The 54928-nt window shown below is 67.1% G+C and carries 55 protein-coding genes (2 of these 55 cut by a window edge); 36 read left to right on the top strand and 19 right to left on the bottom strand.

Features of this window, described 5'->3' with window-relative positions; translation table 11 throughout:
• Window positions 1–44 carry the final stretch of a helix-turn-helix transcriptional regulator gene (locus ACIPRS_RS01010; protein WP_446537980.1) on the top strand. Its footprint begins 232 nt before the window's first position, so 44 of the gene's 276 nt are visible here — the last part of the coding sequence; its start codon lies off the left edge, out of view; it ends in the stop codon at window positions 42–44.
• A 15-nt stretch (window positions 45–59) separates the two neighbouring features.
• Here ACIPRS_RS01010 and ACIPRS_RS01005 read toward each other — a convergent pair whose 3' ends face one another.
• Window positions 60–659 (bottom strand): DUF1579 domain-containing protein, encoded by a 600-nt coding sequence (locus ACIPRS_RS01005; RefSeq protein ID WP_446537217.1) that lies wholly within the window; start codon window positions 657–659, stop codon window positions 60–62.
• 81 nt (window positions 660–740) lie between these two features.
• The gene (locus tag ACIPRS_RS01000) at window positions 741–1583 is read right to left on the bottom strand and encodes a class I SAM-dependent methyltransferase (protein ID WP_446537216.1); all 843 of its coding nucleotides are present in this window, start codon (window positions 1581–1583) and stop codon (window positions 741–743) included.
• A 148-nt stretch (window positions 1584–1731) separates the two neighbouring features.
• Between ACIPRS_RS01000 and ACIPRS_RS00995 the strand changes: the two genes are divergently transcribed.
• Window positions 1732–2658: a M14 family metallopeptidase gene (locus ACIPRS_RS00995; RefSeq protein WP_446537215.1), complete on the top strand. Its 927-nt coding sequence runs from the start codon at window positions 1732–1734 to the stop codon at window positions 2656–2658.
• 95 nt (window positions 2659–2753) lie between these two features.
• Window positions 2754–3020, top strand: a complete 267-nt coding sequence (locus ACIPRS_RS00990) for a DksA/TraR family C4-type zinc finger protein (protein ID WP_446537214.1) — start codon at window positions 2754–2756, stop codon at window positions 3018–3020.
• A gap of 28 nt (window positions 3021–3048) precedes the next feature.
• Here the strand turns inward: ACIPRS_RS00990 and ACIPRS_RS00985 are convergent, their stop codons facing one another.
• Window positions 3049–3342, bottom strand: a complete 294-nt coding sequence (locus ACIPRS_RS00985; RefSeq protein WP_337729929.1) for a YkgJ family cysteine cluster protein — start codon at window positions 3340–3342, stop codon at window positions 3049–3051.
• A gap of 399 nt (window positions 3343–3741) precedes the next feature.
• On the opposite strand from ACIPRS_RS00985, the gene ACIPRS_RS00980 reads away from it, so the two are divergent.
• From ACIPRS_RS00980 to ACIPRS_RS00950, 7 genes are all read left to right on the top strand, one after another.
• Window positions 3742–4332 (top strand): DUF6151 family protein, encoded by a 591-nt coding sequence (locus ACIPRS_RS00980; protein WP_446537213.1) that lies wholly within the window; start codon window positions 3742–3744, stop codon window positions 4330–4332.
• A gap of 55 nt (window positions 4333–4387) precedes the next feature.
• Window positions 4388–5278, top strand: coding sequence for a bifunctional helix-turn-helix transcriptional regulator/GNAT family N-acetyltransferase (locus tag ACIPRS_RS00975; protein ID WP_446537212.1), 891 nt, complete (start codon window positions 4388–4390; stop codon window positions 5276–5278).
• Between the two features lie 437 nt (window positions 5279–5715).
• A complete protein-coding gene (locus tag ACIPRS_RS00970; RefSeq protein WP_446537211.1) occupies window positions 5716–6885 on the top strand; it encodes a sensor histidine kinase in 1170 nt (389 codons plus the stop codon).
• A gap of 256 nt (window positions 6886–7141) precedes the next feature.
• Window positions 7142–13177 carry a fibronectin type III domain-containing protein gene (locus ACIPRS_RS00965; protein WP_446537210.1) on the top strand — a complete coding sequence of 2012 codons (6036 nt, stop codon included), beginning with the start codon at window positions 7142–7144 and terminating at the stop codon, window positions 13175–13177.
• 209 nt (window positions 13178–13386) lie between these two features.
• Window positions 13387–15510, top strand: a complete 2124-nt coding sequence (locus ACIPRS_RS00960) for a M13 family metallopeptidase (RefSeq protein ID WP_446537209.1) — start codon at window positions 13387–13389, stop codon at window positions 15508–15510.
• Between the two features lie 120 nt (window positions 15511–15630).
• Entirely contained in the window at window positions 15631–16224 is a 594-nt protein-coding gene (locus tag ACIPRS_RS00955) for a 2'-5' RNA ligase family protein (RefSeq protein ID WP_446537208.1), read from the top strand.
• A gap of 181 nt (window positions 16225–16405) precedes the next feature.
• A complete protein-coding gene (locus ACIPRS_RS00950; protein ID WP_446537207.1) occupies window positions 16406–16843 on the top strand; it encodes a hypothetical protein in 438 nt (145 codons plus the stop codon).
• Between the two features lie 55 nt (window positions 16844–16898).
• On the opposite strand, the gene ACIPRS_RS00945 is transcribed toward ACIPRS_RS00950, so the two are convergent.
• Complete coding sequence (locus ACIPRS_RS00945; RefSeq protein WP_446537206.1) at window positions 16899–17972, bottom strand: tetratricopeptide repeat protein; 1074 nt, start codon at window positions 17970–17972, stop codon at window positions 16899–16901.
• 147 nt (window positions 17973–18119) lie between these two features.
• On the opposite strand from ACIPRS_RS00945, the gene ACIPRS_RS00940 reads away from it, so the two are divergent.
• The 6 genes from ACIPRS_RS00940 (at window position 18120) to ACIPRS_RS00915 (ending at window position 23663) form a co-directional block, all read left to right on the top strand.
• Window positions 18120–19478: a M24 family metallopeptidase gene (locus ACIPRS_RS00940; RefSeq protein WP_446537205.1), complete on the top strand. Its 1359-nt coding sequence runs from the start codon at window positions 18120–18122 to the stop codon at window positions 19476–19478.
• Between the two features lie 32 nt (window positions 19479–19510).
• Entirely contained in the window at window positions 19511–19951 is a 441-nt protein-coding gene (gene trxC, locus ACIPRS_RS00935; protein WP_192201017.1) for a thioredoxin TrxC, read from the top strand.
• A gap of 79 nt (window positions 19952–20030) precedes the next feature.
• Window positions 20031–20579 carry a GNAT family N-acetyltransferase gene (locus ACIPRS_RS00930; RefSeq protein WP_446537204.1) on the top strand — a complete coding sequence of 183 codons (549 nt, stop codon included), beginning with the start codon at window positions 20031–20033 and terminating at the stop codon, window positions 20577–20579.
• Window positions 20537–21379 (top strand): SAM-dependent methyltransferase, encoded by an 843-nt coding sequence (locus tag ACIPRS_RS00925; protein ID WP_446537203.1) that lies wholly within the window; start codon window positions 20537–20539, stop codon window positions 21377–21379. Before ACIPRS_RS00930 ends, ACIPRS_RS00925 begins: the two co-directional genes overlap by 43 nt.
• A 141-nt stretch (window positions 21380–21520) precedes the next feature.
• The gene (locus tag ACIPRS_RS00920; RefSeq protein WP_446537202.1) at window positions 21521–21796 is read left to right on the top strand and encodes a hypothetical protein; all 276 of its coding nucleotides are present in this window, start codon (window positions 21521–21523) and stop codon (window positions 21794–21796) included.
• 49 nt (window positions 21797–21845) lie between these two features.
• Window positions 21846–23663, top strand: a complete 1818-nt coding sequence (locus ACIPRS_RS00915; RefSeq protein WP_446537201.1) for a tetratricopeptide repeat-containing diguanylate cyclase — start codon at window positions 21846–21848, stop codon at window positions 23661–23663.
• Window positions 23664–23687: 24 nt separating this feature from the next.
• Here ACIPRS_RS00915 and ACIPRS_RS00910 read toward each other — a convergent pair whose 3' ends face one another.
• A complete protein-coding gene (locus ACIPRS_RS00910) occupies window positions 23688–24776 on the bottom strand; it encodes a diguanylate cyclase (RefSeq protein WP_446537200.1) in 1089 nt (362 codons plus the stop codon).
• Between the two features lie 250 nt (window positions 24777–25026).
• Here ACIPRS_RS00910 and ACIPRS_RS00905 point away from each other — a divergent pair, with 250 nt between their 5' ends.
• Genes ACIPRS_RS00905 through ACIPRS_RS00895 form a run of 3 tightly spaced genes read left to right on the top strand, consistent with a single transcriptional unit; the run spans window position 25027 to window position 26207 of the window.
• A complete protein-coding gene (locus ACIPRS_RS00905) occupies window positions 25027–25599 on the top strand; it encodes a DUF998 domain-containing protein (RefSeq protein ID WP_446537199.1) in 573 nt (190 codons plus the stop codon).
• Window positions 25600–25646: 47 nt separating this feature from the next.
• Window positions 25647–25991: a RidA family protein gene (locus tag ACIPRS_RS00900; protein WP_192201024.1), complete on the top strand. Its 345-nt coding sequence runs from the start codon at window positions 25647–25649 to the stop codon at window positions 25989–25991.
• Window positions 25992–26006: 15 nt separating this feature from the next.
• Complete coding sequence (locus ACIPRS_RS00895) at window positions 26007–26207, top strand: hypothetical protein (RefSeq protein WP_225590851.1); 201 nt, start codon at window positions 26007–26009, stop codon at window positions 26205–26207.
• A 176-nt stretch (window positions 26208–26383) separates the two neighbouring features.
• Here the strand turns inward: ACIPRS_RS00895 and ACIPRS_RS00890 are convergent, their stop codons facing one another.
• The gene (locus tag ACIPRS_RS00890) at window positions 26384–27646 is read right to left on the bottom strand and encodes a TIGR03862 family flavoprotein (RefSeq protein WP_446537198.1); all 1263 of its coding nucleotides are present in this window, start codon (window positions 27644–27646) and stop codon (window positions 26384–26386) included.
• Window positions 27647–27743: 97 nt separating this feature from the next.
• Here ACIPRS_RS00890 and ACIPRS_RS00885 point away from each other — a divergent pair, with 97 nt between their 5' ends.
• Window positions 27744–29342, top strand: a complete 1599-nt coding sequence (locus ACIPRS_RS00885; RefSeq protein ID WP_446537197.1) for a serine hydrolase — start codon at window positions 27744–27746, stop codon at window positions 29340–29342.
• A gap of 145 nt (window positions 29343–29487) precedes the next feature.
• On the opposite strand, the gene ACIPRS_RS00880 is transcribed toward ACIPRS_RS00885, so the two are convergent.
• Window positions 29488–29922 (bottom strand): FKBP-type peptidyl-prolyl cis-trans isomerase, encoded by a 435-nt coding sequence (locus ACIPRS_RS00880; RefSeq protein WP_337729912.1) that lies wholly within the window; start codon window positions 29920–29922, stop codon window positions 29488–29490.
• Window positions 29923–30006: 84 nt separating this feature from the next.
• Between ACIPRS_RS00880 and ACIPRS_RS00875 the strand changes: the two genes are divergently transcribed.
• The 5 genes from ACIPRS_RS00875 to ACIPRS_RS00855 all read left to right on the top strand — a co-directional run bounded on the left by ACIPRS_RS00875 (window position 30007) and on the right by ACIPRS_RS00855 (window position 34653).
• Window positions 30007–30369, top strand: coding sequence for a DUF6164 family protein (locus ACIPRS_RS00875; protein WP_446537196.1), 363 nt, complete (start codon window positions 30007–30009; stop codon window positions 30367–30369).
• Between the two features lie 34 nt (window positions 30370–30403).
• Window positions 30404–31156 carry a sulfurtransferase gene (locus tag ACIPRS_RS00870; RefSeq protein ID WP_446537195.1) on the top strand — a complete coding sequence of 251 codons (753 nt, stop codon included), beginning with the start codon at window positions 30404–30406 and terminating at the stop codon, window positions 31154–31156.
• Window positions 31157–31164: 8 nt separating this feature from the next.
• On the top strand, window positions 31165–32724 hold the full coding sequence (locus ACIPRS_RS00865) for a protein adenylyltransferase SelO (protein WP_446537979.1): 1560 nt from the start codon (window positions 31165–31167) through the stop codon (window positions 32722–32724).
• A 189-nt stretch (window positions 32725–32913) separates the two neighbouring features.
• Complete coding sequence (locus tag ACIPRS_RS00860; protein WP_337729909.1) at window positions 32914–33585, top strand: glutathione S-transferase; 672 nt, start codon at window positions 32914–32916, stop codon at window positions 33583–33585.
• An 84-nt stretch (window positions 33586–33669) separates the two neighbouring features.
• Window positions 33670–34653, top strand: a complete 984-nt coding sequence (locus ACIPRS_RS00855) for an LLM class flavin-dependent oxidoreductase (RefSeq protein ID WP_446537194.1) — start codon at window positions 33670–33672, stop codon at window positions 34651–34653.
• A gap of 106 nt (window positions 34654–34759) precedes the next feature.
• Here ACIPRS_RS00855 and ACIPRS_RS00850 read toward each other — a convergent pair whose 3' ends face one another.
• The 3 genes from ACIPRS_RS00850 to ACIPRS_RS00840 form a co-directional block, all read right to left on the bottom strand.
• Complete coding sequence (locus tag ACIPRS_RS00850) at window positions 34760–36379, bottom strand: carboxylesterase/lipase family protein (protein ID WP_446537193.1); 1620 nt, start codon at window positions 36377–36379, stop codon at window positions 34760–34762.
• Window positions 36380–36448: 69 nt separating this feature from the next.
• Complete coding sequence (locus ACIPRS_RS00845; protein WP_446537192.1) at window positions 36449–37630, bottom strand: NAD(P)/FAD-dependent oxidoreductase; 1182 nt, start codon at window positions 37628–37630, stop codon at window positions 36449–36451.
• 4 nt (window positions 37631–37634) lie between these two features.
• Window positions 37635–38192: a YaeQ family protein gene (locus ACIPRS_RS00840; protein WP_337729905.1), complete on the bottom strand. Its 558-nt coding sequence runs from the start codon at window positions 38190–38192 to the stop codon at window positions 37635–37637.
• Between the two features lie 307 nt (window positions 38193–38499).
• On the opposite strand from ACIPRS_RS00840, the gene ACIPRS_RS00835 reads away from it, so the two are divergent.
• Window positions 38500–38709: a cold-shock protein gene (locus tag ACIPRS_RS00835; protein ID WP_055942770.1), complete on the top strand. Its 210-nt coding sequence runs from the start codon at window positions 38500–38502 to the stop codon at window positions 38707–38709.
• A 235-nt stretch (window positions 38710–38944) separates the two neighbouring features.
• Here ACIPRS_RS00835 and dbpA read toward each other — a convergent pair whose 3' ends face one another.
• The 4 genes from dbpA to ACIPRS_RS00815 are packed head-to-tail and all read right to left on the bottom strand — an operon-like array spanning window position 38945 to window position 42113.
• On the bottom strand, window positions 38945–40321 hold the full coding sequence (gene dbpA, locus ACIPRS_RS00830) for an ATP-dependent RNA helicase DbpA (protein ID WP_446537191.1): 1377 nt from the start codon (window positions 40319–40321) through the stop codon (window positions 38945–38947).
• 40 nt (window positions 40322–40361) lie between these two features.
• Window positions 40362–40796 (bottom strand): barstar family protein, encoded by a 435-nt coding sequence (locus tag ACIPRS_RS00825; protein ID WP_142125307.1) that lies wholly within the window; start codon window positions 40794–40796, stop codon window positions 40362–40364.
• Window positions 40793–41341 carry a ribonuclease domain-containing protein gene (locus ACIPRS_RS00820; protein ID WP_337729903.1) on the bottom strand — a complete coding sequence of 183 codons (549 nt, stop codon included), beginning with the start codon at window positions 41339–41341 and terminating at the stop codon, window positions 40793–40795. The genes ACIPRS_RS00825 and ACIPRS_RS00820 overlap by 4 nt, the downstream gene beginning before the upstream one ends.
• A 7-nt stretch (window positions 41342–41348) precedes the next feature.
• Window positions 41349–42113 carry a YbaY family lipoprotein gene (locus tag ACIPRS_RS00815; RefSeq protein ID WP_446537190.1) on the bottom strand — a complete coding sequence of 255 codons (765 nt, stop codon included), beginning with the start codon at window positions 42111–42113 and terminating at the stop codon, window positions 41349–41351.
• A gap of 153 nt (window positions 42114–42266) precedes the next feature.
• Between ACIPRS_RS00815 and ACIPRS_RS00810 the strand changes: the two genes are divergently transcribed.
• From ACIPRS_RS00810 to ACIPRS_RS00800, 3 genes are all read left to right on the top strand, one after another.
• On the top strand, window positions 42267–42872 hold the full coding sequence (locus tag ACIPRS_RS00810; RefSeq protein WP_446537189.1) for a YdeI/OmpD-associated family protein: 606 nt from the start codon (window positions 42267–42269) through the stop codon (window positions 42870–42872).
• 149 nt (window positions 42873–43021) lie between these two features.
• Window positions 43022–43903 (top strand): ZIP family metal transporter, encoded by an 882-nt coding sequence (locus ACIPRS_RS00805; protein WP_446537188.1) that lies wholly within the window; start codon window positions 43022–43024, stop codon window positions 43901–43903.
• A 50-nt stretch (window positions 43904–43953) separates the two neighbouring features.
• Entirely contained in the window at window positions 43954–44706 is a 753-nt protein-coding gene (locus tag ACIPRS_RS00800) for a glutathione S-transferase family protein (protein WP_446537187.1), read from the top strand.
• A 29-nt stretch (window positions 44707–44735) separates the two neighbouring features.
• Here ACIPRS_RS00800 and ACIPRS_RS00795 read toward each other — a convergent pair whose 3' ends face one another.
• Window positions 44736–46490, bottom strand: a complete 1755-nt coding sequence (locus tag ACIPRS_RS00795; protein ID WP_446537186.1) for a M14 family metallopeptidase — start codon at window positions 46488–46490, stop codon at window positions 44736–44738.
• 148 nt (window positions 46491–46638) lie between these two features.
• Here ACIPRS_RS00795 and ACIPRS_RS00790 point away from each other — a divergent pair, with 148 nt between their 5' ends.
• The 3 genes from ACIPRS_RS00790 (at window position 46639) to ACIPRS_RS00780 (ending at window position 49685) form a co-directional block, all read left to right on the top strand.
• Window positions 46639–48255, top strand: coding sequence for a POT-type proton-dependent oligopeptide transporter (locus ACIPRS_RS00790; protein ID WP_446537185.1), 1617 nt, complete (start codon window positions 46639–46641; stop codon window positions 48253–48255).
• Between the two features lie 9 nt (window positions 48256–48264).
• Window positions 48265–48882 carry a rhomboid family intramembrane serine protease gene (locus ACIPRS_RS00785; RefSeq protein ID WP_446537184.1) on the top strand — a complete coding sequence of 206 codons (618 nt, stop codon included), beginning with the start codon at window positions 48265–48267 and terminating at the stop codon, window positions 48880–48882.
• Between the two features lie 68 nt (window positions 48883–48950).
• Entirely contained in the window at window positions 48951–49685 is a 735-nt protein-coding gene (locus tag ACIPRS_RS00780; RefSeq protein ID WP_446537183.1) for a hypothetical protein, read from the top strand.
• Window positions 49686–49830: 145 nt separating this feature from the next.
• Here the strand turns inward: ACIPRS_RS00780 and ACIPRS_RS00775 are convergent, their stop codons facing one another.
• Window positions 49831–50034: a hypothetical protein gene (locus tag ACIPRS_RS00775; protein WP_192201043.1), complete on the bottom strand. Its 204-nt coding sequence runs from the start codon at window positions 50032–50034 to the stop codon at window positions 49831–49833.
• Window positions 50035–50232: 198 nt separating this feature from the next.
• Here ACIPRS_RS00775 and ACIPRS_RS00770 point away from each other — a divergent pair, with 198 nt between their 5' ends.
• The 3 genes from ACIPRS_RS00770 to cfa all read left to right on the top strand — a co-directional run bounded on the left by ACIPRS_RS00770 (window position 50233) and on the right by cfa (window position 52566).
• Window positions 50233–50526 carry a GNAT family N-acetyltransferase gene (locus ACIPRS_RS00770; protein ID WP_192201044.1) on the top strand — a complete coding sequence of 98 codons (294 nt, stop codon included), beginning with the start codon at window positions 50233–50235 and terminating at the stop codon, window positions 50524–50526.
• A gap of 119 nt (window positions 50527–50645) precedes the next feature.
• Window positions 50646–51440, top strand: a complete 795-nt coding sequence (locus tag ACIPRS_RS00765; protein WP_446537978.1) for a DUF3298 and DUF4163 domain-containing protein — start codon at window positions 50646–50648, stop codon at window positions 51438–51440.
• 7 nt (window positions 51441–51447) lie between these two features.
• Entirely contained in the window at window positions 51448–52566 is a 1119-nt protein-coding gene (gene cfa, locus ACIPRS_RS00760; protein ID WP_446537182.1) for a cyclopropane fatty acyl phospholipid synthase, read from the top strand.
• A 64-nt stretch (window positions 52567–52630) separates the two neighbouring features.
• On the opposite strand, the gene pilH is transcribed toward cfa, so the two are convergent.
• The 3 genes from pilH to ACIPRS_RS00745 all read right to left on the bottom strand — a co-directional run bounded on the left by pilH (window position 52631) and on the right by ACIPRS_RS00745 (window position 54441).
• Complete coding sequence (pilH, locus tag ACIPRS_RS00755) at window positions 52631–53023, bottom strand: twitching motility response regulator PilH (protein ID WP_093297747.1); 393 nt, start codon at window positions 53021–53023, stop codon at window positions 52631–52633.
• A 104-nt stretch (window positions 53024–53127) separates the two neighbouring features.
• Window positions 53128–54123 carry an oxidoreductase gene (locus ACIPRS_RS00750; protein ID WP_446537181.1) on the bottom strand — a complete coding sequence of 332 codons (996 nt, stop codon included), beginning with the start codon at window positions 54121–54123 and terminating at the stop codon, window positions 53128–53130.
• Window positions 54124–54144: 21 nt separating this feature from the next.
• Window positions 54145–54441, bottom strand: a complete 297-nt coding sequence (locus tag ACIPRS_RS00745; protein WP_446537180.1) for a GIY-YIG nuclease family protein — start codon at window positions 54439–54441, stop codon at window positions 54145–54147.
• A 418-nt stretch (window positions 54442–54859) separates the two neighbouring features.
• Here ACIPRS_RS00745 and ACIPRS_RS00740 point away from each other — a divergent pair, with 418 nt between their 5' ends.
• Window positions 54860–54928 carry the 5' end (the start) of a hypothetical protein gene (locus ACIPRS_RS00740; RefSeq protein ID WP_446537179.1) on the top strand. 489 nt of this gene lie beyond the right edge of the window, so the window shows 69 of its 558 coding nt (coding positions 1–69); its start codon is at window positions 54860–54862; its stop codon lies off the right edge, out of view.

Here is a 54928-nt window from a genome sequence, read left to right as displayed (position 1 = left end):
GACGCAACAATCTGGCGGATGCCGGCCAGGCTGTGCACGCCTGATCACGCGCGCAGCGGCTACGGCCGCCGCTTGTAGGTGATCTCCATCATCTTCGTTTCCTTGCCGTCAGGCCCGGGGCCGTACATCTCGAACACTTCCGTGTTCTTGTCGGTCCAGCGCGTGGTCATGCGGTTGCTCTGGGGTTTCTTCGTCACGGGGTCGTTGTGGGTGCCGGTGTAGGTGCAGGTCAGCTGGGCATCGCAGGTACCTTCGCTGACCATGAGGCCCGTGCTCATGCTGTCGTTCCACGTGCCCCAGTGCTTGCCGGTGACGTTGTCGAACCCATGCAGACCCTGGCCGGAGAACGGCTGTCCCATCATCTGCGACGTCACCTCCTCCAGCATCACGCGGTTGCCGAGGATCATCCTGCGTGTCGCAGTGCCGGCGTCGGTGCTGGGTGGCGCGCCGGGTGCGTGCCAGCTCTTCACGACCAGGTCGTAGGTGCCGGCCATCGAAGCCAACCTGCCGTGTTCCATGCCCGGCGTGCCGGCCTTCTGGTAGGCCTCCATCATGGCGTGCATCTCGGGCGTCATCGCCGACGGCGTGTCCTGGGCGAGCGCGGGGCCTGCGAGCAGCAGGGCGGATACGGCGACGGACAGCAGCGTGGTGCGTTGCATGGTGGCCCCTCCCGGGCATGGCGGTGGCGCTGTTGTGCGCCCCGCCGCGCTCAGCCGGCGTGAAGGTCGGCCGAGGGTCGGTCAGCGGCGCACGGCGACCACGCCGTCCAGCGCCCGCTGCGCCTTGAAGCCGGCCTTCTCCAGCCGCTTCGCCACCTCGCCGGGCACGTCGCGCCCGCTGGTGAGCTTGTTGGGCGTGCCGGTGTAGTGGAACAGCTTGCCGCCGCGACGCAGCACACGCGCAAGCTGGTCGTAGAAGGCCTGCGAATACAGCTCGCCGGCGATGCCGAAACGCGGCGGGTCGTGCAGCACGGCGTCGACGGAGGCATCCGCCACCTGCGTGATGGCCTGCGAGACGTCGGCATGGGTCAGTTGCAGGCGCCCATCGTGCCCGGATGCGTCCGGATCCGGCGACCACGGGTTGAGCGTGCGCAGCCAGAGCACGTCGGCGTTCTTCTCGAACGACAGGATGCGTGCGGCGCCGGCGGCCAGGCAGCACGCCGCGAAGTAGCCCAGGCCGCCGCACGTATCCAGCACCACCTTGCCTCCTGGTTCCACCAGTGCGACTTTGCGCCGGGCATCGTCCAGCGGCGATTCCTTCGAGGTCGGCAGCATCTTGATGCCGTCGATCTCGAACGTGGGCACGCCCCACTCGGTGGGCACCAGCTTGATCAGCGAGCCCGCATAGCGCGAGATCGGCGAGAAATCCTCGCCGTCCCAGTAGTACAGCGTGCGGTCCTTGAGCCGATCGGGATAGGGATACGCCGCGTCGCGCCACTGCCATGTCCCGGCCTCCAGCCGTGCGTCCGCCAGCGTACGTCCCAGGTCCAGCGAGCCATGCCACACGGTGTCGCCGCGGTCGCGCGCCGCCAGCAGGGCAGCAGCGGTATCGCGGGTGAGCAGGGGGCCGGTGTAGTGGGGCATGGAGCGGAGTCCTGAAGCGCGTCGTGATCGCAGGAGCGGGATTTTCGCCCCCGCCGACCCGTCGGCGATAGTCCGCGACCTCTCCGGAAGCCTTGCCGCACCCGCTGGTATAGTGCCGACCCCTCGGATTCCCGGCCCCGCCATCGCCATGAACACGCCCGCCCGCTTCCATCCCATCGGCACACCCGGTACACCCTGGGGCGCGGCGGAGAAAGCCGCATGGCGCGCGCAGCAGCGCGTGCAACGCCGTCATGCGGATGATGTGGTGACGGTGATCGATCGGCTGCGCGGACGCTTCGATGTGCAGCAGTACGGCACGCTGGACTACGGTCCGGGCGAGGTCTATCCGCTGTTGGCGGTACGCAGCCGCGACTGGAGCGAGGCGCTGCCCACGATGCTGGTCACCGGCGGCGTGCACGGCTACGAGACCAGCGGCGTGCATGGCGCGCTGCAGTTCCTCGACGAGCGTGCTGCCGACTACGCCGGCAAGGCGAACCTGCTGGTGGTGCCGTGCGCCAGCCCGTGGGGATACGAACGCATCCACCGCTGGAACGCCGATGCGCTGGATCCGAACCGTTCGTTCCGTGCGGACAGTCCTGCGCAGGAATCCGCCGCGTTGATCGCGCTGGTTGCGCCGGTGAAGGACCGCGTGCTGATGCATATCGACCTGCACGAAACCACCGACAGCGATGAGAGCGAGTTCCGTCCTGCACTTGCCGCGCGCGACGGGAAGCCGTTCGAACCCGGGGAGATTCCGGACGGCTTCTACCTGGTGGACGACAGTGCGAATCCGCAGCCCGATTTCCAGCGCGCCGTGATCGCGGCGGTGGCAGCCGTCACCCATATCGCTCCGGCCGACGACAATGGCGAGATCATCGGTTCGCCGGTGGTGGCCGAGGGTGTCATCCAGTACCCGGTGAAGTCGCTGGGCCTGTGCACCGGCATCACCGACGCTCGCTATACCACCATCACCGAGGTCTATCCCGACAGTCCGAAGGCGACGCCGCAGCAGTGCAACGATGCGCAGGTGGCGGCGGTGGTGGCGGCGATCGGATACGCACTGGCGCAGGATTGAAATCCACCCGTCGCGGCCCCATTCCTGTTCGTGAAAACCGCTGTGGTTGCCGGGCGTAAGCTGTCCCGGCAGCAGTGCGAAGCGAGGACATGATCATGGCAACCGGATGGGCCGGCGATGGCGCCGTGCAGGAACAGATCGATGCGACCGTGAAGGACGGCATCGAACGCGCGCGCCGCGCGCTGCCGAAGGGGCCGAGCCTGACCCACTGCGAAGCGTGCGACAGGCCGATCCCGGTTGCCCGCCAGCAGGCGGTGCCGGGCGTGCGCCTGTGCGTGGTATGCCAGGAGGCGGCTGACCAGGAAGAGCAGGGTGCCGGGCTGTACAACCGGCGGGGCAGCAAGGACAGCCAGCTGCGCTAGCAAGGGCGCGTAACGGGCACGGCGGGCGTCACTCCACCGTCAGCGGGATGCCCTTCTTGCGCATGTCCAGGTAATCGGTACGCACGGCACGGCAGTAGGGTCCGCTCATGACGAAGCGGCGACACACGTCCGGCCGAGTCTGGTAGATGCCGCAGTTCATCCGCGCGCCATCGAGTGCCACGCACCAGCCTTCCTCGTCGCGCGCCATCACATGCAGGCCGGCGGGGGTACGGGTGGTGAGATGCGAGGGAATCTGGTCTTCCGGTTGCAGGACCACGGTCAGGCGGCAGCAGACGGCGTCGCACCGCGAACACGAGGTCATGACGGCATGACCTGCAGCGGCCGGTCCCCGGCAGCGCACGCTGCAGCGGGGAAAGGCATGGCATGTGCAACGACGGGGCGAGGGTGTGGCGGGCAAGGCATGGAAGCTCCCGGGGGCAACCATCCCGTCGTGGGGAATGCGTCGCGTGGGAAAGGGAGCGAAGCGGAGGGCCGGGGGCCGTGCGGAACGCGCGAAGCAAGCGGATGGCTCGCGGCACGCATGCTACAGCATGCATCGCGAGGAGCGGCCTGCGCGCGCGAAGATACGTCACCTGCGCTTCATGTCGCCTCGTGCAACGCCGGTTTGCCTGCGGGTCAGGCAGGCACGCCCGGTTTGACGCTGCACTCATACCGCGTGCGTTATCCCTGTCCGCAGATGTCTTGAAGCGGAGGTGCGTCGATGGCGCTGGAGCTGCGTTGCCGCTGCGGGCAGGTGCAAGGCACGGTGGATGCCCGTCGGGCGTATGCGCGTGCAACGTGCTACTGCGGGGATTGCCGGACCTACGCGCGTCACCTCGGGCAACCCGGCGTGATGGATGCGCGGGGCGGTACCGACATCGTGGCGATGAACCCGCTGGCGGTGCGTTTCACGGTGGGCGAGGAGCACATCGCCGGCCTGTGCCTGCGCGAAGGCGGGCTGTTGCGCTGGTATGCGGCGTGTTGCCGTACGCCGCTGGCCAATACGCCGCGCGACGGGAAAGTCGCCTACGTGGGCGTGGTTGCCACATGCCTGGTGCCGGAGACCGACGTCGATGCCGCATTCGGCCCGCCGGGCCACGTGGTGTTGAACTCCGACAGTGCCGTCGGCGAGGTGCGCCGCACGCCGCTTGCATTCCTCGCGGCCGGAGCGCGCATCGCCATGGGCATCATGGCGGCACGGCTGCGCGGGCAAGCGCCGGGCCTGTTCTTCAGCGCCAACGGCCAGCCCCTGCGTACCGCGTACCCCTTGGGCGAAGATCCGCGCGGCGAGGCGGGGCGGGAGCCGGCCTGAGCCGATCATGCGTACCGCAGTTGCTTCCGCTTGAATATCTGACTAAAGTCAGGCAATGAACGAGAGCCAGATCCAGCGGGTCCGCCGCTTCAACCGCACCGTCACCCGCCGCATCGGGGTGCTCACTGACGACTACCTCGGGCACGGCCGCCCGTTGGCCGAGTCACGCCTGCTGTTCGAAACAGGGCATGCGGGGGCGGATGTGCGCGACCTGCGTGCACGCCTCGGATTGGACTCCGGCTATGCGAGCCGGTTGTTGCGTGCGCTCGAGGCGCAGGGGCTTGTGCGGGTACAGGCATCGCCCGTCGATGCACGCAGGCGGCATGTGGTCCTGACCGCGAAAGGGCGGCGCGAGGTGGATGCGCTCGACCGGGATTCGCGCGCGTTGGCCGATTCCCTGCTGGCGCCCTTGTCGGCGCGGCAGCGCGAACGGTTGGTCGAGGCGATGGATGAAGTGGAGCGCCTCATGCGTGCGTCCGCGGCGGAGATCGCGCTGGAGGATCCGGCCAGCGTCGAGGCGCAGGCGTGCATCCAGGCCTATCTGGATGAACTCGATGCGCGCTTCGAAGGCGGTTTCGACGCCGCCCGCAGCGTGTCGGCCGATCCCGGCGAACTGGTGCCGCCCCGTGGCGCCTTCGTGGTCGCGCGGCTGGAGGGCGCGGCGGTCGGGTGCGGGGGATTGAAGCGGATCGCCGGCGGCATGGGCGAAATCAAGCGCATGTGGGTGGCACCGGATGCGCGCGGGCTGGGCATAGCGCAGCGGGTGCTGGATGCGCTGGAGGCGCACGCGGTGGCAATGGGACTGCACACGTTGCGATTGGACACCAACAGCAGCCTGGTGGAAGCACGGGCGTTGTATGACCGCAACGGCTACATCGAGATCCCCGCCTATAACGACAACCCTTACGCGCATCACTGGTTCGAGAAACGCCTGCGGACGGACTGAGGGCGAGGCCCATCGCTTCGAGCGGGGATGGGCGGGGGCTCCGCGTTCGCTCGACCGCATTCGCGTCCGAGCCGTCCTTCCCGTACTTCGTGTCCTTGGTGCCCTTGGTGCCCTGCGATCAGGAGCGTTTGCCGGGATTGGGCAATTGGCCCTTCCCATGATCCTTGGGAAGAGTGCGGGGTGGGGTTGATGGTGTGGCAGGCGCGGGTATCGCCCTGGAGGTGTCGTGGCGGGCGGGCGGCTTGGGATGGAATGTTATGGCAGGTCTCCTCCGGCCGACGGCCGGACGTGCACCGTGCACGTGGAGGGATGAGTAACGCGTGTAGTTATGGGGAAAGCAGGCCGTCAGGCCGGAAAAGGCCGGATTGCCCGATGGACGGCTGCGAATGCGCGCAAAAGACCCCTCTGTACCGGCAATAGGCGCGTAGGGTCGAGGGATGATGCATCGGTTCCTCAGTGACAACCGCGTCGAACTGATTGCGCGCTGCCGTGGCAAGGTCGCGCTGCGATCCGCTACGGGCGTGCCCGGCCGGGAACTGGATCACGGCGTGACGGTTTTCCTGGACCAGCTGATCAAGACGCTGCAGGTGGAGGAGGGCGCCGAGCCGATGCGCAGCCGCAAGGTATCGGGACCCTCGGGCGGCGGTCGTCCCGCCCTGTCGGAGATCAGCGAGTCGGCGGCACTGCATGGCCGCGAACTGCTGACGCACGGGTTCACCGTCGACCAGGTGGTGCACGACTATGGCGACCTGTGCCAGGCGATTTCCGATCTCGCCTTCGAGCGGGGCGCGGTGATCGAGACGGATGAGTTCCGCACGCTCAACCGTTGCCTGGACAATGCCATCGCGCACGCGGTGACGGAATTCGGCTACCAGAACGAGATCGTGCAGTCCGACAGGCAGGCCCTGGCGTTGAACGAGCGGCTGGGATTCTTCGCGCACGAGTTGCGCAACCAGCTGTGCACGGCGACGCTGGCGCTGTCGATCATCAAGGAAGGCAGCGTGGGCATGTCCGGTGCGACGGCCGGCATCCTGGATCGCGCCCTGGCCGGGCTGGGAAGCCTGATCGATCGTTCGCTGGCCGAGGTGCGGATGGCGGCCGGCACGCCGGTGCAGAAGCGGCTGTACTCGCTGGCGGATTTCATCGCCGAGATCAGGCTGTCGGCCTCGCTGGAGGCCACGGTCCGGGGATGCGTACTGGTCGTGTCCGAGGTGGATCCTGTGCTGGCCATCGATGTCGACCGCGACCTGTTGCTGTCGGCAACCGGCAATCTGCTGCAGAACGCCTTCAAGTTCTCTGCGCCAGGCAGCGAGATCACGTTGAACGCCTACGCGCTCGCCGACCGCATCCTGATCGACGTGGAGGACCGCTGCGGCGGGCTGCCTTCCGGCGATGGCGCCGCCCTGTTCCAGCCTTTCGTGCAGGAGAGCGCGGACCAGAGCGGCCTGGGGCTGGGGTTGTCGATCTCGCAGCGCAGTGTGGAGGCCAACCAGGGGCAGCTGAGCGTGCGCGACGTGCCGGGCATCGGGTGTGTCTTCACCATCTCGCTGCCACGCCACCTGATACCGCCATCGGAGGGGCCGCTGCCGCCACGCGTGACGGGTTAGGGGTGGTTGGTACGGGGCTTGCATCGACGACGGGACCGGTGACGGCGTCGCGGTCACTGGAGTAAGTGGCGTTACGCGGCTACCATGCCGCATCAGCATTGGTCATGGCATCGCCAGGGACACTGCTCATTCGGGTATGCCGGGGAAGTCCATCCGCGAGGAGGGCTGGCATGCACGGCCAAGAGGGGGGCGACCGTCTGTCGGCGTGTCGCTGGTCGATGTACGCATCACGCATTCACGTTTCCGGGGACTCGACATGCCTATCCTTTCCGGCGCCACGCGCCGTGTACGTCTGTTCGCGCGCGTGTTCCTGCTGGGCGTGTTCGCCAGTAGCGCGATGGCGATCCCTGCCGCAATGGCGGAGACGTTGACGTTCACAAACGATGCCGGCCTCGGAGACGGCATTGCCGCCGACGGTGAAGGCGGGTCGAGCGCCATCGCCGGGTTGTCCATCCAGATCTACAACATCAGCAACGTCAACGGCGCCAATGTCGGCGTGATCCACTGGCGACCCAACGCCTTCCTCAACAGTGGAGACCCGGGGTATTCGGCCCTCACCTTCGATGATGGCGTAAACGGAATCACCAAGGGCATGGCGGTCCGCTCCGCAGATGGCAGCGAATTCAAGCTGACGTCGTTCCGGTATTACAGCTGGGGCGAGACATCGCCCATGACGAATACCGTCGTGGGCTACCGGGACGGTGTCCAGGTGGCCTCCATGACCTTCCAGGGATTGGACCCGACCTTCACGCCGCAGACGGTCTCGTTGGGGCCAACGTTCTCGTACGTGGACGACGTCAGGATGTTCACCTCCGCGGGCGGCGACAGCGGGGGTGATGGCAGCTGGCACTCGATGAACAACATCGTCATCGATCCTGCTGTGCCGCCCGACACCACACCTCCCACCGTCAGCTCGATCACTTCCAGTACGGCCAACGGCACGTACAACGTGGGCGACGTCATCAGTCTGGAGGTGGTTTTCAGCGAGAACGTCACTGTCATCGGTACCCCTCAGCTGACGATCGAGACCGGTTCGACCGATCGCGCCGTCAATTACACCAGCGGCAGCGGCAGCAGCAGTACGCATACCTTTACCTACACCGTACAGGCTGGGGACCTCAGCAGTGATCTGGACTACACGTCGACCACGGCGCTTGCGCTGAATGGCGGCACGATCCGCGATGCGGCCAGCAACAACGCCATCTTGACGCTGCCATCGCCGGGTGCGGCCGGCTCGCTTGGCGCGAACAAGAACCTGGTGATCGATGGCGTGGTGCCCTCGGTCACATCGGTCACTTCGTCCACGCCGGACGGCACGTACGCACTCGGGTCCACGATCAGCCTGCAGATCAGCTTCACCGAAGCGGTGACAGTCACCGGTACGCCGCAGCTGACGCTGGAGACGGGCAGTACCGATCGCGCGGTCAACTACGTCAGCGGCAGTGGCACCGGCACGTTGACGTTCAACTATGCCGTGCAATCGGGCGATGTCAGCAGCGACCTGGATTACGTGTCGACGAATTCGCTCGCGCTCAACGGCGGCACGATCCAGGATGCCGCCGCCAACAACGCCACGCTGGCGCTGGCCGTTCCGGGTACGGCGGGATCACTGGGGGCCAACAGGGCGCTGGTGGTGGATGGTGCGCCGCCTGCCGTCACCGCCATCACAGTGAGCGGTTCGCCCGCGGCCACCGCCACCAGCGTGACCTTCACGGTGGCGTTCAACGAAGCGGTCAGCAACGTCTCGACCGACGACTTCTCCCTGGGCACGACCGGTTCGGCCACGGGCACGATCAGCGCCGTCTCCGCCAGCAGCGGTACCTCGATCGACGTCACGGTGAGCGGTATTGCCGGCAACGGCACCCTGGAAGTGAATCTCAACGGGTCCACCAACATCGCGGACGCGGCCGGTAACAGCGGGCCCGCGGCGTTCACCAGCGGATCGACCCATACCGTCGCCATTCCCACCGCACCGGCCGCACCGACCATCGGCACCGCCACGGCGGGTGACGGCCAGGTCAGCGTGACCTTCACTGCACCGGGCAGCAACGGTGGTTCCGCCATCACCACGTACACGGCGACGGCCAGTCCCGGTGGCGCGTTCGGCACCTGTGCGGGTCCGGCAGCCTGCACGGCCACCGTGACCGGGCTCAGCAACGGTACGGCGTATACCTTCACGGTCACCGCCACCAACGCCATTGGAACGAGCGTGGCGTCGGGCGCCTCGAACGCAGCCACGCCCAAGGGCAGCCAGACCATCACCTTCACCAACCCCGGTGCGCAGAACTTCGGCACCGCGCCGACGTTGACCGCCAGCGCGACCTCCGGCCTCACGCCGACGTTCAGTTCGTCCACCACCGGCGTCTGCACGATCACGTCCGGCGGCACGCTGACCTTCGTTACCGCCGGCAGCTGCACCATCGACGCCGACCAGGCGGGCGACGCCGCGTGGAACGCGGCGACCACGGTGACCCGGACGTTCACGGTCAACGCGGTGGTGCCCGGGGCGCCGACCATCGGTACCGCGACGGCGGGCGACACCCAGGCCACGGTGACGTTCACCGCTCCGGCCTCCATCGGCGGTGCCGCGATCATCGCCGGCGGCTATACGGTCACGGCGAATCCCGGCGGCGCAACCGGCACCGGCTCGAGTTCGCCGATCACGGTGACCAGCCTGACCAATGGCGTGGCGTACACGTTCACCGTGACCGCGACCAATTCCGCCGGCACCGGTGCCGCCTCGGCCGCATCGAACAGCATCACGCCTGCGTCGCCGCAGACGATCACCTTCGGCAATCCGGGCACGCAGAACTTCGGGACATCGCCGAATCTGTCGATCCTGGGGGGCGGTGCGTCTTCGACGTCGGGCCTGGCCGTGACGTTCACGTCGTCCACCACCGGCGTCTGCACGATCACGTCCGGGGGCGTGCTGACCTTCATCGCCGCCGGCACCTGCACCATCAATGCCGACCAGGCGGGGGACAGCAGCTACCTGCCGGCGCCGCAGGTCAGCCGGTCGTTCACCGTCATTCCCGTGGTGCCGGGTGCGCCGACGATCGGCACGGCGATCGCAGGCGACACCCAGGCGAGCGTCGCGTTCACCGCCCCGCTGAACATCGGCGGATCGGCAATCACCAGCTACACGGTGACCGTCAGCCCGGCCGATGTGGCGCCGATCAATGGCGCGTCGTCGCCGATCGTCGTCACTGGACTGACCAATGGACAGCCCTATACGTTCACCGTGACCGCGGACAACGTGGCGGGTACCGGTCCTGCGTCGATGGCGTCTAACAGCATCACGCCGGCGGCGACGCAGACCATCACGTTCGCCAATCCCGGCGCGCAGAATTTCGGCACCACGCCGACGTTCACCGCGACGTCGGACTCCGGACTGACGCCGACGTTCACATCGTCCACGACCGGCGTCTGCACGATCACGACGGGCGGCGCACTGACGTTCGTCACGGCGGGAACCTGCACCATCAACGCCGACCAGGCGGGCAATGGCAGTTACCTTCCCGCCCCGCAGGTCACCCGTTCGTTCACCGTCAATCCGGTGGTGCCGGGTGCGCCGACCATCGGTACAGCCACGATGGCGTCTGCGGGCGAAGTGGATATCGCATTCACCGCACCCGCCAGCACAGGGGGAGTGGCGATCACTGGCTATACGGTCACCGCGCAGCCCGGTGGGGCGACGGTGACCGGTGCGTCCAGTCCTGTCCGCTTCACGGGGCTGTCGGCGGGAACCACTTACACGTTCACTGTCACCGCGACGAACGGCGCGGGCACGGGGTCGGCATCGGCGGCATCGAATGCGGTGACGCCTGCGCCGGCGCTCGACGCGGGTCCGGTCAGTACGTCGCTGCCCTACGGCGCACCTGCCACGCCGGTGACGCTTGCGATCACGGGTATCGCGACATCGGTGGCCGTGGGCACTGCACCGGCGCACGGTACCGCCATCGTCAGTGGCACCACGATCACTTACCAGCCGACGCCGGGTTTCGCCGGTCCGGACAGCTTCACCTACACCGCCAGCGACGCGTACCAGACCACGGCGCCCGCGACGGTGACCATCGACGTGACCCCGCCGACGTTGGCGCTGGATACGACGAACCCGGCCAGCGGTGTCGGCGGCAGCGGATACATCCATGCGCTGATCGCCAGTGGCGGTGCGTCGCCTTACACGTTCCAGCTTGTCGGTGGTGCGTTGCCGAGCGGATTGAGTCTGGGCACGGATGGACGCATCACCGGCACGCCGACGGTGGCGGGCAGCTTCACGCTGACGGTGCAGGTGACCGACAGCAGTACGGGCATCGGTCCCTTCACGGCGCAGCAGCAGTACACGCTGCAGGTGGTGGCGCCGCAGATCGCGTTCGCGCTGCCCGCGTTGCCGCAGGCGACGCATGCCGGTGCGTTCAACCAGACCCTGGCGGTAACGGGCGGCACCGCGCCGTATACCTACGCGGTGACGACAGGCAGCCTGCCGCAGGGCGTCGCGTTGAGTGCGGCGGGCGTGCTGTCGGGAACGCCGACCGCGTCGGGTCGCTTTTCCTTCACAGTGGAGGCGCGTGATGCGAACGGCTTCACGGGGGCGCAGGCGTATGAGCTGGTCGTGGCGCAGGCGCTGCAGGCGATCACCGGCTTCAGTGCGAATCCGGCAGCGCCGGTGTTCTCGCCGAACGGTACGTTCGCGCTGGTGGCCAGCGGTGGCGCCTCCGGCAATCCGGTGGTGTTCGCGAGCACCACGGCACAGGTCTGCCAGGTGAGCGGTGCGACCGTCACCATGCTGGCAGCCGGGCGCTGCAGCCTGACCGCCGACCAGGCCGGTGATGCGAACCACGAAGCCGCGCCGCAGGTGCGGCTGGACGTGGACATCGCGGCCGCCGTGCCGACGCTCGTGTGGCCGGAAGAACTGCGCAAGGTGTTCGGCGAGCCTGCCTTCGACCTGGTGAATCCGCAGAGCCCCAGCAGTGGTGCCTTCACCTTCACCAGCAGCGATCCGGAGGTGGCCAGCATCAGCGGCCGCACGGTGACGCTGCATGCGGAAGGCACGACCGTCATCACGGCCACCCAGGCGGCTGCGGGCAGCTATGCCGCCGCCAGCGTGGAGATGCGCCTGCAGGTGGACGTGCGCCCCGATCCGACCCGGGACCCGGGCGTGGTCGGCCTGCTGCAGGCGCAGGTGGATGCGAGCGTGCGCTTTGCGAACGCGCAGCAGTCGAACATCCGCGACCGCCTGCGCCAGGTACGCAGCGGCGCCAACGGTTCCAGCAACAACGTCACGCTGGCCTATGCCGGTGCCGAAGACCGCCAGGGGCTTTCAGTGCCCGTGGGCCAGGCCACAGGCGGCAGACTGCCGGCGTTGCCGCAGGGTTGGGGCGCATGGGCATCCGGCACGGCCTCGTTCGGCAAGAGCGGTCGGGTCGGCGGATACGACTTCCAGACCGATGGCCTCACGCTGGGCGCGGACCGCGCGATCGGCGAACAGGTGCTGGTCGGTGTGGCCGGCAGTCTGGCGCGCAACGACAGCGATCTGGACGGCACCGCCTCGCGCCTGAAAGCCGACCAGCGTTCGCTGGCGCTGTATGGCTTCTGGCGTGCAGGCGAGCATGTGTTCGTGGACGGCATGCTGGCCGCCGGACGCCTGGACTTCGACATCCGCCGCTGGAGCGACGATGCCGGGGCGATGGGCACGGCGGTGCGCGACGGCAAGCAGTGGTTCGGTTCGCTGGCCTTCGGCTACGAGCACCACGGTGAACGCATGGCGCTGACCACGTACGGCCGCTTCGATGCCAGCCGCACCACGCTGGAGGCGTATCGCGAGTACGGGATGGACATCTACGACCTGGCCTACCGGCGCCAGGTGGTGGAGAACAGCACGGTGGCGCTGGGCGTGGAAGGCAGCTACCGCTTCGGTGGTGACGACGGGCGCTACCGTCCGTTCTGGAGCCTGGAATATCGCCAGGCGCTGGAGGACAAGGGCGAGGCGGCGATGAACTATGTCGTGTGGCCGCATCCCACCGACTATCGCCTGGACATGCAGAGCTACAACGACGACGCACTGGCGTTGTCGGCGGGCCTGGACGTGAAGCTGCGGCAGGGGTGGCTGCTGTCGCTGCTGTTCGGCCACGAACAGGCCAGCAACAGCACGCAGGGCAGCAGCATTGGCCTGCGTCTGTCGTATGGGCAGCCCTCCAGCGGCGGGTTCGTGCCGGATGACGGCACGGTGGCCGGCGATGCCACCCGTCGTTGCGGACGGCGATGCGCCAACAGCGGCGACGCACCGCGCTGACGCCGCTTTCCGGCGCGTCATCGTCGCCACCCACGCGAAGCCCGGCCTTGGCCGGGCTTCGTCTTTTTCCCGGCGCGGAGCGGGGGCGGAACCCCCGGCCAGACCCCGCCACTACCTTTTGGCACGGTCGGCGGGCCGGAGGCGGTGGGTATCCTCCCGGGCACGCCCGCGCGCGACGCGGGCACCTGTCCCGTTTCCGGAGAACGCTTTTGAAGAAGACCCTGCTGACCACCGCGACCTTGCTCGCCCTGTCCCTTGCCGGACCCCTGGCCGCGCACGAACACGATGGCTGCCTGGATGACGGCTGCACGCTGCAGGCACTGTTCGCCGAATCCGGAAGTGCGGGCACATCCGCCACCGGTTCGACCATCGCGGCAAGGCGGTTCGGCGAGTGGGGCATCGACACCGACGGCATGGACCGCAAGGCACAGCCGGGCACGGACTTCTTCCGTTACGTCAGCGGCACGTGGGCCGACACCACCGAGATTCCGGCGGAACGTTCCAGCTACGGTGGCTTCGCGATCCTGCGCGACCTGTCCGAGGCGCGCCTGCGGGTGTTGATCGAAGGCTATGCGCTGGGTGATCCGGCCACGCAGGGCGACCCTGCCAAGATCGCCGCGCTGTACCGGGGGTTCATGGATGAGAAGACTGTGGATGCACTGGGTGCCAAGCCACTGCAACCGCTGCTGGCCGACATCCGCGCTGCGAAGGACAAGGCGGCCGTGGCCACGCTGATGGGTCAGCGCGGTGGGATGTTCGACAGCTTCTTCAACCTCGGCGTCAGTGATGACCAGCGCGATCCCGACCGCTACACGCTCTACCTGAGCCAGGGCGGCCTGGGCCTGGGCGACCGCGAGATGTACCTGCGCGACACCTTCAAGCCGCAGCGCGAGCGCTACGAGGCCTATATCGCTCAGATGCTGCAGCTGGCCGGCTGGGACAGGCCGCAGGAGAACGCGAAAGCGATCCTGGCGCTTGAAACCCGCATCGCCGAGGCGCACTGGACACGTGCCGAAAGCCGCAACCGCGACAAGACCTACAACCCGTTGGCGATGGCCGAGTTCGCGACGAAGTCACCCGGCTTCCCGTGGGCGGAATTCTTCAAGGCGGCCGGCGTGGACGGCGCGGGCCGTGCGGTGATCCGCCAGGACAGCGCCATCCCGAAGATCGCCGCGATCTTCGCCGATGCCGATGTCGCCACGCTGCAGGCCTGGCAGGCGTTCCATGTGACCGACAACGCGGCTCCGTTGCTGTCGTCCGACTTCTCGGTGGCGCAGTACGAATTCCGCGACAAGTTCCTGTCCGGCCAGCCGCAGCAGCGCGAGCGCTGGAAGCGCGGCGTCGCGTTCTCCGAAAGTGCGATGGGCGAGGCGATCGGCCGCGACTATGTGAAGCTGTATTTCCCGCCCGATGCGAAGGCGAAGATGGACGCGCTGGTGGCCAACGTGAAGGCGGCGATGGGCGCGCGCCTGGATACGCTGGCGTGGATGAGCCCGGCCACCAAGGCCGAGGCGCACGCCAAGCTGCAAGGGTTCGGCCTGAAGATCGGCCACCCTGACACGTACCGCGACTACAGCGCGCTGGTGGTGAAGAACGGCGACCTGTTCGGCAACGCGCTGCGCGCCGGGCAGTTCGAGTGGGATTACCGTCGCAAGCGCGTGGGCCAGCCGGTGGACAAGGGCGAGTGGGGCATGACCCCGCAGACGGTGAACGCCTACTACAACTCGGTGAAGAACGAGATCGTGTTCCCGGCGGCCATCCTGCAACCGCCGTTCTTCGATCCGGATGCCGATCCGGCGGTGAACTACGGCGGCATCGGTGGCGTGATCGGCCACGAGATCATCCACGGCTTCGACGACCAGGGCCGCAAGTCGGATGGCAAGGGCGTGCTGCGCGACTGGTGGACGGCCGAGGACGCGGCCAAGTTCGAGGTGCAGGCCGTCAGGCTGGGCGCACAGTACGAGGCCTACACGTTCCCGCAACTGCCCGGCATGCACATCAACGGCCGGGTGGCGATGGGCGAGAACATCGGTGACCTGGGCGGCCTGACCATTGCGCTGGAGGCCTATCACCGTTCACTGGACGGCAAGCCGGCGCCGGTGATCGACGGCTTCACCGGCGACCAGCGTTTCTTCATGGGCTGGGGCCAGGTGTGGCGCACGCTGTGGCGCGACGATGCCCTGCGCCAGCAACTGGTCAACGGCACGCATTCGCCGGGCCACATCCGCGCCTTCGCCCCGCTGCGCAACATCGACGCGTGGTACGACGCCTTCGGCGTGAAGCAGGGCGACCCGCTGTACATCGCGCCGCAGGAGCGCGTGCGGATCTGGTGATCCGGTGACGTTGCAGGAAGGCAGGAGCCAGCGCTCCTGCCTTCCCTGGCAGGGCGTTGCAGGCTTGCATCATCCGGTCCTCGCGCCGATGATGAGGCGGTTGTTCCACGCCCGCGCGCCATGTCATCCCGCTCCGCTTCCACTCCGCAAGGCGACCTGTTCGGCGGCCCGCAACCGGGTCGGCTGCATCGCCTGTTCTTTGCGCTGGTGCCCTCTGCGGGCGAATGCGAAGCGCTGCGGCACCGCGCCGAGGACTTGAAGGCGGCGTATCCGCAGGCGCACTGGGTACGACCGGAGCGCTACCACCTGACCCTGCATTTCCTCTGCGAGAGCGATGGGCCGCGCGAGGACATGATCGCCACCGCGCGCAATGCCATGCAGGATTGGCAGCCGGAACCCCTCGGCATCACCCTCGACCACCTGCTGTGCCTGGGCAATCCGAAGAATCCGGCGCTGACGCTGGCGGCATTGCACCCCTCGCCCGCGACGGTCGCGTTCTGGCGCAACCTGCAGCAGCGGCTGCTGCGTGCGGGCTTCAAGCAGCACGTCGGGCGCAGCTTCGTGCCGCACCTGACGCTGGCCTACGTGCCGCCGCGCACCGCCCCGGTGGACGTGCCGCCGGTGGTGCTGCACCCGCAGGGCGTGCACCTCCTGCAGAGCATCGAGGGGGAGGCCGACTACGCGCGCCTGGGTGAGTGGTCGCTCGCGGGCTAGCCTTCCCGCGCGCCGGGGCAGGCCGGTGCTTCGACAGCAGCGTGTGTAATACGGGGTCGCCATGTCGTGCGTTCGTCGGTCGGGCGCGTATTCCCGCCCCTGCATGGCCGTAGTGCCGCACCGTGACGCGTTCAGGTGGGCACCCGGAATCATCCGGCGATCATCGAACGAGGAATCCGACATGAAACGCTTGCCGTTGCTGTGGGCGCTGGTGCTGTGCGCGCTGTCCTTCCCGCTGTTGGCGCAGGAGCGCAGCTATACCGAAGGGCCGGTCATGGAGGTCACGGCGGTGAAGATCATGGATGGCCAGTTCGACAACTACATGAAGCACCTGCAGGACCAGTACAAGCGGGTCATGGAAGCGCAGAAGGAGGCCGGCATCATCCTCGGCTATGCGATCTATTCGACACAGGCGCGCCGGCCGGAAGACCCGGACGTCTACCTGACCGTGGTCTACCCCGACATGGCGGCCTTCGATGGCCTGCGCGACCGCTCCGAAGCGGTCTCCAGCAAGGTGACCGGGCAGAATACCGCGCAAGCCAACACGGCCTACGCCGACCGCAGCAAGATGCGCCAGATCCTGGGCAGCAATCTGATCCGCGAATTGAAGTTGAAGTAAGCCCGATGCGCGGGGCCATGCTTCCGGGCGTGGTCCCTCGCCGCTGCGCCGCAGCCTAGTCGCCCTGCCTGCGCAGCGTGTCCAGCTTGGCCTGGTAAAGCGCACGGGTATCGCCCTGGCTGAGTTCGCCTGCGCGCGCCAGCGCCTTTCCTGCGCGCCGGTGGTCGCCCTGCAGGAAATACACGCGGGCGAGGCCGAAGTGGAAGCGGTGCTCACCGTCGTACAACTGGATGGCCTTGCGGTAGTGCGCGGCAGCGCGCACCAGGTTGCCGTCGCGCTCGAAGCCCGCGGCCAGCAGGAAATGGTGGAACGGGTCGCGGGCCTGCGCGGCATCCAGTCGCTTCTGCAAAGGACGTGCGGCTTCCACGTTGCCCGCACGCTGGTAGAACGTGACCAGGTTGAACAGCGCGCCAGGGTTGTCGGCGTCGAGGTCGAGTGCGTGCCGGTAGGCCCGCTCCGCGCGCGCTCCATCGCCGTCGCGCAGGTACATCACGCCGATGTTGCTCCAACTGGTGGCGTAACCGGGGTCCAGGGTCAGGGCGATCTCCGCATGGCGCAGGGCATCGTCCAGCGCGCCGTGTTCGAGCAGCGCCGCCGCGCGGTTGTTGTAGTAGTGGGCAATGAGGCGGTTGTCACGGATCGGTTCCGGTGGCTTGCGGGTGATCACCTCGTTCCAGGCGACATCCACCGTGAAGCGTCGTTCGCGGATGCGTACGCCGGCATTGACGTGCTGGGTGCGGTAGAGAATGTTGTGGTCCTGCCGCCATGCCAGGGTTTCGTCCACCTGCTGCGCGTAGGCATCGAGCCCGGCCTCGCGCGCCAGCGCCACCGTCAGCAGGGTGAAGCTCATGCAGTTGGCCTGGCGCGTGGCGTAGGCCTCGGCCACGGTGTGGTTGGCGTCGGCGTGGTAGCTCATGCCCAGCCCCCCGGGGCTGAAGAGGAAGTCGACCATCCGCTCGAGCCGGGCATGCGGCAGGCGGGTGTGATCGAGGACCTGTTCGCGGAACTGCCGCTTCAGCGGCTCCGGTAGCGCCAGCACGTCGGCGGGAGCAGGGGGTGGGGCGGCTTGGGCCAGCGCGGACAGGGCCGACGACGCCAGCAGCAGGGTGCCGAGCCACTTCGTCCACATCGCCCACCTCCGGGTCCCGCATCGGGACGCGTCCGCGTGACCGGAGTGTAGTCCCGCATCGCAGTGCGGCATGAACCGCCCGGGCAGCGTTGACGCGATCATCGTGGGGCGGCTAGCGTCATGGCCCTTCCGTCGGAGGCTTCCTGCATGCGCGCTGCGATCTTCCTGCTCCTGCTGCTGGCCGGTCTGGCGTCGGCGCCCTGCGGACATGCCGCATCGATGCCGGAGCAGGGACGGGACGGGATCGGCGTGGGGGCAGTGCTGCCGCTGCGGGACCGCGTGGAGCCGGAGAACCGCATGCTCCGCGAGCGGCTCGACACCCTGCTGCCCCGCTTGATGCGTGACGCCGACCTCGACATGTGGGTGGTGATCGCGCGCGAGTACGCGGAAGACCCGGTGTACTTCACGCTGGTGCCGCAGCCGGCCCATGCGGCGCGCCGGACCACGATGCTGGTGTTCCACCGGCAGCCGGATGGCAGCGTGCAGCGGCTGTCCATCAACCGGTACCCGTTCGGCGCACCCTACGAAACGGCGTGGTCCGGCGGGGACCTCGACGCGCAGTGGCGCGCACTGGGCACGCTGATCACCGCGCGCGATCCGCGCAGGATCGGCATCAACGTTTCTGGCGAGTGGGCGGTCGCCGATGGCCTGACGCACGCGCTGCACGAGCGCCTGCTGTCGGTGCTGCCGGCCGCGCTGCAGGCCAGGCTCGTGCCGGCGGAGACGCTGGTGGTGCGCTGGATGGAGACCCGCACCGCGGCAGAGTTGGCCGCCTACCCGCATATCGTGTCGCTCGCACGCGGCGTCATCGCCGAGGCGTTCTCGGGCCGGGTCATCACGCCCGGTGTCACCACCACGGACGATGTGGCCTGGTACATCCGGGAGCGCTTCGAGTCGTTGGGGCTGGCGCCGTGGTTCATGCCGGACGTGAACCTGCAGCGGGCGGGCACGGCGTGCGCCGACGATGCGCCGTTCTGTGGCGAAGAAGGCGTGATCCAGCCCGGCGATGTACTGCACACCGATGTGGGGCTGTGCTACCTCAAGCTCTGCACCGATACGCAGGAAATGGCCTACGTGGCGCGTGCGGGGGAAGCCGGGGCGCCCGCTGGGCTTCTTGCGGCGCTGGCACAGGGCAACCGCTGGCAGGACGCGCTGACCGGCCAGTTCGTCGCCGGCCGCACGGGCAACGAAATCCTGGCGGCGACGCAGCGCGAGATCGCCCGCCTGGGACTGCGCGCGGCGACCTACTCGCATCCGGTGGGGTTCGTGGGCCACGCGCCGGGACCGACCATCGGCATGTGGGACAACCAGGGATCCACCGCGGGGCAGGGCGACTGGCCGCTGCATGCCGATACGGTCTACGCCATCGAGGGCAACGTGAAGGCGCGCGTCCCGGAGTGGGGCGGGCAGAACGTGCAGGTCAAGCTGGAGCAGATGGCCGTGTTCGATGGCCGGAGGGTGGTCTATCTGGCGGGGCGGCAGGTGGTCTGGCACGTGGTGCGGTGACGCGCCGGACGCGCGGGCGTTAGGATGCCTGCATGAGCGCCGACGCCCACCTGATCGCCTGCCCGCACTGCGCGGCGATGAACCGTGTGCCGCCGGCGCGGCTGGTCGAGACACCCAACTGCGGGCGCTGCCACCATCCCTTGTTCACCGGCCTGCCGCTGGCGCTGGGCGAGGCGGACTTCGACCGCCACGCCCTGCGCAGCACGCTGCCGTTGCTGGTGGATTTCTGGGCGCCGTGGTGCGGGCCCTGCCTGCAGATGGCCCCACACTTCCAGCAGGCGGCGGGCGTGCTGGAGCCCGCGATGCGGCTGGCCAAGGTGGACACGGAAGCCTGCCCGGGACTGGGCAACCGCTTCGGCATCCGCAGCATCCCGACGATGGTGCTGCTGCAGGGCGGCCGCGAACTCGCCCGGCAGAGCGGGGCGATGTCGGCGGAGGCGATCGTGAGGTGGGCGCGGGGGCTGGTGGGGTGAGGAAGCGGGGGGCGCACAGGCAGGGCGGAGTCCGGCAAGGCTGGAATTCGATGAGCATGGATCATCGGACGCTGGTGGCATGAGCCTGCCAACACTTGAAACACGTCGATTTCATCTGCGACCTCTGGCAGAGCAGGACGAGGCGTTGTACGTTTCGATCTATACGAACGGAGCACTGATGCGTTTCGTGGGCGAACCCATGGCGCACGAGGATGCAGTCCGTGCATTCAATGCGTTCCTGCATTCCAATCAGCGCGGTGATCTCCGGCGGGCTTGCTGTTGGGTGATCGACCACGGCGCTGGGGCGCAGGAAACGGTGGGTCTTCTCGCGCTGATCCCCCACCCCGATGCCGCTGAGATCGGGGTGATGGTTGTCGAGGCATGGCAGGGTCGCAAGGTTGCCCAAGAGGTCATCGGGTTCCTTTCCGGCCATGTGTTCCAGTACGGGGGCTGGTTGCGCACTTTCAGCCGGCACGTGCGCGAGAACGAAGCTGGAGCGGGCGTGATGCGCAGGTTGGGGTTCCGGGAGATGGAGCTTGTTCCCGGGGGCGCACGCTTTCGGGGATGGGAGATGGCGCGTGATGAATGGAAGGAGCGTCACTCGGTGACGCCGCCAGCAATGACATGACGGGGCGGAAAGAAGCGATGACAGGAAGGGGTACGCTCGCATGCGTGGGCGTAGGGATGACGTTGGGGGCCCACCTTGCGCCGCGCGCGCGGAACCATATCGAGCAGGCGGATGTGGTCTTCAGTGCCATGTCGGATCCGATCGTGGAGCTTTGGGTCCAAGGCATGAACCGGGACGTCAGGAGCCTGCAACCGCTGTATGCCGAGGGCAAGCCGCGGCGCGAGACCTATCGCGAAATGGTGGAGTTGATGATGGCGGAAGTCCGTCAGGGGCGCCGGGTATGCGGGGCCTTCTACGGCCATCCCGGGGTGTTTGCGCAGGTACCGCACAGCGCCGTGATGAAAGCGCGAGCGGAAGGTTACGAGGCTGTCATGGAAGCCGCCGTTTCTGCCGAGGATTGCCTCTACGCGGATGTTGGCATCGATCCTGGCGCCGTCGGTTGCCAGCATTTCGAGGCAAGCCAGTTCATGTTCTATCAGCGCAGGGTGGACCCTTCGGCCTACCTGGTGCTCTGGCAGATAGGCGTGGCCGGAGACCTCACGACGGGGCGCCTGTCGACCGATGCCGGAACAAAGCAATTGCTGGTGGACCTGCTGCTTGACGACTACCCTCCGGATCACGAGGTCGTCGCCTACGAGGCCGCGACCCTGCCCATTGCGTCGCCCCGTATCGAGCGATTGCCGCTCGATCGACTGCCTACGGCCGTCTTGTCGGCGGCGACCACGCTGGTGATCCCCCCCTCCAGGCCCCTGCGTCGCAACGAGCGCCTGCTTGAGCGGTTGCGCGACATGGGGCGGTGAGAGTGCCAGGTGAGGCCGGGGGTGGTCGTGGCAAGGCTACTGAAAAGTGGGTATTGTCCTGCGTGGGGGTAGCCACGTCCGGCCTGTCGGGCCCGATGCTGGCTGCGGAAGTGTCGTATTTCATCAATTTGGGGAAACAGCGTGTCCAATGCAATCCGGTTTCTGGAATCCATGGGGGCGTCCGATTCGCTGCGTGCGTCTTCGGACTATGAGGCGGCGGTGAGGGCGCTGGATGTCGAATCGGCCCAGCAGACTGCGCTGCTCGACCGTGATGCAGCCTCGCTTGCAGGGCTGCTACTCGCCCGTCCGACGATGTTCTGCATGATCCTGGCCCCGGACGAGGGCAAGGAAGACGAATTGCCCGACCAGGCCGACGAGCAGACGGATGGGGACGAGGACCACGGAGAAAAAGAGTAGGCTCCGGAGGCGCTTTGCTCCGGCTGCATCGGCTGATCAGGAGAAGGACATGAAACTCGGGAAAGGACGAGCCTTGTGGGTGGCAGCTGCGCTGGCATGCGTCTTCGCCGCGCCGGTCCAGGCACAGGTGTCTCCCGGCATCGATGCGCTGATCGAGCAGGCGGAGGCGATCAAGACGTCGCAACCCGCCAAGTTCTACAATGTGCTGGAGCGCCTCGAAAAGCGGGTCGAGGAAGCTACCCCTGAGCAACGCCTAAAGCTGAGGCTACTCAGGGCGCATGGTTTCCTGATGAAGGGCAGGGCGGAGCCCGCGATACGCGAGCTCCGCCAGATCCAGCAAGAAACCGATGACCCGGAGATGCTGTTCTGGACGGGCTCGCTGCTGGTCAATACCTACGCGCTGACGCGTAAATTCGAGCAGGGGCTGACGACCCTCAACGACATCCTTCCGCTTGCCACCAAGGTGGAGAAGAAAGATGTCCGTCATCGTGGCCTTCTGGTCGCGGGTCTGCTGTACAACCAGGTAGGGGAGTACATGCTCGGCGAGCAGTACGCCAACCAGGTCTTGGGAGATGCGCCCGACGGACGCAACCAGTGCGCCGCCGGCAACCTGGTTGCCGAAGCGGCTTTAGGGCTGAAGAAGGCACCCTCCGAGGAAATGATCTTCCGCACGATCAAGGTTTGCGAGGATCAGAAGGAACCTATCCTGGGTGGGTTGACGCGCACGTACCTGGCGCGGAAATGGGTGGAGGACGGCAAAGTCGATCAGGCGATCGAATTGCTGGAGCGTTACCTCCCCACCGTGACGGCTACGGGCTACCCCTTGGTCATCAGTGAATACCACGCCATGCTGGCCAGCATGTACTTGAAGCTGGGTGATATCGGCACCGCGCAGGCGCACGCCAATGAAGCGGTGGAACGAGGGGTGGGCATGACATCGCTGCCGCTCGTGGTGGCATACAAGACACTTTACGAAATCGCCGAATCGCGTGGCGATTCCAAAGCGGCGTTGTCGCGCTACCGGCAGTACGCCGACGCCGACAAAGCGTATCTCAACGATGTAAAGACGCGCCAGCTTGCCTATCAGATCGTCCGCCAACAGATCCTGCAGAAAACCCAACAAATCAGCATGCTGGACCAGGAAAACCAGGTCCTGCAGCTGCAGCGCACAGTCGATCAGCAGGCCGCGCAGAACACGCGGCTGATCGTCATCCTGCTGGTGCTGCTGGTTGCCTCCATCGGCTACTGGGCTTTCAAGATCAAGCGCGTGCAGCTGTCGCTGAAGAAGATGGCCGAAACCGACGCGCTGACCGGCATCTGCAACCGCCACCACTTCACCTTGCGTGCCGAGCGCGCGCTGGCCGAGTGCGCCCGCAATGGCGAACAGGCCGCGCTGATCATGTTCGACCTCGACCACTTCAAGAACATCAATGACCGTTTCGGCCATGGCACCGGCGACTGGGCGCTCAAGGAAGTGGCCGAAGCCAGCAAGGGCTTTTGCCGCCGCATCGACGTACTCGGCCGCCTGGGTGGCGAGGAATTCGCCATCCTCATGTACGGTTGCGACCTGCGCGCCGCCGCCCGCGTGGCCGAAGACTGCCGCGTGCGCCTGGCGCAGATCGAGACCCGCGAGACCGGGCATGTCTTCGCCATCACCGGCAGCTTCGGTGTGACCTCCAGCATGCAGTCCGGCTACAGCCTGGCCAAGCTGCTGTCGCATGCCGACAAGCAGCTGTACCGGGCCAAGCACCTGGGCCGCAACCGCGTCTGCGTGCACGAGAACGAACAGGAAAGCGTGCGCGCCGCCGGCAGCAACGTGCTGGAACTGCCGCAGCGCGAAGGTCGCACGGAACACCTGGGCGCCTGACGCGGCAGCGCCGCATCGCCTGGCTCAGCGTGTGGCGAGGGCTGGCTGCGGTCCTTCGTGGATGGCCAGCTGGTTGCGCCCACTGCTCTTCGCCCGATAGAGCGCCCGGTCGGCCGTTTCCAGCCAGGCCCGCAAGCCGCCTGCCGCAGCGTCCGCCTTCGCCAACCCCAGGCTCACCGTGTGCCGCAGGTCGGGCGCTGACTGGACCCGCAAGGCTTCGACGCCAGCCCGGATGCGCTGGGCGACGATCTCCGCCGCCACCAGATCGGTCCCGCGCAACAGCACGGCGAACTCGTCGCCACCCAACCGGCCCGCGCAGTCCTGCGCGCGGATGCTGTGGCGGATCACGTCGGCGGTCGCGCGCAGCACGTCGTCGCCCACCGCGTGGCCGTGACGGTCGTTGATCGCCTTGAAGTGATCGATGTCGATCATCATCAGCGTGGCCGGTTCGCCTGTCGCGGCGCACTGGTCCAGCAGCAACGTGGCCTGTTCCTGCCAGTGCCGACGGCTGTCCAGGGCGGTCAACGTGTCGCGCCGGCTCAGTTCGTCCAGCAGGCGGTTCTGCCGCTTGACCTTGCGGACCAGGTGGTAGCTGGCCTGGCTGACGGCGATGGAATGGATGAGCAGCATCGGCAGGCACGCCAGCATCACCGGCATGCTGGTGACGGGACGCAATTCGAACCCCGTCACCAACCCGGCCATCAACGCGCCGGTCAGCATCAACGGCAGCGACCAGTACCAGAGCCGATCGATGCCGGTGCTGATCTTGTCGACCGTGGCCAGTGTCACCAGCAGCACGCTGGGCAGCAGGTTGAATGCCATCAGCGGCACCCACATGCCGGCGAGCACCGAATCGAACAGCAGGTTGCGGATCTCGCCCCGATAAGGCTTGGGATGGCGCAGCGACAGCCATAGCGCGAGTTGCGGCCAGAGTACCGCCGTGAAGACCAGCCACGCCCACGTACCCAGGCCGGCGTTGCCCTCGAGCAGGACGGTTCCCACCGGCAGCGCAGCCAGACCCATCCCCAGCATGCGAAGCCGGTAGATCCGGCGAGGCAATCGCTGGCTCTGGCGCGCCGGATCGGCGCCGGGAAGCGGTGCGGTGAACGGCATTGGCGCGTGGAGTCCCCTTGCTCGTGACGGCCATCCCCGGTGCGCCGGGGGCAGGCGGAGTGTAGGCCAAACCGTGACGCTGGGCACGTCACGCAGCCCTGCCAACGACAGCGGCCCCGGCCGGGAAATCTTGAGGTGGTGCCGGATAATCGGGGGCCGGTTTCCGCTGCGCGCCTCGATGCCCGACTCCCCATGCCGTCCCGTTTCCCCGGACCCGCGCCTACGCGCTCGCATCGCGGCGCTTGCCGCGATGGCAGGTGCGTCGCTGTTCTTGGTGGTGGGCGCCGCGCTGCAGTTTCTCCGGACCGATCTCGCTTGGCAGCAGGCCACCTTGAGCCAGTACCTGCTGGGCCCCGGCGGATTGCTGCTGCGCGTTGCCTACTGCGTGCTGGCCATTGCCATCACGGTGCTGGCGATCGGCATCTACCGGCAGTTGTCGGCACATGCGCGCAGTGCGGCGCCGCTCCTGCTGCTCTGCGCGGGCGCCGTCGCGCTGGCGGGCGTGGCGATCGGGGACTCGTGGCTGCCGTCCGTCGCGCCCGACTTCCATCGCTGGTTCCACCACACCTGCGCGATCACCGCATTCCTTTGCGTCACCAGCGGCATGGTGCTGCAGGCGTGGCGATTCCGCCTCGACGCGGCCTGGCAGCCGTACTTCCCCCTCGCGGCCGGATGGTCCCTCGGCTGCCATGCATTGCTTTGGCTGCATGCCCTGTGGGCGCCGGCCGGGCAGGGCTGGGTGCAGAAACTGCTGATCGCGCTGATCGTCACCGCCATGCTGCTCGCCGCAACATGGCTCTGGCGAACGAGCCGGGTGCGATGACGCAAGCCCGGCGCTAAGCTGCGACTTCCAACAGGGAGAAAAGCATCATGATCCAGCGGTTCGACGTGGGTACGCGCTTGTCCGAGATGGCCATCCACAACGGCGTGGTGTACCTCGCCGGCCAGATCGCGGAGGATGCGACGCAGGGTATCGCCGGACAGACGCAGCAGGTGCTCGACGAGATCGATGCCCTGCTGGCGCGCGCGGGCACGGACAAGTCGAAGATCCTGCGCGCCGAGATCTTCCTGAAGGATCTGCAGGACTTCGAGGGCATGAACCGCGTCTGGGACAGCTGGGTGCCGGAAGGCAACGCGCCGCCGCGCGCGACCGTGCAGGCGCATCTCGCACGCGTGGGCTGGCTGATCGAGATCGTGGTCACCGCCGCGGTCTAAACGATGGCGACGCGCATGCCCGGTCCCTGGCATCGTCCGGCGCCGAAGCGTCGCGACGGCGGCCAGAAACTCACGCCCGACCAGGTGCAGGAAGCCAGGGCACGTGCAATTGCGGCAGGCCGGCGCTATCCGAACCTGGTGGACAACATGTACGTGGCCGCGAAGGCGAAGCGCGAAAGGGCGATGGCGGAAGGACCGCGTGACGAGGCAGAGTGAGGCCGGCACACGGCGTGAGAGCGAGGATGCACATCCGGCCGTAAATGTCTGTAATAAAACTGCTTCGAAACGCTAACCGGACCTCAACAATGGCTCGCGTATCGTGCGCGCACGTTCCGCAGCCGCTGCGGCACGCACTTCCCGGGGTGCGCGCCGCAGCCCCTGCGGACGACCACTCAGGCGTTGCGCTGCGCCAGCCAGTCGACCACGCCGTGCGCGGCATGGCGACCGCTGGCGAAGCACGCTGTCAGCAGATAGCCACCGGTGGGTGCTTCCCAGTCCAGCATCTCGCCGGCAGCAAACACGCCCGGTACTCCGCGCAGCATCAGGCGCTCGTCCGTTGCCTCCAGGGGCACACCGCCGGCACTGCTGATGGCTTCGGCGATCGGGCGGGGACGCAACAGCCGGAACGGAAAACGTTTCAGCGCGCGCGCGATCCTGGCGGGATCGGCCAGCGCTGCCTTGTCCAGCGCCTCGTACAGCAGCGCCGCGCGCACGCCGGTCACGCCGGCCTCGCGGCGGAGGTGTTCGCTCAGGCTGCGTGAGCCGCGCGGCTTGGCCAGCCGTTGCGCCAGTTCACGCTCATCGCGTCCTGGCAGCAGGTCCAGCATCAGGGTGGCGCTGCCGTCCCGCGCGATGGCATCCCGCAGCATCGGCGACAGCGCGTAGACCAGGCTTCCTTCGATGCCGGTGGCGGTGATGACGCACTCGCCCTGTCGCTGGCGGGTGCTGCCATCGGCCTCCTGCCAATGCGCGATGACCGGCTTGAGGGGTTCGCCAGCGAATCGTGACGCCAGATGCTCGCTCCACGCGATGTCGAAACCGCAGTTGGAAGGTTGCAACGGGGCGATGGTGATGCCCTTTGTTTGCAGTGCATCGACCCAGGCGCCGTCCGAACCCAGTTCCGGCCAGCTTCCGCCGCCCATCGCCAGCACGCTGGCGTCGGGAGACACGAGGATCTCGCCGTCAGGGGTCGCGAAGCGGAGGGCGCCTTCGCCGGTCCATCCCGACCATCGGTGGTGCACATGGAAACGCACACCCTGTTCGCGCAACCGCCGCACCCAGCCGCGCAGCAGCGGCGCTGCCTTGAGGTCTGACGGAAACACGCGGCCCGACGTGCCGACGAATGTCTCCACGCCCAGTCCGCGCGCCCAGCCGCGCAGGGCATCCGCGTCGAAGCCCCGCAGCCATGCGGCTACGTGGTGCTGCCGCTCGCCGTAGCGCGTGACGAAGACGTCGCGCGGATCGGAATGGGTCAGGTTCATGCCGCCCTTGCCGGCGATCAGGAACTTGCGCCCCACCGAACCCTTGGCGTCGTACAGGTCCACCTGCAGGCCAGCGGCACGCAGGGTTTCTGCGGCCATCAGCCCGGCGGGCCCGCCACCGATGACGGCGACGGTGGGGGTGGACAGCGTGTCATCGGAGCTTGGTGCGGGCATCCGCATAGTATGCCGCGCCGGCACGGCGCTTCCGGCAGGCACATCGCATGCGCTGCGTGCGGTATCGTCGCGCGGGACTCCGGAGATGGGACACACGATGCGTTCGAACCTGATGGCGGCTACGGGCCGCGCACTCTGCCTGCTCGGCCTGTTCGCCACCAGCGCTGTCGCCAAGGACGCCACGCCGCCGCCCGCGCTGCAGGACCTGGACGCCTACGTCGAATCCGTACGCCAGACCTTCGACGTCCCGGGTATCGCGGTGGCGGTGGTGAAGGATGGCGAGGTGGTGCTGGCGAAGGGGTGGGGCGAGCGCGAGATCGGCAAGGCCGGCAAGGTCGACGCGCACACCATGTTCGCCATCGCCTCCAATACCAAGGCGTTCACGGCGGCTTCGCTGTCCATGCTGGCCGACGAGGGCAAGCTGAAGCTGGAGGACCGTGTCATCGACCACCTGCCATGGTTCCGCATGGCGGACCCCTACGTCACCCGCGAGATGCGCATCCGCGACCTGCTGGTCCATCGCAGCGGACTGGGGTTGGGCGCGGGGGACCTGCTGTTCTGGCCCACCACGACCTACAGCAACCGTGAAGTCGCCGAGCGCCTGCGCGACGTGCCGCTGAGCGGAGGCTTCCGCGAGCGCTACGCGTACGACAACATCCTGTACGGCGTGGCGCAGCTGGTCATCGAGCAGGCCAGCGGGCAGTCATATGACCAGTTCCTGCGTGCACGCATCCTGCAGCCGTTGGGCATGCGCGAGACGCGCTACAACAGCGATGCGTTGCGGCCGGGCGACAACGTCGCCACGGGCCATGCCAAGGCCGACTTCGCCACCCTGCAACCGGCACCGCGGATGACATGGCGCAACGTCGCCGGGGCGGGCGGCCTCTATTCCAGCGTGAACGACATGGCGAAGTGGATGAACGCGCAGCTGGCCGGCGGGACCTATCGCGACGCGAAAGGCCGCGAGCAAGCGCTTTTCAAGCCCGAGCGGCAGAAATCGATGTGGTCGCTGGTCACGCCGATCCCGATCACCGAACCGAAGATCGAAGCATTGAAGGCGGCGAAGCCCAATTTCCTCGGTTACGGTGAAGGCTGGATGGTGTCCGACTTCCAGGGCCGCAAGCTGGTTTGGCATACCGGTGGATGGCCCGGCATGGTTTCGCGGGTGACGCTGGTGCCGGAGCAGAAACTGGGCATCGTGGTGCTGACCAACCAGGAGGTCGGTGCGGCATTCAATGCCGTCACGCTGAAGGTGCTGGATGCCTATCTGGCCAACACCGGCACCGACTGGCTCGCGGCCTACCAGGCACAGGTCGCGCAGGCGAAGGGCAATGCCGATGAGCACTGGCAGAAGCTGCAGGCGGCGCGCGATGCGGGCTCCAGGCCTTCGCTGCCGATCGCGGACTATGCCGGCAAACTGCGCGACCCCTGGTATGGCGATGTCGTGGTGGCGCAGGAAGGCGGCGGGTTGGTGCTGCGCTTTAGCCGCACGCCGGAGCTGGTCGGCGATCTGCAGCCCTGGCAGCACGATACGTTCGTCGTGCGCTGGCGCGAGCGCTGGCTCAACGCCGACGCCTTCCTGACGTTCTCGCTGGAACCGGATGGCTCCATCCGGGAGGCGCGTATGGAGGCGATTTCACCGCTGACGGATTTCAGCTTCGATTTCCACGACCTGCGGCTGGCGCCGGTGGAGTAGTCCGTGCTTTCCGTAGGAGCGACGTGAGTCGCGACCGCGAGTACGCCGCGCACGGAATCCTGCGGGTTCGCGCGTGGATGGCACGCCATGACTTTCAAGCCGTGCGGTCGCGACTCGCGTCGCTCCTACAGGGGAAGCGCACTCCTCACTGGTGCGGTTTCACTTCCAGCAATTCCACGTCGAATACCAGCGATGCGCCCGGTGGAATCACGCCACCGGCACCATTGCTGCCGTAGCCGAGGTCGGCGGGGATCCGCAGCGTGCGCTTGCCCCCGGTCTTCATGCCGGCCACGCCCTCGTCCCAGCCGCGGATGACCTGGCCGGCACCGAGCAGGAAGGTGAAGGGCTGGCCGCGGTCCACGGAGCTGTCGAACTTCAAGCCGCGCTGCTGCGGGGCGTTCTCGTCGTACAGCCAGCCGGTGTAGTGCACGGTGACATCACTGCCGCTGGTCGCCACGGCACCGGTACCGGCGCGGGTGTCGATGCGTTCCAGTTCGGCGACGCTGCCGCTCGGCGGCGGGACGGGGGCGTTGCAGGCAGCGAGCAGGAGCAGCGAAACGGCGAGCAGCAGGGAACGCATGGGGTTCATCCATGGGGCGAAAGGCGCGCAGGGTAACGCATCCGGCTGCCCGGTGGCCTGGATCGCAGCGGTTACACTGGCAGCATGGCGAAACTCTTCCTGAATCTGCGCAATGTGCCCGGCGACGAGGCCGACGATGTGCGCGACCTGCTGCGGGCGAACGCGATCGACTTCTATGAGACGCAACCCAGTCCGTGGGGAATTTCCGCTGGCGGACTGTGGATCGACGATGTCGACCAGCTGGCGCGGGCCAAGGTCCTGATGGCGGACTACCAGGCCCGGCGCCGGACGCAGGCACGCGAGGACCGCACGGCGGCCGAGCGCGAAGGGCGTGCGGAGACGTTTGCGGGCCAGCTGCGCGCGCGGCCCCTGTACGTGGTCGGAGTATTAGCGGCGATGGTCGCGATCATCGTGCTGACCCTCGCGCTGCCCTGGATGCTGCTCTGAGGCGCGAGCCGCCTGCGGCCGGTAAAATCAGCGCATGATCACCAACATTGCGGCCTACCATTTCACGCCCATCGACGCTCCCGAGGCATTCGCCTCGACGCTGCGCGCGCGCGCCGAGGCGCTCTCGCTGCGGGGTTCGGTACTGGTGGCGGGCGAGGGCATGAACCTGTTCCTGGCCGGTGGGGCAGACGCGATCGAGTCCTTCCTGGCGCCGCTGCGCGCGGACCAGCGCTTCGCTGGCCTGCGGGTGAAGTACAGCACCAGTCGCCGGGTGCCGTTCGCGCGCCTCAAGGTCAAGGTGAAACCGGAGATCATCAGCTTCCGCCGCCCCGGCACCACGCCGGAAGACGTGCGCGCGCCCGTCGTCGAATCCCGGACGCTCGCCCGCTGGCTGGAGCAGGGTCATGACGATGCCGGCCGTCGCGTGGTGATGCTGGATACCCGCAACCAGCAGGAAATCGCATACGGCACGTTCAGCGGTGCGCTGACGCTGCCGATCGACAAGTTCACCGACCTGCCCGCGGCGCTGGAACCGCATCGCGATGCGCTGAAGGACGCCACCGTGGTCAGCTTCTGCACCGGTGGCATCCGTTGCGAGAAGGCCGCGCTGTGGATGCAGGCCGATGGCATGGACAACGTGCTGCAGCTGGACGACGGCATCCTGGGCTACTTCGAGCAGGTCGGGGGCTTCGGCTATGACGGTGCGTGCTTCGTCTTCGATGAGCGCGTCGCCCTGCGGCCCGACCTGAGCCCGCTGGTGGACGATGAGACGGTGGGCGTGGCGTGAGCGCCGGCCTGCAGGCACTGCACTTCGACAACCGCTTCATCCGGGAACTGCCTGGCGATCCCGAGCAGGGCACGCGCCGCCGCGAAGTCCGCGGCGCTCTCTGGTCGGCCATCGACCCGACGCCGGTCGCCGAGCCGCAGGTGCTGGCGTACGCGACGGAGGTCGCTGCGCTGCTGGGGCTGGACGAGCGCGACGTGGCATCCCCCGCATTCGCCCAGGTCTTCGGCGGCAATGCGGTGCTGCCGGGCATGCAGCCCTATGCGGGCAACTACGGTGGGCACCAGTTCGGCAACTGGGCGGGCCAGTTGGGCGACGGTCGCGCGATCACGCTGGGCGAGGTGGTCAACGCGGCCGGCGAGCGCTGGGAACTGCAGCTGAAAGGCGCAGGGCCCACGCCCTATTCGCGTACCGCCGACGGTCGCGCCGTCCTGCGGTCGTCGATCCGCGAATTCCTGTGCAGCGAAGCGATGCATCACCTGGGCGTGCCCACGACACGCGCCCTCAGCCTGGTAGGCACGGGCGAGCAGGTGGTGCGCGACATGTTCTACGACGGTCATCCGAAGCCTGAGGCCGGTGCGGTGGTCTGCCGGGTGGCGCCCTCGTTCCTCCGCTTCGGTCATTACCAGTTGCCCGCATCGCGTGGCGACACCGGCCTGCTGCGCGCGCTGGTGGACTTCACCATCCGTCGCGATTTCCCGCACCTGTCCGGCGAAGGCGAAGCGCTGCACGCGGCCTGGTTTGCAGAGGTCTGCGAGCGCACCGCGGCGATGGTGGCGCACTGGATGCGGGTGGGCTTCGTCCATGGCGTGATGAACACCGACAACATGTCGGTGCTCGGGTTGACGATCGATTACGGCCCCTATGGCTGGATCGACGCCTACGACCCGGACTGGACGCCCAACACTACCGATGCCCACGGCCGCCGCTATCGCTTCGGTTGGCAACCGCAGGTGGCGGGATGGAACCTGAGCCGCTTCGCGCAGGCGCTGTCGCCGCTGTTCGATGGCGTGGAGCCTTTGCAGGCCGGCCTGCAGCGGTTCGCCGATGCCCATGCACGCGCGCACCGCGACACCACCGCACGCAAGCTGGGGTTGGCGGACTGCCGGGATGACGACATCGAGCGGATGGACACGTTGCAGCAGCTGCTGGCACAGGGCGAGATCGACATGACCCTGTTCTTCCGGGCCTTGATGGATGCGGATCCGGCGGATGCATCGCTGTCCGCATTCGATGATGCGTTCTATGACCCGGCCCGTCGCGACGCCATCGCGCCGGCGTTGCGCCATTGGCTGGTCGAGTACGCGCGCCGCCTCGATGACGAAACGCTGACGCCGGCGGCGCGCCGTGAACGGATGCGCCTGGCCAATCCCCGCTACGTGCCGCGCAACTACCTGGCGCAGCAGGCCATCGATGCGGCGGAGGCGGGCGACCTGTCCGGCGTGCATGCGCTGCTGGACGTCATGCGCCGGCCGTACGACGACCAGCCGGGTCGTGAACGCTATGCCGGGCGTCGCCCCGACTGGGCACGCGACCGCGCGGGTTGTTCGATGCTGTCGTGCAGTTCCTGAGTCGCATCGCTTCCTTGTAGGAGCGACGTCAGTCGCGACCGCACGGTTCGATCTTCCCGACCTCGCTCGTTGTGCACCGAATTTCGGGTGAGCAGAGTTCCGGTGCGTTCTTGCCGCACGGTCGCGACTGACGTCGCTCCTACAACGGCGGACATCGCGGTAGCATGGCCGTCTCCCACGGAGCTCCCCATGATCACCGTCCACCATCTCAACAACTCCCGTTCCCAGCGCGTGCTCTGGCTGCTCGAGGAACTGGGGCTGGACTACACGGTGGTGCGTTACCAGCGCGACCCGCAGACCATGCTCGCGCCGCCGGCGCTGAGGAAGATCCATCCGCTGGGCAAGTCGCCCGTGGTGGTGGATGGAGAACACGTGCTGGCCGAATCCGGCGCGATCCTCGAGTACCTCGTGGAGCGTTACGACACCGCGCGCCGGTTCGCGCCCTCGCCGGGCACCGCCGAGCATCTGCGCTACCGCTACTGGCTGCACTACGCGGAAGGCTCGGCGATGCCGCCAATGCTGCTCAGTCTGGTGTTCTCCCGCCTCAAGAAAGCGCCCATGCCGTTCTTCGCCCGGCCCATCGCGCGCGGCATCGCCGACAAGGCGATGCGGACGTTCGTCGGACCGCAGGTGAAGCTCCATCTGGGCTACATGGAAAGCGAACTGGGCAAGGCGCCGTGGTTCGCCGGTGACCAGTTCAGCGCAGCCGACATCCAGATGAGCTTCCCGGTCGAAGCGGCGGCGGTACGCGCCGGACTGGACGCCTGTCCGAACCTGGCCGGATTCCTGCAGCGCATCCACGCCAGGCCGGCCTACCAGCGTGCGCTGGAGCAGGGCGGGCCGTTCGACCTGCTCGGCTAGGCGGGATGCAGCGTCCCACGCCGCAGGGTGGAATCGGATCGCCTGCGGCCCCATGACGATGACATCGTCATTGCCGGTGTCCCCATGATCCCTTACTCGCTCCTCGACCTCGCGCCTGTGTGCGAGGGCAGCGATACCACCCGGGCTTTCGTCCACATGCGCGACCTCGCGCAGCATGCCGAGCGCTGGGGTTACACGCGCTACTGGCTGGCCGAGCACCACAACATGCCGGGCATCGCCAGCGCTGCAACGGCGGTGCTGATCGGACACGTGGCCGGTGCGACATCCACCATCCGCGTGGGTGCTGGCGGCATCATGCTGCCGAATCACTCGCCGCTGCAGGTGGCCGAGCAGTTCGGCACGCTGGCATCGCTGTATCCGGACCGCATCGATCTTGGCCTGGGCCGTGCACCGGGCACTGACCAGGCGACGGCGCGTGCGCTGCGCCGCTATTTCGACAGCGCGGAACAGTTCCCGCAGGACGTGCAGGAGCTGCTGCGTTACTTCGAGCCGGTACAGGAGGGCCAGGCAGTGCGCGCCGTGCCGGGCGCGGGGCTCGACGTGCCGGTATGGCTGTTGGGCTCCAGCCTGTTCGGTGCACAGCTCTCCGCCGCGCTCGGCCTGCCGTATGCGTTCGCGTCCCACTTCGCACCCGATGCCATGGACCAGGCGCTGCTGGTGTACCACCGCGACTTCCGTCCATCGAAGCGGCAGGCCAAGCCGCACGCGATGCTCGCCTTGAACGTGGTGGCGGCCGAGACCGATGCCGAGGCGAAACACCTGTTCACCACGCAGCAGCAGGCTTTCGTCAACCTGCGTCGCGGGCGCGCCGGCCTGGTGCCGCCACCGATCGACGACATCGAAACGTTCTGGGAGCCGCACGAGAAAGCGGGTGTGGCACAGGCGCTGGCCTGTGCCGTCATCGGCAGCCGCGACACCGTGCGCAAGGGCATCGCGGACTTCATCCAGCGGCATCGCCCCGACGAGCTGATGCTGACCGCCAACATCTTCGACCACGACAAGCGCTTGCGCTCGTTCGAGATCGCCGCCGAGGTCATGCAATCGTAGGGTGGGCCTCGGCCTACCGTCGCACGGGGTCGGACGCGGCGTGCGTCGAGCCGCCGATCATCCTCCGCGCGAGCAGATGCGACACGATGGTGGGCCAAGGCCCACCCTACGAGGTGCCTCGTTGGAGAAACGGCACGCGCTCGTACAGCCGGCGCTCTCCGCCGCGCGGATCGTCCTGCATGCTGGATCTGTCGTCGAACACCATCGTCTGCCGCTGTGGCAGCGTGTAGGGCGACCACGCCGGAAGGTCCGCGTGGTTCGGGTCGCCACGGCGGGCGAGGGCGATCAGCGCCTCGCTCATGCGCGAGGCCATCGTGCGTGCGCGTTGATCATCGCCGGTCTTCGATCCCTCGGCCGCCACGTTGTCGAACACCAGTGGGATGTCGAGCGTGTGGAAGGCTCGGAGGCGTCCGCCTTCGGCCGGCGAACGCCAGTCCAACTGATAGACCCACGCAGGCGATCCCTGCTTCGCACGCTCCTCTGCTTCGATGACGGCGCCGCGCCAGGAACGGCCCGCGGTGGTCGCAGCGAAGAACACCTCGGACGGCGTGTAGTCCGGATACAGCCGGCGGTACTCGGCGATCACCACGTCCGGCGACAGGTCCACGTACTGCTGCTCGCGCAGCTTCTGCGGCAACTGGTCCCAGGTCAGCGCCAAGTTCGCTTCGTCGTTGCCGAGGAACGCGCGCGTCTCGTCGCGCGTGTTGCCGATGATCATCGGAATGCGCGCCGACTGCGCCGGCGCATCGGGGTAGAAGGGGTGACGGGGCAGGTTGTACGTGTCCAGCACGGGCCCGAAGTAGAGCGCGGCGTTCTCCACGCGCGACGGGTCGCGCACGCGCGTGGCATCCAGCAGTCGCGCCATCGGCATCGCCAGCAGCGCATCGGTGTCGCGTGGGCCGAGGTCCAGGTCGGCGAGGAACAGTGCGGTGCGCTGCGCCGCCGCACGCGGACCCGCAGCGGTGACCTGCTGGCCGCTCATCGTCATCGCCTTGTGGAACAGGCCGTCGGCCTCCGGCATCGCCATCAGCGTGGCGATCTTGGCGCCGCCCCCGGACTGGCCGAACACGGTGACGTTGCCCGCATCGCCGCCGAACTCGTGCGCGTGTTCGCGCACCCAGCGCAGGGCGTCGATCAGGTCGAGCTGGCCCACGTTGCCGGCGTCACGCAGGCGCTCGTCGCCGCTCTCTCCCAGGTAGAGGTAGCCGAACGCGTTGAGCCGGTGGTTGACGGTCACCACGACCACATCGCCGCGGCGGCACAGGTTCACCCCGTCGTACAGCGGGTGGGAGCCGGAACCGTTGTTGTAGCCGCCACCATGGATGTAGAACAGGATCGGACGCTTGCCATCATCGCGCAGGGCAGGGGTGTAGACGTTGAGGAACAGGCAGTCCTCGCTGACGGACTGGCCGTCAGCATCGCCGCGCTGGGGTGCGGATGCGCCGAAGCGGGTGGCATCGCGCGCACCGGTCCAGGCGGTTTCGCGCACCGAGCGCTGGAAACGGCGGGTAGCGGTGTCGGCCCCGTAGGGCACGCCGCGGAAGACGTGGATGCCGCGATCCACGGTCCCGGCAATGCGTCCGCTCCGCGTGGCGGCAAGCGGAGACCGCGAGCCCGCCTGTGCGGTGAACAGTCCGGGGCCGAGCAGGCCCGCCATCGCGGAGGTGGCGGTGAGCTGCCGCAGGAAGTCGCGGCGCGAGGAGGGAACGGGACGGAACGGACGCATGGAATGCCTGTGATGACACCGGTTTCCAAAGGCTAGCAAAGGCGTCCTGGACAGGAACGCCGCAGTGCGTCAGACCGCCATGCCCGCCGCATGGCCCGAAGCCCAGGCCAACTGGAAGTTGTAGCCGCCCAACCACCCGGTGACGTCGAGTACCTCACCGACGAAGAACAGGCCAGCCACGTGCTTCGACATCATCGTGCTGCTCGAGACCCCGTCGGTGTCCACGCCACCCAGCGTCACCTCGGCGGTGCGGTAGCCCTCGGTGCCGCTGGCGACCAGTGGCCAGTTGGCCAGCAGGCCGGCGGCGTCCTTCAGCTGGGGCGGGTTGAACTGCCTCATCGGCCGGTTCGGCAGCCAGACCTCGCACAGGCGTTGCGCGAAGCGGCGCGGCAGTACGTCCGACAGCACGGTCTTCAGTTCCGCATCCGGCCGCTGCGCCCGTTGCGACTGCAGCCAGTCGAGCGCGTCGTGGTCGGGCAGCAGGTCCAGTCGCAGGTCATCGCCCGGCTGCCAGTACGAGGAGATCTGCAGGATCGACGGACCGCTGACACCGCGGTGGGTCAGCAGCATGAAGTTGCGGAAACGCGCCTTGCCGCATCGGGCTTCCACCGGGAGAGCGACGCCGCTCAGGTCGGCCAGCCGCTCCTGGTGTTTGCCGCTGAGCGTCAGCGGCACCAGTCCCGCACGCGTGGGCAGCAGGGCATGTCCGAACTGCTTCGCCAGTTCGTAGCCGAAGCCGGTGGCGCCCATGCTGGGGATCGACAGGCCGCCGGTGGCCACCACCAGCGATGGTGCGGCGAAACGGCCCAGTGGCGTATCGACGCGGAACACGCCGCTGTCGTGGTGGACCTGCTGCACGCTGCAGCCCGTCTCGATGCGCACGCCTGCGGCGACGCATTCGTCCACCAGCATCTTCACGATGAGCTTGGACGACACGTCGCAGAACAGCTGCCCCAGCTCCTTCTCGTGGAAGGCAATGTGATGGCGCTGGACCATTTCGATGAAATCGCCCGGCGTGTAGCGCGCCAGCGCCGACTTGCAGAAATGCGGATTGGCCGACAGGAAGTTGGCAGGCGCGGTGCCGGTATTGGTGAAGTTGCAGCGCCCGCCACCGGACATCAGGATCTTCTTGCCGACCTTGTTGGCATGTTCGATGACCAGCACGCGCAGGCCGCGCTGGCCCGCCGTGAGTGCGGTCATGAGACCGGCCGCGCCGCCGCCGATCACCAGTACGTCGTGAGTGGGCGCCATGCGCTCAGGCAGCCCGCGCGAGCCCCGTCTGGCGGACCACGGGGATGACGCTGACCACGCGATCGTCGGTCATCCACTGCATTTCGCCGTCCTGGATCATCACGTTGAACCGCATGCTGCGTACCATCAGCGCGGTGAGGGCATCTACCGCCTCCGGCGCGATGTCGAGCACGGTCAGGTTGCGATGACGTGCCAGCAGCGCCGCGTTCCTGTCCCACCAGAGGTCGGCCGCGCGGCCGCCGTAGTTGACCACGACGACCTCGCGGGCACGTCCGCAGGCCTTGCGGATCCGGGATTCGTCCGGTTGGCCCAGGTCGATCCACTGCTCGATCAGGCCGGTGTAATCCTTGCGCCAGAGGTCGGGTTCTTCTTCGTTGCTCAGGCCCTTACCGAACTCCAGCCGGTCCTCGGCCAGCAGCGCGAAGGCGAGCAGGCGCACCATCAGCCGCTCGTCGGTCTCCGACGGGTGCTGGGCCAGGGTCAGGCCGTGGGCACCGTAGTAATGACGGTCCATGTCGCTGATCTGGAGTTCGGCTTTGACGACGGTGGACTTGAGGGCCATGGTGGGGGTTCGGGCAAGGGGGCGTCATGATACGCCGCATGGAGGGCCCCCCCCCGAATGCCGGCAACCGGTCAGCCGGACCGCTCGGACCTCCCTGTTCAGCTTGCGAGCGGGAAGGATTCGCTTTTCTCCGGAAACCCCGGTAGAGTGCCGACACTGTGCTTGCCAGGGTCACCGTGAATCGTGAGCCTGATGCGGTAGATACATCTGCTACATCTTCCCGCTTTACCAACGCCTGCAAACCCAGTCCCGTCCCGGTTTCCCCGGGGTTGTGGTCCTTTCATCCATGTTTCAGGAGTTAGTAAAGATGTCTGATCGTCAGACCGGTACCGTCAAGTGGTTCAACGACGCCAAGGGCTTCGGCTTCATCACCCCGCAGAGCGGCCCCGACCTGTTCGTGCACTTCCGCTCGATCCAGGGCAATGGCTTCAAGTCGCTGAAGGAAGGCCAGGCGGTCTCCTTCGTCGCCGTGCAGGGCCAGAAGGGCATGCAGGCCGACCAGGTGCAGCCGCTGTAATCCAGCGCTGAACCCTACGGTTCAAGAAAACGCCGGTGCGCAAGCGCCGGCGTTTTTGTTTGTGGGCTGGCCAGAGGATGACGTGGTGCGCGAGACGGAGTGCGGAGCGCACTCGCAACCGCTGCCGTCATTCCAGCGCAAGCGGGAATCCATTGACCGTCAGCACGACAGTTCTCGCCAACTCGGCTGGGAAGACAACAGCTAAATGGGTCCCAGCGTTCGCTGGGACGACGGTTCAGAGTTTCCGTACGCGGAAGCTGCGGCCCTTGATCTTGCCGGCATTCAAGCGCGCCAGTGCCGCGCCGGCCTTGTCGCGCGCGACGGCCACGTAGGTACGCGTGGCGAAGACATTGATCTTGCCGATCGCGGAAGCGGACAGGCCGGCGTCGCCGGTCAGTGCACCGAGCACGTCGCCGGGGCGCAGCTTGTCGGTCTTGCCGGCGTCGATGCGCAGCGTGGTCATCGCGGCGGGCGGCGCGGTATTGGCCTTCGGGGGTATGGGGACATTGCGGTCCCACAACAGCAGCGGGCCCAAGCGTTCCTCGATCACGGCGGCGCGCGGCAGTTCGCGCGGCGTGCACAGGCTGATCGCCAGGCCATCGCGACCCGCGCGGCCGGTGCGGCCGATGCGGTGCACGTAGGTATCCGCGTCGCTGGGCATGTCGTAGTTGACCACCAGCACCAGATCCTCGATGTCCAGTCCGCGCGCGGCCACGTCGCTGGCGACCAGCACGTTGCAGCTGCGGTTGGCGAAGCGCACCAGCACTTCGTCGCGGTCCCGCTGTTCCATGTCGCCGTGCAGGGCGAGCGCGGAGAAGCCGAAGTGCTGCAACGAACCAGCGACTTCGTCCACGTCCTTGCGCATGTTGCAGAACACCACGCACGACTCCACGCCGCGCTGCGCCAGCAGGCCCGCCAGCGCGGTCTGCTTGCGCTCCGGGTCCACGCGCACGAAGCGTTGCTCGATGACCGCCTGTTCCTGTGGCGCATCCACCGTGACTTCGAGCGGATCGCGCAGGGTGTTGCGGGCAATCCCGCGGATGGCGTCGGTGAAGGTGGCCGAGAACAGCAGGCTCTGGCGATCCTTCGGCGTCTTGCCGGTGATCTCGCGGATCGGCTCCTCGAAGCCCATGTCGAGCATGCGGTCGGCCTCGTCCAGCACCAGCGTGCGGATGCCACCCAGGTGCAGCGCCTTCTTGCGCAACAGTTCCTGGATGCGCCCAGGCGTGCCGACGACCACGTGCGGGTCGTGCGCTTCGAGCGAGCGCAGCTGCGGCTCCAGCGGCATGCCGCCACACAGCGTCAGGACCTTGAGGTTGGGGATGCCCACGGCCAGTTTGCGCAACTGCTGCGCCACCTGGTCGGCGAGTTCGCGGGTCGGGCACAGCACCAGGGCCTGTGTGCGCCCCGTGGCGACATCGAGCCGGTGCAACAGGCCCAGGCCGAAGGCAGCAGTCTTGCCGCTGCCGGTGGGTGCCTGCGCGATGACATCGCGGCCATCGAGGATGGCGGGCAGGCTGCGGGCCTGGATGGGGGTCGGCCGGGCGTAACCCAGCGCCTGGACACCCTGCTGCAGGCCGGGTGCCAGCGGAAGAGAAGTGAAATCGAGCATGCGGCATTTTCGCAGATTGGCGCGGTTGCCGCCGGAAAACCTATTGCAGGTCGGGGAAATCTTCCTCGGGCAGCGCGATGAACGACCAGAACGGGACCTCGTTGGACGTCCAGAACTGCGAGACTTCGTCCAGAATGTCGAGCAGGGTGTCGAAATCGGCCTCGGTGCGTTCGCGCAGTTCGTGGGCCTGTTCGAAGAGCAGGACGTAGCCGGGCGCCTCCAGCCACGACAGGTCGCGCAGGCTGTCGGACAGCGCATCCCAGTTGCGCCCGGAGGACTGCGGGAAGTCCAGCACCGTGGCGATGCGCAGCAGCAGGGCGCCCTTGCTGTCGCAGCCTGACAGGTCTATCCGGCGCGACAGCAGCCCGGCATCGCGGCCGACCGCTGCCAGCGGATCGAGATCATCCTCGGTCACGAAGAAGACGCCCGCGCGCGTGGGATCGGCCAGGCCGGGATCGAAACCGGATTCGCTCATTGCAGGGTTCCGTTGCCGATCTCGAACCGGCGGAAGCTCTCGTAGTGGTCGTCGGTGTAGTAGTACTCGCGCGGTGGTTGGCCGCCGGTGACGATGCGGCGTGTACCGCGATGGTCGAGCCCGGGCGTGTCGACCGTGTACTCGCGGTAATAGCCGCGCGACTGACGTGGCAGCCGGCCCTCGCGATTCTGGAAGACTGAGCCGTCCTGCCGATGCGGGAACGGGCCTCCGCTGCGTATCAGCGCCAGTGTCTGTCGTGCCTCCGCCGGCAGGAAGGCCGGAAGGTCCGCACCCGGCGTCGGCAGGGCAGCGGCAGGCGGATCTCCCACGGGTCCGTCGGGGCGCGTCTGTTCCACCGGCGGAAGCGCGAGTTCGGCGTTCGTGCGCTGAGGATGGGTGGCTTCCTGCGTTTCGGCAGCCGGCGCGGGGGCATCGTCGCGCTGTGACCACCACCATGCGCCTGCACCCAGGACCAGCAGGGCGAGGAATGCGATCAGGGGGAGACGCTGCCGGCTCTGCCGGCGGGCGCGGGAACGTCGACTCATGCGTGGATCATTCCGTCAGGAAGCGGCCGCAGCCGCGGTAGACCTTGCCACCCACCGTCAGGGTCGCGGAGGCGGGATACTCGTTGTCGCTCATGCCGTCGCTGCAGACTTCCTTCTTCGTCGTCAGCGACACGGCCAGGCCATCGGCGGTGCTGCCCACATAACCCTCTCCCGTCTTGCGGGCCCGGGCGACGTCGACCTTGCGCTCGCCGTAATCCAGGTCGGCACTCAGGCGGGGCGTCGCGCCACTACCGACCTCCACGGACCAGCCGGGTTCGGTGCCGATCCCGCGGAAAATGCTGCCGCGTGCCTTGGCCTGCTCCCAGGGTGTCCCTGCCGCTGGGGGAGAGGGCTTTCCGCCGGCCCGCACCATCCTGAGCTCGACCGGCGCAGACGCACCCGGCGTCACAGGGACGCGCGTATCGGTGACGAACCAGAGCTTGCCCTGCGCGTCGCGCAGGCCCGCGTGCAGGCCGTACATGCTGTTCGGGCGCACCTTGGCCGGGTCATAGGGAAGGGTGAAAGCGAACGGCGGGCCCTTCAGGTCGCTGAAGTCGGCGCTGGCGACCACGGCAGCCGGTGTATCGGCAAGCTGGTTGTCCACGAGTTGCACGCTGAGTGTCGCGCCTGGCGGTGGCGCGATGCGTTCGAGATAGATGGCCCGCCCATGGATCGCCGCGACAGGCTGTGCCGGGGCTCCGCTGCCGGTGGGCGGCGACTGGCAGGCAGCGAGTGTCAGCAGGTAGGCGGTGGTCAACAGCGGACGGAACATCGCGCGCGCTCCTTGGGGTGATCGTGGCTGGCCGCCAGCTTAGCGGTGGCCGGTGTAATGGTTCGTCAACGCGGAAAGGGTCGTGGTGCGGTCCCGGTTCGCGCCCACGCGGCCGTCGCGCTACAGTCGCGCCGGGACACGGAGGCCGCCGGGATGCCGTTGCACGATCCGAGAGTGGATGCCTACATCGCGATGGCTGCCGAGTTCGCGCGCCCGGTCCTCGAACGCTTGCGGAGCGTGGTGCACGAAGCATGTCCGCAGGTGGAAGAGACCATCAAGTGGAGCATGCCGTCGTTCCAGTACGGCGGACGCATCCTGTGCAACATGGCCGCATTCAAGCGGCACGCATCGTTCGGCTTCTGGCAGCACACGCAGGTCACGGACGGCAAGGCGCGCGACGGCATGGGGAGCCTGGGCAAACTGGTGTCGCTGGAAGATCTGCCGCCCAGGGGGGAACTGATTGCACTGGTGCGCAAGGCGATGGCGCTGATCGATACTCCTGCGGCTTCATCGGCGCCCGTCTCAACCAGGGCCGCTGCGCGTCCCGTGCTGCGCACGCCGGCGGATCTCCGCGATGCGCTTGCCGGCAACCCGGAAGCGAAGGCGACATTCGATGGCTTCAGCCCCAGTGCCCGGCACGAGTACATCGAATGGATCATCGGGGCCAAACGGACGGATACGCGTGAGCGAAGACTGACGCAGGCGGTCGCGTGGATGGCGGAAGGCAAGATGCGCCACTGGAAGTACCGGGCACGCTGAGTCCGCATCGGGCGACATAGGCCGCGCCCATCGGGGCGATTCAGTATTGCGATGACGATGTGGTTTGCGGACGGTTAGTATCGGTCGCAAGCCACCGAACCCCCGTCATCGCACTGCGCGCGCGCCTGCGCGCGCCGGAGACCCTTGGCATGAATCGCATCCTGCGACCCTTTGCCTACACCCGTGCCGCGGTGGCCTGGCCCTACATCGCGGCCGTCATCGCGCTTGTGGGTGCGGCGTTGTGGGTGCTGTGGCTCGCGCCGCCCGGGCAGGAAAGCGGCATGCGACTCGCGCTGCGCGGCGGTGCGTTGTGCGCCGCTGCCACGGCGATCGGTGCGTTGCCGGTGCTGGTGATGCGGACGATTCCGCAGCGACTGGCAGACGGGTTGCTCGGCTTCGGGGCCGGTGTGATGTTGGCGGCCACGGCGTTCTCGCTGGTGCTGCCGGGCTTGGCGGCGGCGGAAGCACAGGGTTTCTCGCCTTGGGGTGCGGCGGGCCTCGTGAGTGCCGGGACCCTGCTGGGCGCATGCGCGCTGCTCGCACTCGACCGTGGCCTGGTCGACGATCCACTGGACGCACAGCGTCGCCTCGTACCCTCGCGGGTGATGCTCTTCGTGCTGGCCATCGTGCTGCACAACATCCCGGAAGGCATGGCGGTGGGCGTGGCGGCCGGCGGTGTGCTCAGCGGTGCGGCCGGGCTGGCGATCGGGATCGCCCTGCAGGACATACCGGAAGGCTTGGTGGTTGCCCTTGTGCTGGCGACGGCGGGCATGGCGCGGAGCAAGGCGGTCTTCCTGGGCGCGCTGTCGGGCGTGGCCGAACCGCTGGCCGCGATTCCCAGCGCGTGGGCAGTCGGCATTTCGTCGGTGCTGCTGCCGTGGGGACTGGCGTTCGCGGCGGGAGCCATGCTGATCGCCGTGGGCCACAGCGTGATCCCCGAGTCGAACCGGCACGGCCACGGCGGCATCGCATCGTTCGGGCTCGCACTGGGCTTCTGCCTGATGATGGCGCTGGACACGGCATTGGGTTGACCGCAAGGCGCGACGTGCCCACGCTGCCGTTGTCCTCGCTGGAGAATGGCATGTCCGAACCGTTGACGATCATCGGCAATTACATCTCGCCTTACGTGCGCAAGGTGCTGGTCTGTCTGGAGCTGAAAGGCATTCCGTACCGGATCGATCCGATCGCCCCCTTCGTGGGGGACGCGGAGTTCAGCCGCATCAGTCCCCTGCGCCGCATCCCCGTACTGCGCGACGGTGACCTGGTGCTCAACGACTCCACGGTGATCTGCGAATACCTGCAGGACAGGTTCCCCCAGCCATCGCTGTATCCGGCCGATCCCGTGCAGCGGGCACAGGCACGCTGGCTGGAGGAATACGCGGATTCCTACCTGGGTGATGTGATCGTCTGGCGCATGTTCTTCCAGAAAGGCGTGCGCCGGTTCCTGTTCAACGAAGGCACCGACGAAGACGTGGTGCGCAGGGCCCGGGACGAAGAGCTGCCGGTTGCGCTGGACTATCTGGAAGCACGGATGCCCGACGCCGGTTGGCTGTTCGGTGACATTTCCATCGCCGACATCAGTATCGCCGCTTTATTCCGCAATGCGGTGTTCGTGAAGTACCACGTCGACGCGCAGCGATGGCCGCGTACCGCCGCCTTCCTTGCGCGTGCCTGGGCGTTGCCGCCGTTCCAGGCACTGGCTGCATACGAAGAGCGGACCCTGCGCACGCCGCTCCCGGAGCAGCGTGCGGTACTTGCGGAGATGGGGGCGCCGCTTACCGACACGACCTGCGGCAATGCGGCGCCGCGCTATGGCGTGATGCGGCTGGGGTGACGGCCCGCTCCCGCAATCCCATCGGGGCATCACGGGTTCGTGTCGATGCGCAAGACCGGATAGAGCCGATAGCGTTCGTCCCATGACGGGTGTCGGCGGTAGAAGAATTCGAGCCGTGCAGCGGGATCGTCGGAGAAGGCTTTGTCTTCACGCAGCCGGCGTTCGAACTCGGCCTTCACGGCGGGGTCGCGCAACATCTCGCGTGCCACGCTCTCGGCCACGTAGTCTTCCATGTACTCCTTGCGCTCGAACGCATTGTTGAAGCGGCCCCAGGCGAGCAACGAATCGGGCGCCAGTGGTTCAAGCAGCGCCATGACCAGGCGCGACTTCGCCTGCGCGATGGGCACGAACAGCGTGCCGGCCGGCACGCTGCGCGCTTCCTGCCTCCAGTCGCCTTCCACCGTCAGGCGCTGGCGGGCTTCCACCGGGCTGCTGCCGAAGCTGGATTTCGTGGCGCGAAACGCGGCCACGTCACCCTGCCAGGGCTTGCCCAGGAGCCGATATTCCACGCCATGCGTCTTCAGTACATCGGCAACCCAGGACGCTTCCGCGGTGGGTACCAGGTAGCCCGCTCCGGGCGCATCGACGACGAGGGCGGGTCGGATGTCATCCTTCAGCGGCACCTTCCAGAGCTGCGGTGTTGTCTCGTCGTAGCGTGTCATCAGTGCGCCGGAGACGTCCGAGCGGGTGCGCGTGTAGGCGTATCCGCGAAAATCCACGGTACGCGCGGCGGGCGCGGCCGCATAGGTCAGTGGCTCGGGGTGGCCGGCGAGTTGCGCGGCGGCGGCATCGGCCTCCCGTGCACTGGCGAGCCAGTCGCGGCCGTGCGCCGCCACCTGTTCGAGTACCGACATCACCGTATTGCGGGTGATCTTCACCCGTACCGGGTACTCCTTCCAGGAATGCGTTTCGACCAGCATCGCGATCCGGTTGCGGAGCAGGAAGTAGCCATGCGAGAAGCGGGGCGGTGCCACGCTGTCCTCGAAGCCCGAAGTCGGATCGTCACTGACGACGAAGGACGGGTAGTAGGGAAGGGGCAGTGAACCCTGCGCGGCGAGATCGCCGATCACCGACGTCCGGAGGGCCAGGCCTGCCTGCCGCAGCCCCGCATCGCCGGCATGCACGGGCTCCACCTGGATCGAGATGTCGTGCTCGAACTGCGCGCCGTTGGTCGCGTGCAGGTCCACCGTGACCAGTGGATCCCAACGCTGTACGAGCTGCAGCATCGCCCGCATCTCCGGGGTGTCGGCTTTCAGGTAGTCGCGGTTGAGGTTGAAGTTCTGCGCGGTGGTGCGCCAGCCCATCTCTTTCGGGCCGCGCTGGTTGGGCCGGTTCCATGCGCCGAAGCGCTCGTGGCCGTCCACGTTGAACACCGGCACGAACAGCCACACCTGCTTGTCCAGCGCACCGCTCGCTGCCTTGCCTTCGAGCACCTCGCGCAGCGCCAGGAAGCCGGCGTCCTTGCCGTCGATCTCGCCGGCATGGATGCCGCCTTGCACCAGCACGACGGGAAGTCCGCGCTTGCGTGCCAGGTCCGGCGTCAGCGCGCCACTGGTCGAGGCCACCAGCATCTTCATGGGGCGTCCCTCCGGCGAGGTGCCGAAGGTATGGCAGCGCACCGCCTTGGGGTACTGGTGCGCAAACGCGTCGCACAACGCGATGACCTCGTCGTAACGCCCGGTTTCAACGAACCCCGAGCGCTCTGACACGGTAGCGAGGGAAGGCGTGGCATGCGTCACTGGTGCGAGGACCAGCAACAACACGGCGTAGAGGGGACGCAGCATGGAAAAATCCTGAACAGGGCAGGGGCGAATGATGCCGCGCAATCGCGGTCAGTCCCAGTCCCTTTGTCCGCGTGCCCGGCACGCGGGTGGTTCGACCCTGCGCGGGCGGATACGGTAACCTTCCGGGACTTTTTCACCGGAAGATCGGATGAGCACGACCGCAGAAGCCAGCCAGGGCCGCATGCCCCGCCAGATTCCCTACATCATCGGCAACGAGGCGTGCGAACGGTTCAGCTTCTACGGGATGCGCAACATCCTGGTGCCGTTCCTGATCAGTTCGGTGCTGCTGGCCTACCTGCCGGACGAAGCGTCGCGCAATGGCGCGGCCAAGGACATCTTCCATAGTTTCGTCATCGGTGTGTATTTCTTCCCGCTGCTGGGCGGCTGGCTGTCGGACCGCTACTTCGGCAAGTACAACACCGTCCTGTGGTTCTCGCTGATCTACTGCGCAGGCCACGCCTGCCTGGCGCTGTTCGAGAGCAACGCCACCGGTTTCTATACCGGCTTGTTCCTGATCGCGCTGGGTTCGGGCGGCATCAAGCCGCTGGTCGTGACGTTCTGTGGCGACCAGTTCGACCAGACGAACAAGAGCAAGGCGAAGATCGTCTTCGACGCTTTCTACTGGATCATCAACTTCGGTTCGTTCTTCGCCTCCCTGCTGATGCCGCTTGTGCTGGCCAGTTGGGGGCCAGCGTGGGCGTTCGGCATTCCGGGCATCCTGATGTTCATCGCCACGCTGATCTTCTGGGCGGGGCGCAAGAAGTACGTCAACGTGCCGCCGTCGCGCGGGACAGACCCGGATTCGTTCCTCAACATCGTGCGTAGCGCGTTGTTGGGCAAAGGGGTGGGCATCGGCACGTTGGTCGCCGCGATCGGGATGATAGGCGCCGTGGTGATGCTTGCGTTGTGGGCGCTGAAGTTCGCCGAGGTCGCAGCATGGCCGGAGGCGTGGGGATTCGTCATTACGGCGTGTCTGGCGCTGGGTGCCATCATTGCCGGCGTCGGCTTCGGCGCATCGCTGCAACTGGAGCGCGCCCGCGGCCTGCATCCGGATGCCGCCATCGAAGGCGTTCGTTCCGTGCTCCGTATCCTGATCGTCTTCGCGCTGGTGACGCCGTTCTGGTCGCTGTTCGACCAGAAGGCCTCGACCTGGGTCATCCAGGGCAAGGATATGGTGATCCCGCATGACGCATGGTGGTGGCCGAGCCGGCTGGTGAAGGACGCTACGCAGATGCAGGCGCTGAATCCGTTGATGGTCATGCTGCTGATCCCCTTCAACAACCTGGTGCTGTACCCCGCACTGCGGAAGATGGGTTTCAATGTCACGGCCTTGCGCCGGATGGGCTGGGGCATCGCGATCTCCGCGTTGTCCTGGATCGTGGCGGGGCTGCTGCAGTTGCAGATGGACGATGGCGAAAAGGTCTCGCTCGCATGGCAGACATTGCCTTACCTGCTGCTGACGTTCGGTGAAGTGCTGGTATCTGCGACCGCGCTTGAGTTCGCCTACAGCCAGGCACCGATGGCCATGAAGGGGGTGATCATGGCGTTCTGGTACCTGACGAGCACCTTCGGCGGGTTGTGGGTCTTGCTGACCAACGCCAGCGTGCGCGACCCGGCGGTGATCGGCTGGATCCGGACACAGGGCTGGACCGAGAACGCGTTCCTGATGTTCTTCTTTGCCGGTTTCGCTTTCGTGGCGGCATTGGCATTCGCGCTGTACGCGCGTACGTATCCCATGCAGGACAACTACCGCGCCGCGGCGTAAGGACGAGGGATGAGCGCACCCATTACCCTGCTGCTGATCGCAGTGACCTGCATAGTCAGCTTCATCGCATTCCGCACACCGTCATTGCTGATGCGGCTTATCCTGTGGCCGCCCGCGATCCATCGCCACCGACAGTACGACCGGCTGGTCACCTACGGGTTCATCCACGCGGATTTCTGGCACCTGCTGTTCAACATGTTCACGCTGTTCTTCTTCGGGCGACTGATGGAACAGGTGATCACCCAGATCAGCGGCAGTCGGCTGACCTTCGTGGCGTTCTATTTCTCCGCGCTGGTGGTGTCGATCCTGCCGACCTACCTGAAGCACCAGAACGACCCCAACTACCGCAGCCTGGGTGCGTCCGGTGCAGTATCGGCGGTGCTGTTCTCCTACATCCTGATCGACCCGTGGGCGCGGATAGGCGTGTTCTTCATCCCCATGCCCGCCATCGTGTTTGCCGTGCTCTACATCGCCTACAGCATCTGGATGGACCGTCGTGGCGGCGACAACATCAACCACGGCGCGCATCTGGCGGGGGCCGCTTACGGCGTGCTGTTCCTCGCGGCGATGGAGCCTCGCGTGCTGGGCCATTTCCTGGAAGCACTGTCACAGCCAAGCTTCGGTTAAGCCGTCATTGCAGTAGCGCTCACCTGCGCTGAAGGTCCTGCGTGTTATCCCGGTGCCACGTCTCACACGTGGAGCAGCGCATGGCAACCGCAAAGACACGCAAGGCAACCCGCAAGACCGCGAGCAAGACCGCCACGAAGAAGAAGGCGCCCGCCAGGAAGGTCGCGAAGAAAGCAGCCGCGAAGAAGGTGGCCAGGAAGGTCGCGAAGAGTACGACGAAGGCCACGCGCAAGACCGCGACCGGCAAGGCGGCCACGAAGCAGGCGACTCCGCGCGTCGGCACCCCGAAGGCGGGCGCCGCCACGAAGAAGATCGCGACAAAGAAGACAGCGACAACGAAGGTAGCAACCAGGAAGGTCGCGGCGAAGAAGACGACAGGCAAGGTCGGCGGCCCCCAGCCCGCGCGCAAGGGTGTCGCGAAGAAGATCGCGAGGAAGTCCGCGGCAATACCCGTGAAGAAGACGGTGGGCAGCGCGGCGGGATCCCGGACCGCTGGGAAGCCTGCAGCACGCAAGACGCCGGCCCGCAAACGCGCGCCGCGCAGGATCACGCCGACGCAGGCGCTTGAAACAGCACGCGCGTTACTGGAACAGAAGCACGAACTGGATCGGCAGCGTGCGCCGTGGCAACAGCTCGATCACCACGATCAGGGGGCGGCGACGGGTGCGGGATTCGTCTCTTCGGAAGCCGCAGGCAAGGCGCTGGAACTGCATGCTGCCGAAAGCAGGATGAAAGCCATCCAGGGCAGCGCGGGAACACAGGACCGGCGCAACCAGGGCAAACGCGACCATCGCGGCGAGTGACTTGCGACGCCTTGGAGAAAGGGAAGGTGGAACTGCGTGCTGGCCGCGTCAGGCGATGCGGCCGGGACGGGACTCCGGCGCGGCAGTCACACCCGAAGGCGGACCCCTGCGCCGCGCCGGAGCACCCGGTAGAAAGGTCGTGCGATCAATCCACCAGCGAGTGGACGGCGTGCACGCCGGCGTTGTCGCTGCTCGAGTAGGTGGACATCAGGCGCTCGTACACGGCGTTGTTGAGACGCTCGAACTCCCAGTCCTTGGTGTGACCGGTGACGGTGAGCTGGTACAGGCCTTCCAGCAGAGTGAAATCGCTGGCGCTGGAGACGTCGGGCAGTTCTTCGATCAGGCTCATGGCGGGCTCCGGATTGCAGTTCGTTTGAGCCGTACCACGCAGCAATCGTGCCAACATGCGTTATGAGGCATCCGTCACGTTTATCCCGGGCATCGAATCCTTCACAAGCATGAATGTGACGCGATGCGTCCAGTTCTGCCACAGCAACGTGTGGGCATTGGGTCACAATGCCCCTGAGCCCCCTGCCACGGAGACGCCATGACCGGTGACCAGCCCTCCCTCGACCTGCATCACGACCCGGCCGCCCGCCGCTTTGCCGCCCGGCTGGACGGACGGGAAGCCGAACTGCTGTATTCGCTGCGCGATGGCCGCATGGTGATCGACCATACCGGCGTGCCCGACGCCATCGGCGGGCGCGGCGTCGCCGCTGCCCTGGTCAAGGCCGCGCTGGACCATGCGCGATCGCAGGGTTGGCGTGTCGTGCCCGCGTGCTCGTACTCCGCCGCATACGTTCAGCGGCATCCCGAGTACGCCGATCTGGTGGATGCCTGATGTATCTGGAGGAAGGCAATGGCGCGGCCTAGAATGACGGCCATCACACACCCGGAAGGAGCCCGAACGTGTCCCCCAGCATTTCCCCACCCCCCTTCCTCCGGACCGCCTTGCTGTTGATGGCGGTCCTGGCCTTGTCCGCCTGCAAGCGCGAGGCCTCCGTACCGCCCACCGCCTCCGGTGATCCCGCCCCGCCTGGCGCGGCGCCCGCTGACGCGCCTGCCCCGCCGGTCGAGCTGAAGGATGTCATCGAAAGTACGGACCACTATGTGGTGGGAATCAGTTATCCGGCCTCCGTCAACCGGTATCCGGGCCTGGCGAAGGCACTGTCGGACTATGCGACGGCAGAACGCGCCGAACTGATGGAAGCGGTGGAGGCCTTCGGCAACGACAAGCCCACCGCACCGTACGAGTTGTCGCTGGCGTTCGAGCAGGTGGTGGATACACCGCAGATCGTGGCGGTCGCTGCGGACGGCAGCCGTTATACCGGGGGCGCACATGGTCAGCCGCTGATCGCGCGCTTCGTCTGGCTGCCGCAGCAGGACACGCGGCTGACGGCAGCGGCGCTGGTGCCGGGTCCTGCAGGGTGGCGTGCCATCAGCGACTACGTGCGGGAGCAGCTGCACACGGCGGTGGTGACCCGGGCCGATGAGGACGAACTGGCGCCGACGGATCGGGCCGCGCTGATCAAGAGCACCGCGCGGATGATCGACGAAGGCACCGAGCCCGACGCCGGGAATTTCAGCGAGTTCGTACCCGTGCTGGACGCTGCGGGCCGCATCACGGCGCTGCGTTTCGTCTTCCCCCCTTACCAGGTGGGCCCTTACGCGGACGGTACCCAGGCGGTCGATGTGCCGGCCGCCGTGCTGCTGCCGCACGTGGCACCTGAGTACGCGGGGCTGTTCGCCCGCTGATGCCGCAATGCCACATCACCGCTTCCAGCGCAGGATCACGGACCTGTTGGCCGAAGCGGATGTGCTGATCGGAGGGGACCGGCCGTGGGACCTGCAGGTGCACGATGCGCGCTTCCATGCGCGCGTGCTGGGGCAGGGTTCGCTGGGCCTGGGTGAAAGCTACATGGAAGGCTGGTGGGACACGGCCTCGCTGGACGGCCTGCTGTTCCGCCTGCTGGCGGTCCGCCTGGACGAACGCGTGCACCGCGCAGGCGAGGTCTTCGATGCGCTGCGTGCGCGCCTGACCAACCTGCAATCGCCACGCCGCAGTCGCGAAGTCGGGCGACGCCACTACGATCTGGGCAACGATCTGTACCGCGCGATGCTGGGCCGCCGGCTGGTCTACAGCTGCGGCTACTGGCGTGGGGCGAAGGACCTGGATGCCGCCCAGGAAGCCAAGCTGGATCTTGTCTGCCGCAAGCTCCGCCTGCAGCCAGGCATGCGCGTGCTCGACATCGGCTGCGGTTGGGGCGAGGCGCTGAAGTTCGCGGCCGAGCGTTACGGCGCAAGCGGTGTCGGCATCACCATTTCCCGCGAACAGGCGGAGTACGCCACCGCACTCTGCGCGGGGTTGCCGATCGAGATCCGGTTGCAGGACTACCGGGAGGTGGACGAGTCGTTCGACGCCGCGTTCTCGCTGGGCATGTTCGAACATGTCGGCATGAAGAACTACGCCTGCTATTTCGATGTGGTGCGCCGTTGCCTGCCGGCGGAAGGCCTGTTCCTGCTGCATACCATCGGCGGAATCCGGTCGGTCAACCGCACCGATCCCTGGATAGCGCGCTATATTTTCCCCAATTCGATGTTGCCATCCGCGCTGCAGATCACGCAGGCCATCGAGGGACGCTTCGTACTGGAGGACTGGCACAACTTCGGAACGGACTACGACCGCACATTGCAGGCGTGGCGCGAGAACGTCGAGTCGGCGTGGGATGCACTGGATGCGCGCTACGACGAGCGGTTCCGGCGGATGTGGCGGTTCTATCTTGCAGCGTCGATGGCCACCTTCCGCAGTCGCCGGTCCCAGCTCTGGCAGGTCGTGCTGTCACCGCGCGGCGTCCCCGGAGGCTACGTGGCGCCGAGATGAAGCGCTGGAACGGAAAGAGCAGGCCGGGGCCTGCTCTTCGCATGTCGGTGGATGTCCTGCCGGTTCAGGCGGAGGGCGGTGATGGCAGCTCGCGGGCGTTGAAGATGCGCTCGATCACCTCGGCCAGTTCGTCTTCCGAGAACGGCTTGGTCAGGTAGGCCTTGGCGCCCTGGCGCAGGCCCCACATGCGGTCGGTGTCCTGGTCCTTGGTGGTCACCAGGATGACGGGGATGTGCTTGGTCGTGGCTTCGCGGCTGAGCGTGCGCGTGGCCTGGAACCCGTTGAGGTTGGGCATCACCACGTCCATCAGGACCATATCCGGGAGCTCGCGCTTGGCGACTTCCACGCCGGCCGCGCCGTCCTCGGCGGTGATGGATTCGTGCCCCAGCTTCTCGACGATGCGCTGGATGCCCAGCAGTTGCGACGGTGAATCGTCGACGATCAGAATTTTTGCCATGGAGTTCCCCAGATTGTCCCCGCCGTCGATTGTAGAGCGTGTTCGAGACAAGACAAATGGGGAACGCGGCCAGCACATGACGCCCGTCGTGCCGCCACTGCCGTTCATCCCATTCGCACGAGCGTGCGGCCGAAGGAGCCGCCGGCCAGCATGGTGCGGAATACGTCGGGCAGCCCGTCCAGGGTGGTCTCGCGGGTGCAGATGGTCTCCAGGTGGGCGGGCTTCCAGTCGCTCGCCAGGTGCTGCCAGACCGCGTCCCGGATGTCGCGCGCGGTGCCGGCCGAGGCCACCCCCAGGAGGGATACTCCGCGGATGATGAAGGGCATGACGGTGGTCGGCAGCTCGGCACTGGCGGCCAGCCCGGCCGTGGCCACGTTGCCATAGGGCACGGTCTGGGCCAGCAGGCTGGCCAGCATCGGTCCACCCACATTGTCCAGCCCGCCACCGAAGCGCGCGGTCTCCATCGGTCGCGCCGTCGCCAACGCGTCGCGCCCCAGCACTTCGCGGGCACCGATGGCTTTCAGGTAGGCCGCATTCTCGGGCTTGCCACTGACCGCATGCACGTCGAAGCCGGCCTTGCTGAAGATGTCGACCGCCAGGGAGCCCACGCCGCCGGTGGCACCGGTTACGGCGAGCGGACCGAGGTCGGGGGTCTGCCGGTTCTCGCGCATGCGGAACAGCGCCAACGCGGCGGTGAACCCTGCGGTGCCCAGGATCATGCTCTCGCGCAGGCTGAGGCCGGCGGGCAGGGGAATGACCCACTTCGCCTCCAGCCGGGCGTACTCGGCATAGCCGCCATCGCGCGTCTCGCTCAGGCCGCAGCCGGTGACGAGCACGGCATCGCCTTCCCGGAAAGCGGGATCGGTGGAGGCCACGACATGCCCGGCCACGTCGATCCCCCCCACCAGCGGAAACCTGCGGAGGATCTTGCCCTCGCCGGTGCCGGCGAGCGCGTCCTTGTAGTTGACCGACGAGTACGCGGTCTTGATGACCACTTCGCCCGGATTGAGTGCATCAAGCGTCAGCGCCTCGATGCCGCTGCGATAGCCGGCGTCGTCGTTGTGGATGCGGAAGGCGTTGAAGGTGGTGGTGAGGGTCATCGTCGTTGTGTCTCTATCGTCTCAAAGGATGTCCTGGTACAGATCGCGCCACGTCGGATTCACATCCTCGATCAGTTGGATTTTCCACATCCGCTTCCAGGCTTTCAGTGCCTTTTCGCGCAGGATCGCAGATTCCATCTGCGCGTGGACCTCATACCAGACCAAAGTATGGATGCCATAGCGTCGGGTGAAGCCATCGACCTGATCATGCTTGTGCTGCCAGATACGTGCTGGAAGGTCGGACGTTACACCGACGTAGAGGGTGCCTCGTGGTTGGCTGGACAGCAGGTAGACGCAGGGAATCCGTTCCCGTGGCATGCAGGCTCTCCTTTGCCTGTCCTTGGTTTCGTCAGTGGACTATAGACCGACCCCGTCATTCCAGCGAACGCTGGAATCCATTGGCCGTGAGTGTCGTGGTGAATGCCGCAAAAGCAAGATGGGTCCCAGCGTTCGCTGGGACGACGGAGAGGGAATCCTGGCACGTGATCCGCCCGACCCCGTCATTCCAGCGAACGCTGGAATCCAATGGCCGTGAGTGTCGTGGTGAATGCCGCAAGAGCAAGATGGGTCCCAGCGTTCGCTGGGACGACGGAGGGGGAGTGCTGGCGCATGATCCGCCCGAACCTGTAATTCCAGCGAAGGCTGGAATCCATTGGCCGTGAGTGTCGTGGTGATCGCCGCAAGAGCAAGATGGGTCCCAGCCTTCACTGGGACGACGGAGGGGGAGTGCTGGCGCGTGATCCGCCCGAACCCGTCATTCCAGGGAAAGCTGGAATCCATTGGCCGTGAGCGCCGTGGTGATCGC

Source organism: Pseudoxanthomonas sp. LARHCG66 (genome assembly GCF_052871755.1).
This window is presented reverse-complemented; position numbering and strand designations above follow the sequence as displayed.

Coding starts and splice junctions, on each gene's coding strand:
- ACIPRS_RS00895 (WP_225590851.1), top strand. CDS start 26,007: ATGCCCGGTCCCTGGCATCGTCCGGCGCCGAAGCGTCGCGACGGCGGC.
- ACIPRS_RS00775 (WP_192201043.1), bottom strand. CDS start 50,034: ATGAGCCTGATCGAAGAACTGCCCGACGTCTCCAGCGCCAGCGATTTC.
- ACIPRS_RS00985 (WP_337729929.1), bottom strand. CDS start 3,342: ATGACCTCGTGTTCGCGGTGCGACGCCGTCTGCTGCCGCCTGACCGTG.
- ACIPRS_RS00990 (WP_446537214.1), top strand. CDS start 2,754: ATGGCAACCGGATGGGCCGGCGATGGCGCCGTGCAGGAACAGATCGAT.
- ACIPRS_RS00930 (WP_446537204.1), top strand. CDS start 20,031: ATGAGCCTGCCAACACTTGAAACACGTCGATTTCATCTGCGACCTCTG.
- ACIPRS_RS00795 (WP_446537186.1), bottom strand. CDS start 46,490: ATGCTGCGTCCCCTCTACGCCGTGTTGTTGCTGGTCCTCGCACCAGTG.
- ACIPRS_RS00845 (WP_446537192.1), bottom strand. CDS start 37,630: ATGGCGCCCACTCACGACGTACTGGTGATCGGCGGCGGCGCGGCCGGT.
- ACIPRS_RS00905 (WP_446537199.1), top strand. CDS start 25,027: ATGGCAGGTGCGTCGCTGTTCTTGGTGGTGGGCGCCGCGCTGCAGTTT.
- ACIPRS_RS00745 (WP_446537180.1), bottom strand. CDS start 54,441: ATGCCACGGGAACGGATTCCCTGCGTCTACCTGCTGTCCAGCCAACCA.
- ACIPRS_RS00870 (WP_446537195.1), top strand. CDS start 30,404: ATGATCACCAACATTGCGGCCTACCATTTCACGCCCATCGACGCTCCC.
- ACIPRS_RS00770 (WP_192201044.1), top strand. CDS start 50,233: ATGACCGGTGACCAGCCCTCCCTCGACCTGCATCACGACCCGGCCGCC.
- ACIPRS_RS00965 (WP_446537210.1), top strand. CDS start 7,142: ATGCCTATCCTTTCCGGCGCCACGCGCCGTGTACGTCTGTTCGCGCGC.
- ACIPRS_RS00825 (WP_142125307.1), bottom strand. CDS start 40,796: ATGAGCGAATCCGGTTTCGATCCCGGCCTGGCCGATCCCACGCGCGCG.
- pilH (WP_093297747.1), bottom strand. CDS start 53,023: ATGGCAAAAATTCTGATCGTCGACGATTCACCGTCGCAACTGCTGGGC.
- ACIPRS_RS00805 (WP_446537188.1), top strand. CDS start 43,022: ATGAATCGCATCCTGCGACCCTTTGCCTACACCCGTGCCGCGGTGGCC.
- ACIPRS_RS00750 (WP_446537181.1), bottom strand. CDS start 54,123: ATGACCCTCACCACCACCTTCAACGCCTTCCGCATCCACAACGACGAC.
- ACIPRS_RS00950 (WP_446537207.1), top strand. CDS start 16,406: ATGAAACGCTTGCCGTTGCTGTGGGCGCTGGTGCTGTGCGCGCTGTCC.
- ACIPRS_RS00970 (WP_446537211.1), top strand. CDS start 5,716: ATGATGCATCGGTTCCTCAGTGACAACCGCGTCGAACTGATTGCGCGC.
- ACIPRS_RS00975 (WP_446537212.1), top strand. CDS start 4,388: ATGAACGAGAGCCAGATCCAGCGGGTCCGCCGCTTCAACCGCACCGTC.
- ACIPRS_RS00875 (WP_446537196.1), top strand. CDS start 30,007: ATGGCGAAACTCTTCCTGAATCTGCGCAATGTGCCCGGCGACGAGGCC.
- ACIPRS_RS00915 (WP_446537201.1), top strand. CDS start 21,846: ATGAAACTCGGGAAAGGACGAGCCTTGTGGGTGGCAGCTGCGCTGGCA.
- ACIPRS_RS00945 (WP_446537206.1), bottom strand. CDS start 17,972: ATGTGGACGAAGTGGCTCGGCACCCTGCTGCTGGCGTCGTCGGCCCTG.
- ACIPRS_RS00980 (WP_446537213.1), top strand. CDS start 3,742: ATGGCGCTGGAGCTGCGTTGCCGCTGCGGGCAGGTGCAAGGCACGGTG.
- ACIPRS_RS00850 (WP_446537193.1), bottom strand. CDS start 36,379: ATGCGTCCGTTCCGTCCCGTTCCCTCCTCGCGCCGCGACTTCCTGCGG.
- ACIPRS_RS00955 (WP_446537208.1), top strand. CDS start 15,631: ATGTCATCCCGCTCCGCTTCCACTCCGCAAGGCGACCTGTTCGGCGGC.
- ACIPRS_RS00885 (WP_446537197.1), top strand. CDS start 27,744: ATGCGTTCGAACCTGATGGCGGCTACGGGCCGCGCACTCTGCCTGCTC.
- ACIPRS_RS01000 (WP_446537216.1), bottom strand. CDS start 1,583: ATGCCCCACTACACCGGCCCCCTGCTCACCCGCGATACCGCTGCTGCC.
- ACIPRS_RS00940 (WP_446537205.1), top strand. CDS start 18,120: ATGCGCGCTGCGATCTTCCTGCTCCTGCTGCTGGCCGGTCTGGCGTCG.
- ACIPRS_RS00835 (WP_055942770.1), top strand. CDS start 38,500: ATGTCTGATCGTCAGACCGGTACCGTCAAGTGGTTCAACGACGCCAAG.
- ACIPRS_RS01005 (WP_446537217.1), bottom strand. CDS start 659: ATGCAACGCACCACGCTGCTGTCCGTCGCCGTATCCGCCCTGCTGCTC.
- ACIPRS_RS00900 (WP_192201024.1), top strand. CDS start 25,647: ATGATCCAGCGGTTCGACGTGGGTACGCGCTTGTCCGAGATGGCCATC.
- dbpA (WP_446537191.1), bottom strand. CDS start 40,321: ATGCTCGATTTCACTTCTCTTCCGCTGGCACCCGGCCTGCAGCAGGGT.
- ACIPRS_RS00995 (WP_446537215.1), top strand. CDS start 1,732: ATGAACACGCCCGCCCGCTTCCATCCCATCGGCACACCCGGTACACCC.
- ACIPRS_RS00810 (WP_446537189.1), top strand. CDS start 42,267: ATGCCGTTGCACGATCCGAGAGTGGATGCCTACATCGCGATGGCTGCC.
- ACIPRS_RS00925 (WP_446537203.1), top strand. CDS start 20,537: ATGGAAGGAGCGTCACTCGGTGACGCCGCCAGCAATGACATGACGGGG.
- ACIPRS_RS00800 (WP_446537187.1), top strand. CDS start 43,954: ATGTCCGAACCGTTGACGATCATCGGCAATTACATCTCGCCTTACGTG.
- ACIPRS_RS00790 (WP_446537185.1), top strand. CDS start 46,639: ATGAGCACGACCGCAGAAGCCAGCCAGGGCCGCATGCCCCGCCAGATT.
- ACIPRS_RS00820 (WP_337729903.1), bottom strand. CDS start 41,341: ATGAGTCGACGTTCCCGCGCCCGCCGGCAGAGCCGGCAGCGTCTCCCC.
- ACIPRS_RS00855 (WP_446537194.1), top strand. CDS start 33,670: ATGATCCCTTACTCGCTCCTCGACCTCGCGCCTGTGTGCGAGGGCAGC.
- ACIPRS_RS00890 (WP_446537198.1), bottom strand. CDS start 27,646: ATGCCCGCACCAAGCTCCGATGACACGCTGTCCACCCCCACCGTCGCC.
- trxC (WP_192201017.1), top strand. CDS start 19,511: ATGAGCGCCGACGCCCACCTGATCGCCTGCCCGCACTGCGCGGCGATG.
- ACIPRS_RS00785 (WP_446537184.1), top strand. CDS start 48,265: ATGAGCGCACCCATTACCCTGCTGCTGATCGCAGTGACCTGCATAGTC.
- ACIPRS_RS00880 (WP_337729912.1), bottom strand. CDS start 29,922: ATGCGTTCCCTGCTGCTCGCCGTTTCGCTGCTCCTGCTCGCTGCCTGC.
- ACIPRS_RS00910 (WP_446537200.1), bottom strand. CDS start 24,776: ATGCCGTTCACCGCACCGCTTCCCGGCGCCGATCCGGCGCGCCAGAGC.
- ACIPRS_RS00765 (WP_446537978.1), top strand. CDS start 50,646: ATGGCGGTCCTGGCCTTGTCCGCCTGCAAGCGCGAGGCCTCCGTACCG.
- ACIPRS_RS00860 (WP_337729909.1), top strand. CDS start 32,914: ATGATCACCGTCCACCATCTCAACAACTCCCGTTCCCAGCGCGTGCTC.
- ACIPRS_RS00840 (WP_337729905.1), bottom strand. CDS start 38,192: ATGGCCCTCAAGTCCACCGTCGTCAAAGCCGAACTCCAGATCAGCGAC.
- ACIPRS_RS00815 (WP_446537190.1), bottom strand. CDS start 42,113: ATGTTCCGTCCGCTGTTGACCACCGCCTACCTGCTGACACTCGCTGCC.
- cfa (WP_446537182.1), top strand. CDS start 51,448: ATGCCACATCACCGCTTCCAGCGCAGGATCACGGACCTGTTGGCCGAA.